Genomic DNA, 57,671 nt, shown 5'->3' on the forward strand with positions numbered 1-57,671 from the left:
CGAGCATCCGCCACTGGGCGGCGGTGAGCGGGCCGGAGGCGTTCTGCCCGGAGAGCTCGGCGAACCGGGCGGGGTCGATGGCCAGCCGGCCGCGCCGGTCGGCGCGCCGGGTCATCAGCAGCAGCACCAGCTCCGCCGCCAGGTGCGAGCAGACCACCGCGACCGGGAGGCCGAGCAGCAGCCAGTGGCCGAAGCCGATCCCGCCGCCGGCCATGGCTTCGAGGAACTCGTTGCCGATGAGGTGGGCGGCGGCGCCGATCAGGGTGGCGATGGCGCTGAGCAGGATGGTGGCGGGGAAGACGAGGGCGAGCGCGCGCACCACGGCCGGGCGCTCGGCGAACACCTTGGCCAGGGCGAGGAAGACCGGCAGCGCCAGCGCGGCCCGGCCGGAGGTCGACGGGATGGCCAGCGCGGTGAGCACCACGCCCGCGGTGACCAGGTGGACGAGGTGGCGGACGGTTCCGGCCCGGACGATGAGGGCGTGCGCGGCGCGGGCCGGCAGCCCGCTGCGCTCGATCCCCGCGGCCAGTACGCAGGCGGCGACCAGCAGCCAGACGGTGTCCGAGCCGAGCAGCCCGAGGAAGTGCTCGTGCGGGATGATCCCGGCGATGATGAGCACCGCGACGGCGGCGGTTCCGACGAAGGTGTCGTCCAGCCGGGTCAGCGTCCAGCAGGCGAGCGTGGCCGCGAACACCACCAGCACGGTCCGGCCGTCGGAGGAGAGCCCGGCGGAGGGGGCGGGCAGGGCGAAGTACATCCAGACCAGCCCGGCGGCGACGGCGGCGGCCGCCAGCACCCGGAGCGCGGTCGCGGCCCGGCGGCGCGGCGCGGCGGCCTCCTCGGAGGCGGGCGGCCCGGCCCCCTCGGACGGCTCGGAGGGCTCGGACGGCTCACCCGCCGGCCCCGCCGGCTCGGCCGGCCCGCCCACCCGCGCCCCGGGGCGGGTCAGCTCGGGGATGGTCGACTCGGCGTCCGGCTCCTCGGAGCCGCCCTCCGGGCGCTCGGCCCGGGGCTCCTCCGGGCCGGCCGGCTCGGGCGCCGGGTCGCGCCGGAACGGCTGGGTCAGTTCGAGGTCGATCGGGTGCGGACCGGACCACTCGGGCCTGGCCGTTCCGGGCTCGGCGGCCTCGGCCTCGGCCTTCTCGGCCGCCTTGCTCGTCTCGGCGGCCCCGAGCATCGCGAAGGGCGCAGCGGGGAGAGCCGTCAGGGAACTCATGAAGATCAGCGTGCTGGCCGACGCTGAACCCTGGATGAGCTCTTCATTAGCTTTCCCTCATCCAGGAGCGGGGCCGGTCGGCCCCCGCCGCCGCAGCGGTCCCCGGAACCCTTTGGTACCAGGGGATCACCGGCGGCCGATAGGGGGTTCGGCCCTCCGCCGCAAAGATTAAAGGGCCGTTGGTGAACAGCGCCACACGGCCCCGTGGATTCGGCGTGAAGGCCGCCCCGCCGCGGTTCCGGGGGCGGGCCCGGCCCTCCGGCGCCGGGAGCCGGGCGGCGGGGCCGGGCGACGCCCGGAGCCGTCCCCGCCCGCGCCCTCAGAGGCTGTCGGGTGTGCGGGCGGTCCCCCGGAGTGTCCGGGCGCGGGCCGGGGGAAGCGGCGGTCCGGGGCCCGGCGCCGCCCCCCTCGTTGATCTTGGCGTTGCGGGGGTATCGGAGCGCTCCGATACCCCCGCAACGCCAAGATCGACGGGGACGGGCGGGGTGCGCCTCCGGCGCGAGGCGGCCCCGCCCGGTGACCGGCCGGATGCCCGACGGCCTCTCAGGCGTCCGGGTGCCCGGCGGGCGGGGCGGCGGGGTCCACCCAGCGCAGCCCGTCCGGCGAGGGGACCAGTCCGCCGTCCAGCAGCGGGGTCTCCAGGGTCTCCGCGCCGGTGACGCCGCGGCGCTGGATGCGGTTCATCTCCTCCATCACCTCGCCGACGACCGGGGTGCCGAACAGGGCGCTCATCCGCTCGCCGGACTCGCTCCGGGCCGGGCCGGTGCGGGCGACCGCGTCGGCCAGCTCCGCCGAGGAGGCGGCGAACCTCTCCGTCATCGACCCCGCGTCCACCAGGGCCTTCTCCCCGGAGAAGGCGCCGCCGACCAGGGTGGTGAAGGCCTCCATGTCGCCCAGGCCCTCGGCGCGGGTGACCTTGCGGGCCTTCCAGAAGTAGGAGTCCTCGTTCACCTGCATGTCGTAGAAGGCGCTGAGGAACTCGTAGAAGACCGCGTACTCGCGGCGGTAGCGGGACTCGAACTCGGCGAAGGCCCGCTCCTCGGGGAGGTCGCCGGCGAGGACGCTGTTGACCGAGCGGGCCGCCAGCAGGCCGCCGTAGGTGGCCAGGTGGACGCCGGTGGAGAAGACCGGGTCGATGAAGCAGGCGGCGTCGCCGATGAGCGCGATGCCGGGCGCCCAGAAGGCGCTGTTGGCATAGGAGTAGTCCTTGCGCACCCGGATCTCGCCGTAGGTGCCCTCGGTGACCCTGGAGGCCCCGGCGAGGTAGTCGCGGACGATGTCGCAGCGCTCGACCGACTCCAGCAGGGTCTTCTCCCGGTCGGCCTGGATGCGGCCGGCCTGGTCCCGGTTGAGCACCGCGCCGACGCTGGTCAGCGTGTCGCTGAGCGGGATGTACCAGATCCATCCCTCGTCGAAGGCGGCGCACAGGATGTTGCCGCGGTCCGGTCCGGGCAGCCGCTCGCCGCCCTCGAAGTAGCCGAAGACCGCGAGGTTCTGGAAGAACTCGGAGTAGTGCCGGATGCCGCCGGCGGCGCGGTGCAGCCGCCCGGTGCCGCCGGAGGCGTCCAGCACGTGGGCGGCGGAGAGCTCCCGCCGGTTCCCGCCGGGGTCGGTGTAGCGGACGCCGGTGACCCGGCCGCCGCTGCGCACCGCGTCCAGGGCGGTCGACTCCTCGCGGACGTCCGCCCCGTGCCGGGCGGCGTTCTTCAGCAGGATGTGGTCGAAGGTCATCCGGTCGACCTGGTAGGCGTAGGAGGTCGGCCCGGACAGCTTCGGGGAGAGCGCGAACAGGAAGTTCCACGGGTCGGGGCTGGTGCCCCAGCGGAAGCTGCCGCCCCGCTTGACCTGGAAGCCGGCCGCCTCCATCTCCTCGGTGACGTCCAGCAGCCGGCACACCCCGTGCACCGTGGCGGGCAGCAGCGACTCGCCGATCTGGTAGCGGGGGAAGCGCTCCCGCTCCAGCAGGGCGACCCGGTGGCCCTCCTTGGCGATCAGCGCGGCCGCGGTGGAGCCCGCGGGCCCGCCGCCGACCACCACCGCGTCGAAATCGGTCTCGGGCATGCTCGGTCCTCGCCTCCGTGCAGGGGTTCGCGGCGGATGGGGGCGCGGCGCCGTCCGCGGCCGCGGTGGAGTACACCCGCCTCGATTTCGGTTTAGGCAAAGCTAACCTAATTAATGCGGAATCAGTGTCGAAGCCGGGACGCTCCGTGTCAAGACCCCTTCGGAAGCGGTCACCCGCCGGGGCGGACCGAAACGCCCGCGGCGGCCCTGGGGCGCGGGCCCGGTGCGGCGGCGTGCGGCCCCGGACAGGGCAGGAGGGGAGCGGCGGGCGCCCCGCCGCTCCCCTCCTCCCGTCCGCCGGAGGGCCGGCCGGCCCTCCGGCGGGTCAGCAGCACTGCCAGAAGAAGCGCCCCTCGCCGGTCCCCTCATCATGGAAGGCGTAGCCGATGCCGGCGTCGCCGAAGTCGACCTCGAACGGCAGGCCGCAGCCGTCCAGCTGCACGGCGAAGGCCCAGTCGCCCTCTTCCCGGGGGTCCTCCTCGCCCTGGAGCCAGCCGGGGCGGCCGCCGACCCTGCTGCCCAGGCCGTACTTGGGCTCGGGCTCGAACCCGACCTCCCCGGCCACGGCGATGTCGTCGGCGTCCGGGGGCTCCGGGGTGTGGGGCGAGAGGACGGCCCGGTGGTCGGGGCCGTGCGTGGGACCGGTGGCCTCGGCGGCGACCTCGTAGAACGCGGGGATCCGGCCGCCGGGCTGGACGATGAACGCGTTCTCTCCCCCGTCGGGCAGGAAGGTGTCGTCGACCCACTCGCCGTCCTCTTCCCCGGTCATGAAGAGGTAGCCGACCCGGACCGCCTCCCCGGGGAGCCGGAACTGGCCGATGAACCGCATCGGGTTGCCCGTCTCCGCCGAGAGCGGCCAGGTCGGCTCCTCCAGCCAGACCGGCTGCCCGCCGAGCTTGGTGACCGGTTCGGTGATCGGCTCCCCGGCCTTCTCGAAGGCCATGTCCATCCCGTGCTCGCCGCGCTCCGCGCCCATCCCCGCCCCCGCCGTTCCTCCGCCGCCGCCATCGACGCACCGCAACCTAGCGGGCGGGGGCGACAGGGCCCGCCGGAGCCGCCCCGGCCGGCGGCCGGTCAGGCCCGCGCGCCGCCGTGCAGGGCGGCGGTGAACCGGCCGAGCAGGCCGCGCCACGTGCCGCGGAGCCGGCTCAGGCGGGTCCGCGGGGCCAGGCCGGGGCGGACCGCGACCGGGGCGGGACCGGGCACGGGCGCACTCAGCACGATCTCGCCCGCGCGGGGCTCGACGGTGAGCCGCGCGGCGTCGACCGGGGCGCCGAAGGAGATCCGGTGCAGCGGGCGGTCCCCGTGCGGGCGGGAGAGCAGGACGGTGTCGCCGACCCGGCCGATCAGCAGCTCGCGGGCGTCCACACCGGGGGCGAGCAGGACCCGCACCGCGACCCGGCCGCCCTCGCGGCTCCGGTCGGTCCGCAGCACCGGCCCGGCCCCGGCCGATGCGCGCTCCCCCGCGCGGCCCCCGCGGACCCGGGGACCGGTCGCCGACGCAGCTCCCACTCGAACCACCTCCACGCCTTGAGTCGTTGCGACTCAATTTTATTTATGGGGTCGGCATGTGCAAGTCGGGATCGCGCATCGCCGCCCGGGGAGCACCGGCGAGGCCGCCCTGCTCGCCCCCGCAGTGCACGCGGGCTTGCGGCCCCGCGTCGCGCACGCGGTGCGGGAGCGGACCGGAGAGCAGGGCTTCGGCGCCGAGGAGCGCAGGCTCGCCGCCGCCATCGCCCGCACCGTCCCCGGCGCCGCCCGGGTGGCCGTCGCCGGCGTGTGAAGCGCGGGCAGGGGCCCCGGCCGGGAGGCCCGGCCCCGGCCCGCCCTGGAGGGCCGCCCTCCCGCCGGGCGGCCGGACCGGCCCGCGGCCTCCGGCCGGAGGCCGCGGGCCCCGTCAGCGATCCGCGGGGCGGTCGCGGACCACGGCCACCGGGACCTCCGCGTGGTGCAGCACCGACTGGCCGACCGAGCCGAGCAGCAGGCCGCGGAAGCCGCCGCGGCCGCGGCCGCCCACCACGATCAGGTCGGCGTCCCGGCCGGCGGCGAGCAGGGCGTGCGCGGGCTGGTCCTCGACCACCGAGACGCGCACCCGGACGTCCGCGTCGGCCGGGGTGCGCAGCTTGTCGACCGAGGTCTGCACGGACTCGCGGGCGCGGAGCGCGAACGCCTCCCGGTCGAACCCGGCGCCCACGGCGAACGTGCCCGTGTCATAGGGGACCGGCAGCTGCCAGGCGTGCACGACGGCCAGCTCGGCGCCGGTGCGCGCCGCCTCGTCCAGGGCGAAGCGCAGGGCCGCGTCGGCGGGCTCGGAACCGTCGACGCCGACCACCATCCGCCCGGGGACCGGCGCCGCCGCGCTCTCCGGCGGAACCACCGCGACCGGGCAGGACGCGTGCGCGGTGACCCGGGTGCTCACCGATCCGAGGAACAGCGAGCCCACGCCGCCGAGGCCGCGCGAGCCCACGACCACCAGCTCCGCCTCCTCCGAAGCGTCCACCAGCGCCGACGCCGGGTCCGTCAGGGAGACCTCGCTGCGCACCTTGAGGCCGGGGCGGGCCTCGGCGACGCGCCCCAGCGCGGTGGTCAGCACCCCGGAGGCGCGGTCGGCCACCTCCGCCATCGGGTTCATCCGCACCGGGGAGGAGAAGGGCAGCGCGACCATCGGCATGTCCAGCGCGTTGACCACCACCAGCCGGGCGCCGCGGCGCTGGGCGGCCGCGGCGGCCCAGTCGAGCGCGGTGCGGCTCCCCGGAGACCCGTCCACGCCGACGACGACCTCGGGGAGGCTCTCACGGGTTCCGTTCCGCCCTGCGGCGGGTCGCTCGTCGGTCATGGCGCCTTCCTCGGCTTCTCACTGGGCGCACGGCCCCGGCGGCGCTCCCCGGAGGGGCGCGCGGCGGCCGTGCGTGCGGTCGCCTCCAGTCTGCCCGCAGGAGCGGCCGGCTCCGGCACCGCCGGCACCGCTCCGCGGGTCCCCGGCCCCGCCCCGGGCCCTCGGAGGAACCGGGTGACTCCGCGGGCGGCGCCTTGCCGCACCGGGCGGGCCGGCCGCGGACGCGGGCCCGGCCGCTCCCCGGGGCGGTGCGGGCGCCTCCTCGGCGGGCGACGACTCCGCACGGGCTCTCCTCCCGGTGCGCAGGCGCCCGGGTACTCCGGTCCGATTCCGCCCCGGCCCCCCCGCGGGCCGGGGGCCCTCCTGGGGCCTCCCCGGACGCCGCCCTGACCTCGGGAGGAGCCCTCCATGCCCACGTCCGACACCGCCGCCGCGCCTCCGGCGAGGACGGACCGGGGCGGGATCCGATGGCGCCGCGCCCCGCGGTGCGGCCCCGGCGGACACCGATGAGTTCCGGGGCCGCACCGGGTCATCACCGTGCGGCCCCTGACGGGACCGCGCGAGGAGAGGGGCAGGGACATGAAGCTCACCGCGCACGTCTTCGTCAGCCTCGACGGGGTCATGCAGGGGCCCGGCGGCCCGGACGAGGACCCCGGCGGCGGTTTCGACCGCGGCGGCTGGCTGGTGCCCTACGTCGACGGCGACTTCGGGCGGATCGTGGACGGCTGGTTCGACCGGGCCGACGGGATCCTGCTCGGCAGGTCCACCTACGACATGATGAGGGCCTACTGGAGCCGGGTCACCGACCCCGGGGACAAGGTGGCCGCGGCCCTGAACGGGCTGCCCAAGCACCTCGTGTCGACCACGGTCACCGAGCCCGGGTGGCAGAACACCGCCGGTGTCATCTCCTCCGGCGTCCCCGAGGCGGTGGCGGCGCTCAAGGAGCGGCCCGGCCGGGAACTGCAGGTGCACGGCAGCCGCCGGCTGCTGCACACCCTGCACGACGCCGGGCTGGTCGACGAGTACCGCCTGCTGGTCTGCCCGGTGGTGCTGGGCTTCGGCAAGCGGCTGTTCGCCGAGGGCGCCGCCGTCTCGGCCTACACCCTGGTGCACAGCGAGGCGACCGGCGCCGGAATGGTCTACCAGGTCCTGCGGCCGGCCCCGTTCGGCACCGGTGACATCGAGGTCGAGGACGGCCGGGAGGCGGTGCGGCTTCCCGAGTGACCGCCCCGCCCGGCCGGCCCGTCCCCCGAGAGCGCGCTCCGCCCCGTTTCCCCGCGGCGACGCGGCCGGGACCCCTTCCGCCGGGCCCTCCGCGAGCCGGGACCGGCGCGGGCGGCGGGGCGGAGGGTCAGTCCGGCAGCGGCAGCAGCCCGCGCCGGTAGGCGGGGACCAGCCGGTAGGGGACGCGGGCGGTCCGGCCGCCGACGGTGACCTCGACCAGTTGCGGGCGCTCGGCCTTCCAGGCGGAGCGGCGCTTGCGGGTGTTGGAGCGCGATGTCTTGCGCTTGGGAACGGCCATGTTCCTTGCCTTTCTCAGTGATTCCGTTGGTTCGCGGAGGCTTCTCCGGGCCCGGACGGAGCGCCCCGCGGCCACTGCGGGCAGGGGCGGACGGCCCCCGCCCGCTCTTCGCGGCGGCGGCCGGTGCGGGCCCGGACGGAGGGCCCGCCCCGCTGCGGGACCGGAGGGGCCCGGAGAGCACCCGGAAGGCGCTCCCCCGCCCGGAGGCGGCGGCCTCCGGAGCGCGGCCGAAACCGTCGCGGCCGGCGGGGTGCCGGGGTGCCGAAGAGCACTCCGCCGCCCCTCTCCCGGCGGCCGGCTAGCGCTCCTCGCGGAACTCCACGTGCCGGCGGATGACCGGGTCGTACTTGCGCAGGACCAGGCGGTCCGGGTCGTTCCGCCGGTTCTTGCGGGTCACGTAGGTGTACCCGGTCTTCGCGGTCGATTTGAGTTTGATGATCGGACGCAGTTCGCTGCGCGCCACGGCCGCCTCCCGGTGCCCTGGAGGGGCGGCCGAGGACCGCCCCGAAAATGAAAACGACAACGGTTTTCATTATAAGGCATGAAGGGACCGCCCGCCCCTGGAACCCGGGCGGGCGGTGCGCGGGGCCGGGATCAGCGGTGCACGAAGGACGGCGCGCGCTTCTCGGTGAAGGCCGCCATGCCCTCCTTCTGGTCCGCGGTGGCGAAGACCGCGTGGAAGACGCGGCGCTCGAAGCGGACCCCCTCGGCGAGGGTGGTCTCGAAGGCGCGGTCCACCGCCTCCTTGGCCATCATCGCGGCCGGGGCGGACATCGCGGCGATCTCGGCCGCGGCCGCCATGGCCTGCTCGCGCAGGTCGGCGGCGGGGACGATGCGGGACACCAGTCCGGCCCGCTCGGCCTCCTCGGCGTCCATGGTGCGCCCGGTCAGGCAGAGGTCCATCGCCTTGGCCTTGCCGACCGCCCGGGTGAGCCGCTGCGAGCCGCCGATGCCGGGGATCACCCCGAGCTTGATCTCCGGCTGGCCGAACCGGGCGGAGTCCGCGGCGATCAGGACGTCGCACATCATCGCCAGCTCGCAGCCGCCGCCGAGGGCGTGCCCGGAGACCGCGGCGAGGGTGGGGGTGCGCAGCGCGGCGAACCGGTCCCAGGCCCCGAACCAGTCGCCGAGGTAGGCGTCCATGTAGTCCAGGCCCTGCATCTCCTTGATGTCGGCGCCCGCGGCGAAGGCCCGCTCGGAGCCGGCCAGCACGATGCAGCCGACGCCGGGGTCCCGGTCGAACCCCTCGGCGGCGGCGACCACCTCCTCCATCAGGCGCAGGTTGAGCGCGTTGAGCGCCTTGGGGCGGTTCAGCGTGATCACCGCGGTGCGGCCGGTCCGCTCCACCAGGATCGTCTCGTGGCCGGCGGCCTCGCCGGCCGGGGTCGCGTCGGTCATCGTCTTCCTTCCAGGGGTACGGCTTCCGGGGTACGGCCCCGCTGCTCGCGGAGTCCGCGGAGCCCGGGGACCGGGTTCAGGGGCGGGGTCGAGGCGGGCGCCTCGCCGGGCGGGCCGGGCGCGGCGCCGGGGCGCCGGTCCGCAGGCGGACGTCGGCGTCCCCGGCCCCGGGCGGGACCGGTCAGGCGCCGGCCTGCTCCGGTCCGCCCCCGCCGGGGGCCTCCGCCCCGGAGCGCTCCCGGATCGCGTTGATGATCGCCGAGAAGTCGCGGCCGCCGCCCTCCCCCTCGGCGAAGGCGGCGTACAGCCCCGCCGCGTGCGGGCCGAGCTCCGCGGCGGTCCCGGTGGCCTTCAGCGCCTCCACCGCCAGCCCCAGGTCCTTGGACATCAGGGCGGCGGCGAAGCCCGCGGCGTAGTCGCGGTTGGCCGGGCTCGCCGGGACCGGGCCGGGCACCGGGCAGTTGGTGGTGAGCGCCCAGCACTGGCCGGAGGCGGTGGAGGCCACGTCGAACAGCGCCTGGTGGCTCAGCCCGAGGCGCTCGCCGAGCACGAACGCCTCGCTCACCGCGATCATCGACACCCCGAGGATCATGTTGTTGCAGACCTTGGCGGCCTGGCCGGCCCCCGAGGCCCCGCAGTGCACCACCCGGGCGCCCATCGGCTCCAGCACCCGCTCCACCTCGGGCAGCAGCGCCTCGTCCGTGCCGACCATGAAGGTCAGCTTCCCGGCGGTGGCGCCCACCACCCCGCCGGAGACCGGCGCGTCGGCCGCGCGGTGCCCGGCCGCCACCGCCGCCTCGGCCGCGGCGCGGGCGTCGGCGACGTCGATGGTCGAGCAGTCGATGAACAGGGTGCCGGGCCGGGCCGCGGCCAGCACCCCGCCCTCGCCCCGGTAGCACTCCAGCACGTGCCGCCCGCCGGGCAGCATGGTGATCACCGTGCCGGCCCCGGCCACCGCCTCGGCGGCGCTGCCGGCGGGGCGCACCCCGCCCTCCTCGGCGCGGGCGAGCAGTTCGGGCACCAGGTCGAAGCCGGTGACCGCGTACCCGGCGGCGACGAGGTTGGCCGCCATCGGCCCGCCCATGTTGCCCAGCCCGATGAAGGCGACGTCCTTGGTGTCCTGCGCGGCCCCGGTCATCGGCGCCCTCCCGTCCCGGTCGGTTCGAAATCGAGGTCGCCGGCGTCGCCGAGCGGCTCGAAGTGGCGGAGCACGTCGGCCTCGGAGACCTCCGCCAGCTCCGGCGGGGACCAGCGCGGCGACCGGTCCTTGTCGACCACCTGGGCGCGGATGCCCTCGACCAGGTCGTGCGAGGAGAGCGCGGCGCAGGAGACCCGGTACTCCTGGACCAGCACCTCCTCCAGGGTGCCCAGGCGGCGGGCGCGGCGCAGCGAGGCCAGCGCCACCTTGACCGCGGTGGGCGACTTCGCGGTGATCGCGTCCGCGGCGGCCAGCGCCTCGGGGCGGCCGTCGGAGCGCAGCCGGTCCACGATCTCCTCCGCGGTGTCCGCGGCGTAGCAGGCGTCGATCCACTCCCGGTGGGCGTCCAGCTCCGCGGCGGGCACCGGCTCGGCGAAGGCCGCCAGCGCCTCCTCCGGGGTGCTGCGGGCCAGCTCCGCGGTGAAGCCGGCGAGCCGGCCGGCCGGCACGTAGTGGTCGGCCAGGCCGCAGCGGACCGCGTCGCCCGCGCCCACCGGGGACGCGGTCAGCGCCAGGTGGGTGCCGAGTTCGCCGGGGGCGCGGGAGAGCAGCCGGGTGCCGCCGACGTCGGGCACGAACCCGATGCCGGTCTCCGGCATGGCGATCTTGGACCGCTCGGTGACCACCCGGACGCCGGCGTGCGCGGACACCCCGACGCCGCCGCCCATCACGATGCCGTCCATCACCGCCACGTAGGGCTTGGGGTAGGCGGCGATGCGCGCGTTGAGCCGGTACTCGTCGCGCCAGAACTCCCGGGTGGCCGTGCCGCCGGCGCGCGCGTCGTCGTAGATGGAGCGGATGTCCCCGCCGGCGCACAGGCCGCGCTCGCCGGCGCCGGTGAGGACGACGGCCGCCACCGAGTCGTCCCGCTCCCAGCCGGCGAGGGCGGCGTCGAGGGCGCGGACCATGCCGTGGGTGAGGGCGTTGAGGGCGCGCGGCCGGTTCAGCACGGCGCGCGCCGCCCGCCCGTCCCGTTCGAGCAGCACGTCGGGCCCGTCGGCCCGTTCGGTCGGCGCGGACATCACGCGGCCCCGGTGAGGCCGCGGGCGACGATGAGGTTCATGATCTCGTTGGTCCCTTCCAGGATCCGGTGCACCCGGAGGTCGCGGACGATCTTCTCGATGCCGTACTCGCTCAGGTACCCGTAGCCGCCGTGCAGCTGCAGGGCCTGGTCGGCGACGGCGAACCCGGTCTCGGTGGCCTGCCGCTTGGCCATCGCGCAGAGCCGGGTGGCCTGGGGCGCCCCGGCGTCCAGCGCGGCGGCGGCCCGCCACAGCAGGGCGCGCGCGGCCTCCAGGTCGGTCTCCATCTCGGCCAGCCGGAAGCGCAGCGCCGGGGAGTCGATCAGCTTCGCGCCGAACGCCTCCCGGTCGGCGAGGTAGCCCACCGCCGCCTCCAGCGCGGCCTGGGCCCCGCCCAGCGAGCAGGCGCCGATGCCGAGCCGGCCGCCGTCCAGGCCGCTCATCGCGATGCGGAACCCCTGGCCCTCGGCGCCGAGCCGGCGCTCGGGGCCCAGCCGCACCCCGTCCAGCACGACCTGGCGGGTGGGCTGGGCGTTCCAGCCCATCTTCGACTCGTTGGGGCCGAAGGACAGGCCCGGGTCGCCGCGCTCGACGACGAAGGCGGTGACGCCGCCCGGACCGGGCCCGCCGGTGCGGGCCATCACCAGGTACAGGTCGGAGGCGCCGGCGCCGGAGATGAACTGCTTGACGCCGTCGAGACGGTAGCCGTCGCCGTCGGGCACGGCGCGGGCGGCCAGCGCGGCGGCGTCCGAGCCGGCCCCCGGCTCGGTGAGGCAGTAGCTGGCCGGGGTCTCCATCGCGCAGAGCCCGGGCAGCCAGCGGGCCCGCTGGTCGGCGTCGCCGTAGCGGTCGACCATCCAGGCGGCCATGTTGTGGATGGACAGGTAGCCGGCGATGGAGGGGCAGCCGGTGGCCAGCGCCTCGAACACCAGCACCCCGTCGGAGCGGGAGAGCTCCGACCCGCCGTGCTCCTCGGCGGCGTAGACCCCGCCCAGCCCCATCTCGGCGGCCTTGCGCAGCACGTCCAGCGGGAAGTGCTTGTCCCGGTCCCAGTCGGCGGCGTGCGGGGCGAGGTGCTCGCGGGCGAAGTCGCGGGCGGCGGCGGCGAGCGCGGCCTGCTCCTCGCCCAGGCCCTCGGCGAGCGCGGATCCGGTCATCACCGCACCACCGGGATGCTGAAGCTGGCGCCTTCCTTGGTCCCGGAGGGCCAGCGCGTGGTGACGGTCTTGGTGCGGGTGTAGAAGCGGATCGAGTCCGGGCCGTGCTGGTTGAGGTCGCCGAAGGCGGAGCGCTTCCACCCGCCGAAGGTGTGGTAGGCGACCGGGACCGGGATGGGCACGTTGACCCCGACCATGCCGGTGGTGACCCGGCGGGTGAAGTCGCGGGCGGTGTCGCCGTCGCGGGTGAAGATCGACACGCCGTTGCCGAACTCGTGCTCGTCGGGGAGGCGCAGCGCCTCCTCGTAGTCGGCGGCGCGCACCACCGACAGCACCGGGCCGAAGATCTCCTCCCGGTAGATGCGCATGTCCGGGGTGACCCGGTCGAAGAGGCAGGCGCCCAGGAAGAAGCCGTCCCCGTAGCCCTCCGGCTTGGCGCCGCGGCCGTCCACCACCAGTTCGGCGCCCTCCTGCACGCCCAGGTCGACGTAGCCGAGCACCCGCTCCAGGGCGTCCGCGCCGACCAGCGGCCCGAAGTCGGCCTCCGGGTCGTGCGAGGGGCCGACGCGCAGCCCGCCGATCCGCTCGACCAGCTTGGCGACGAGCGCGTCGGCGGTCTCCTCGCCGACCGGGACCGCCACCGAGACCGCCATGCAGCGCTCCCCGGCCGAGCCGTACCCGGCGCCGATCAGCGCGTCGACCGCCTGGTCGAGGTCGGCGTCGGGCATCACGATCAGGTGGTTCTTGGCCCCGCCGAAGCACTGGGCGCGCTTGCCGTTCGCGGCGGCGGTGGCGTAGACGTGCTGGGCCACCGGGGTGGAGCCGACGAAGCCGACGGCGGCCACCCGGGGGTCCTCCAGCAGGGTGTCGACGGCCTCCTTGCCGCCGTTGAGCACGTTGAGCACGCCCGGGGGCAGGCCGGCCTCGGCGAACAGCTCGGCGAGCCGCAGCGGCACCGAGGGGTCCCGCTCCGAGGGCTTGAGGATGAAGGAGTTCCCGCAGGCCAGTGCGGGGGCGGCCTGCCAGAGCGGGATCATCGCGGGGAAGTTGAACGGGGTGATGCCGGCGACCACGCCCAGCGGGCGGCGCAGCGAGTGCACGTCGATCCCGGTTCCGGCGGTGTCGCTGAACTCGCCCTTGACCAGGTGCGGCACGCCGGCGGCGAACTCCACCACCTCCAGGCCGCGCTGCAGGTCGCCGTGGGCGTCGGGGACGGTCTTGCCGTGCTCGGCGGAGAGCATGCGGGCGATGTCCTCCCGCTCGTCCTCGACCAGCTGCAGGAAGCGGAGCAGGACGCGGGCGCGGCGCTGCGGGCTCCACTCGCCCCATTCGCGCTGCGCCTCCTCGGCGTCGGCGATGACGGCCTCGGTCTCGGCGCGGTCCGCCAGCGGGACGCGGGCCTGGACCAGGCCGGTGTTGGGGTCGTGGACGTCGCCGAAGGCCCCCGATGCTCCGGGGACGCGCTTCCCGTGGACGAAGTGGCTGAGTTCATGCGCCATTGCACACACCTGCTCTCGGTCGTTCGGGTGCCGGGGCGGGCCTGCGGTGCGACGCAGGGCGGCCGCGGTCCGGCCGGGTGGACGGGAAGGCGGGCCGGGCGGTCCCGGGCGCTCAGCACGACCATATAGTTGGACGTCCAAATAAATCCAGTGTCCCGGCCCCGTTGTTTTTCCGCGCCGCCCCCGGCTGCCAGGATGAGCGCCGTGTCCGACTACGTACTGATCCACGGCGGCGGGTGCTCCCCCTGGCACTGGCACCTGCTCGAAGACGAGCTGCGCCGGCGCGGCCACCGCACCGCCGCAGTCGATCTTCCCTGCGAGGACGAGTCCGCCGGGCTCGGCGCCTACGCCGAGGCGATCGCCGGGGCCGCCGCCGGGTCCACCGACCCGGTGCTGGTGGCGCACTCCCTGGCCGGGCTCAGCGCCCCGCTCGCCTGCGCCCGGATCCCGGCCGGCCTGCTGGTGCTGCTGACCGCGATGGTCCCCGCGCCGGGCGAGCCGCCCGGCGAGTGGTGGGCGGCCACCGGCTACGAGGCCGCGGTGCGCGAGGCGGCCCTCGCCCGCGGCGAGGACCCCGAGCGGGCCGACCTCTTCTTCGCCGACCTGCCGCCCGGCCTGGCCCGCGAGGCCGAGGAGCACATGCGCGGGCAGGCCGGCGCCCCGTTCGGCGAGCCCTGGCCGCTGGACGCCTGGCCCGATGTCCGCACCGCGTTCCTGCTCTGCCGGGACGACCGGTTCTTCCCGGCCCCCTTCATCCGCCGGGTGGTCCGCGAGCGCCTCGGCATCACCCCGGTGGAGACCCCGGGCGGGCACTTCGCGATGCTCTCCCGCCCCCGGGAGCTCGCCGACCGGCTGGAGGCCCTCGCGGCCCCCGGGCGGCCGGCCGCCGACCCGCCACCGGGCGGCCGGGCCGCGGCGCCCCGGCCCGCCCCCGAACGATCGGAGTGACGATGGGAAACCCGCCCGCCGCGTACCGGGCCGGCGCCGGCGGCGCGCTCGACGCCGACCGCGCCTTCTACACCCGCCTGGCCGAGGAGGACGGCCGCGAGGCGGTGGAGTCCTTCACCGTGCCGATCCGCTCCGGCCGCGCCTGGGAGGTGCCCGCCGGGCACCTGTGCCGGATCAGCACCCCGGAGGGCCCGCAGGTCGGCGACCTGAACATCTGGAACCGGCACGACCCGCGCGAGCGGATGTGGGCCGCCCGCACCCGCCAGCTCCAGGCCGCCCACGTCACCACCTTCGACCGGCTCTGGTCGACGCTGCCGTTCCTGCGGCCGCTGGCCACCATCACCTCCGACACCCTGGCCGGGTACGGCACCGACGCCGAGGGCGGCAGGGTGCACGACCTGCTCGGCACCCGCTGCGACCCCTACGTCAACCGGATGCTCACCGGCGAGGACTTCGACTTCCACTGCCATTCCAACCTGGTCCGCGCGGTGCTGCCCTACGGGCTGACCGAGTTCGACGTGCACGACGTGCTCAACGTCTTCCAGTGCACCGGCCTCAACGACGAGGACCGCTACTTCATGAAGGCCAGCCCGGCCCGCCCCGGCGACCACATCGAGTTCTTCGCCGAGACCGACCTGCTGATGGCGCTCTCCACCTGCCCCGGCGGCGACCTCTCCGTCGACCTGTGGGGGCCCGACGCCCGCGACCCGCTGGAGGTCTGCCGGCCGCTGGCCGTCGAGGTCCTCCGCCCCGACCCGGCCCGCCTGGACGGCTGGGCGCCCCCGGCCCGCGCCGGCTACGCGGGCCTGCACGGCCTGCGCCGCCCGGAGTGGTCCGACCGGGACCCGGACCGCTAGTGCCCGACCCGCCGGTCCCGGCCGCCGCGCGGGCGGGCCGGCGGGGAAAGGGCGCCCACCGGGTCCCCATCCGATCGGCGCCCCGGGCCCCCTGGCGCTCCGAACCGGCGGCGGGCGCCGCCCCGGACCGGGCGCCCGCCGCCGGGTGCACGGCCAGAGCCGGGCCGGGGCCGGGATCGGAAGAGCGGACCACGGGGACGGCTCGGCCGGCCGACCGCAGGTGGCGGAGCCACCGTCTCCCGCCCCTCCCCGACGGCCCCCAGGGCCCGGAGGAAGGCCGCACGGACACCGGGGAACGCCGGTCCGACGGCGGCGCGGTTCTGCGGGCCGGCGGGACCGGTACCGGGCGCCCGCCGCCGGGGCGGGTCACTCCCACTCCCAGCCGATGCCGAGCACGCCGGGTCCCACGTCGTGCTCGGCGACGTGCACCGAGCGGCCCGCCCCCAGGACCAGCTCCTCCTCCGGGCCGGGGGCGCCGTCCGTGCCCTGCTGGGCGAAGCGGAAGCAGCGCACCGGCAGGGCCTCCTCGTCGAAGCGGACCGAGAGCACGTAGGTCTCGGCCGGATAGCGGAAGGCCCGCCGGTAGTCGAGGCTGACCGGGGAGTCGCCGATGGCGACCCCGTACTCCAGCAGGTGCGTCTCGCCCGCGCGCAGCCTGCGGTCGAAGAGCAGCTCGACGGCGACCACCGCGGTCTCCGGGTGCCGGCGCACCCGCCCCGGGCGGCAGTTCTCCACGGCCAGCGGCCGGATATCCGCCGCCAGGGCGCCCGGCTCGCCGCAGTAGACGGCCATGAACCGGTCGGCGCCGTCCTCGCGCGCGCGGACCACCGCCCGGCTGCGCACCTCGCGGATCGCCCGGTCCGCGCCGACCACCGCGGTGTCCTGCTGGCAGAAGGTCCGCAGCTTGGCGTCAGAGGGCCCGAGCACCGGCTCGACGGTCTGCGCGAGCGCCTCCGCCGGCTCCAGGATCCCCTCGTAGCCGCGCGGCTCCGCGCGGCGCCGCGCCCACCGGCCGCGGGGGCGGGGCGGGCCCAGCAGCGCCGCCAGCGAGCGGCGCGGCAGCCCCAGGATCTCCTCGATGGCCTGGAGGGCGCGGAGCGAGTCGGCGCGCTCCGGCCGGCTGCGCCCCTGCCGCCAGTAGCTCAGGCTGGTGACGCTGACCCGGACGCCGCGCCGCCCGATCCGCCGCTGCAGGCTCTCCAGGGTCAGCCCGCTGTCCTCGATGGCGGAGCGCAGCGCGGCGTGGAACGGGCCGGTGCGCAGCAGCTCGCGCGTCGCGGCACCGGGCGCCTCCGCCCGCCGGGAGGCTCCGTCCGCCGCGCTCCGGTGGGCCACGGTGACCTCCACGCCCGGTCGGTCGGTTCGCGGGTACTTCGAGTGGCTCTTCTCTTATCACGCCCCGTCGCCGGAAAACCACAGTTTTGCGGTACCCGATACCGCTCCGCCCGCACCGCGGCACGGGCCGCCCGGAGTACGCCCTGGTGGGCGGGGGCCTCCCTGGGCGGCGCCGGTCACCGCCCTTCACAGTTTCGGCCGCGCCCGCAACCGACGGCCGCCCGCGCGCCCCGCCCGCGTTGACGTGCCGCGCGGCGCGCGGTCCACTCGTCCCGACGCGCCCGGCAGGGCCCCGCCCCCGACCCCGGCGGCGCCCCGGCACCGCGCCCGGCGCTCCCCCGTGCCCCCCTACGACCCCCGCTGCGGAGGACGCATGCCATCCCCCATCCCCCGCCTCCCCCGGCCGGCCGCCGCGGCGGCCGCCGCGCTGCTCGCCGCCGGCCTGCTGGCCGCCGCGCCCGGCCCGGTGGCCGCCCAGGACGGCCCGCCCGGCCTGGACGAGGCGGTCCGCGCCGCGATGCTCGACGAGCGCGGACCCGCCGCCCGCGAGATGTTCGGGACCCGGTCCCTGAAGGAGCCGCTGGTCGAGCCGGTCGAAGAGGCCGGCGGCTGGGCCTTCGGCACCGCCACGATCCCCGCGCCCGGCGGCGCGCACGCCGCACCGGAGACCGCGCTGTTCGCCGCCCGCGCCGGCGGCGACGGCTGGCGGGTCGGCCTGCACGGCACCGATGCCTTCGCCGGGCTGGTCGCCGACGCGCCCGAGGAGGTCGTCGGCGCCGAGGAGAAGGCGCTGCTGGCGCAGAACCACGCCGCCGGGAAGGACGCCTCCGCGGCCGCCGACACCGGGCTCGGGCTGCCCTGGCGGCAGGGGGTGTCCTGGTGGATGGGCGGCGGCCCGCACGGCAACAGCGGGAGCAGCACGCCCTACAGCTCGGTCGACTTCAACGGCGGCGACGGCCAGGTGCTCGCCGCCGGCCCCGGCCGGGTCTACAAGAGCTGCGTCCGCGCCGGAAGCGCCCTGGTCACCGTGGTGCACCCGAACGGCTACAGCACCTCCTACTACCATATGACCGACCTGACCGGCCTGGCCGACGGCTCGGAGGTGCGCACCGGCACCTACCTGGGCCGGATCGGCAACGAGCTGCCCTGCGGCGGCAGCTCCAGCGGCGCGCACGTGCACCTGTCGCTGCTGCGCGGCGGCTCGCACACCGGCATCGACGGCATGGAGCTGGGCGGCTGGACCTTCCACGCGGCGGCCCGGCCCTACGAGGGCCACGCCACCCGCAACGGGCAGACCGTGGGCCGGGGCGGCCGGCTGGTCAACCACGGCCCGTCCGCACCGCAGGGCCCCACCGGGGTGGTCGACGGCGGATCGAACCCGCGGGTGAACCTGCGCTCCGGGCCGGGGCTGGACCACGAGGTGGTGGGCACCGCGGAGAACGGGACGGTGCTGGCCATCGAGTGCACCGCCCGCGGCGGCACGGTCGAGGGCAACTGGGGCCCCACCGACCTGTGGAACCGGGTCGAGGGCGGCGAGTGGATCAGCGACGGCTTCCTCTACACCGGCAGCGACGACCCGATCGCCCCCGCCTGCGGCTGAGCGGCGCGCGGCCGCACGCGCCGGCCCCGCCCCCCGGGGCGCACCGGGGGCGGGGCCGGCCTCCGCCCGGCCGGCCTGCTCGGGCCTCCGCCTCCCCTGGACGGGGACGGCACGACGGATTACTGTAATCCGCACCTGATCAAAAAATTGACCATGGAGGCCGCCGTGCACCCCTTCCGCAAGGCCGTGGAGGCCGACGACCACGACGCCGTCCACGCCCTGCTCGCCGAGGACGTGGTCTTCACCAGCCCGGTCGCGTTCGCGCCCTACGCCGGCCGGGAGCTCACCGCCGCGATCCTGCGCGCGGTCTCCCGCGTCTTCACCGACTTCCGCTACGTCAAGGAGATGTCCTCCCCCGACGGCCGGGACCACGCCCTGGTCTTCAAGGCCCGGGTCGGCGACCGCGAGATCCAGGGCTGCGACTTCCTGCACACCGACGACCGGGGGCTGATCGACGACTTCACGGTGATGGTCCGCCCGCTGTCGGCCGCCACCGCCCTGGCCGAAGCCATGGGGGACCGGTTCGACCAGATCAGGCGGGAGGCCGGCCTGGAGTGACCTCCTCCGCGGCGAGCGGCGCGGACCGGCCCCGGGCAGGACGCCGAACGGCCCCGGCGCGGATACCGCCCCTCCGCGCACCGGCCCCAGGCGCCGACCGGACCACCGGACGGCCGGCGCGCCGCCGCGGACGGCCCCGGCGACCCGGTCCGCCCCGGCCCCGGGGCCTGGCCGCGCTCCCGCCCGGAGAAGGGGCCCGGCGGCCGGCTACACGGCCGACCGGCCGCCGCCGGCGGCCGCCGGCGGCGGAGCCCGGCACGGGTCCCGCCTGCGGCGAGGGACTCCGTCCCGGGACGGCACCGGGCACAGGCGCACCAGTGCGGCCGCCACCGGTTCCACCCCGCCCTCCGCAGCCCTCCCCCGCACCCGGCCCGCCGGGCCGATGCGCCTACGGGCCGCCGCGCGACCCGCTCCCCGGCGCCCGCTCCGGGCCGGGCGGCCCGGCGAAGGCCTGCGCGATGGGCAGCCACGCCGAGGCGGCCGGGCCGGACGCGGAGAGCGACAGGTCGTCCGGGTGGCGGCGCCGGGTGACCAGCAGGCAGAAGTCCAGGGCCGGCCCGCTCACCCGGTCCTCGGCGCCCTCCGGCCCCCAGGACCAGGTGCCGCCGCCCGGCGCGGCCAGCTCCACCCGGACCGGCACGCCCGGAACCTCCCGGCCGCGCACCGCGAACGCGAACCCCATCGTGCGCACCCCCAGGTGGGCCACGTGCCGCAGGCGCCGCCCCGGGACGCGGACCGCACCGAGCGCATCGGCCACGTCCTGGCCGTGCGCCCACGTCTCCATCAGCCGGGCGGTCGCCATCGACGCCGGCTTCATCGGCGGCCCGAACCACGGCACCCGCTCGTCCGGCGGCGCGGTGCGCAGCGCCCCCCGGACCTCCTCCCGGCCCGCGCGCCACCGCCCCAGCAGCGACGCCGGCCGCTCGCCGGCGCCCTCGGCGGCCCCGCGCTCGACGGCCTCCCCCACCCCGTCCGCCGCCCCCGCCGACCGGCCCCGGAACCCGGCGGGGTCGCGCAGGGCCAGCAGCGACCACCGGTCCGTCCAGGCCAGGTGGGACAGCTGGTGGGCGATGGTCCACCCCTGGGCCGGGGTCGGGACCGCCAGGCCCTCGGCGTCCAGGCCCGCCACCAGCGCGTCCAGCTCGTCGCCCTCGGCCCGCAGGTCCGCGAGGATCCCGCCGAGATCGGCCATCCGGGTGCCCCCTTCGCCTCTCCCCGCTGTGTACCGGCCCCGCCGCCCCCAGGGCAAGGGCCCGCCCCCCGGGGTCACCTCTCGGCGCCGGCCTCCTCGGCGTGCATCCGGGCGACCGCGTCCCGCAGCGCGTCCAGGACCGGCCGGATCAGCGGGTGCCCCTCGGCGCCGCGCCGGGTCGCGGCGAAGACCTTCCGGGTCGCCCGGGCGTCGTCGACCCGGCGGACCGCGACCCCCGCCACGCCGGTGCCGCGCAGCGCCGACCGCGGCACCAGGGCCACGCCCGCCCCCGCCGCGGCCAGCGCGACCACCGCGTGGAAGTCGTCCGAGGCATGCTCGTGGCGCGGCGTGAACCCGACGTACTCGCAGGCCAGGACCGTCACGTCATGGCAGGGGTTGCCCGGGTGCGGACCGATCCACGGCTCGTCGGCCAGATCGGCCAGGCGCACCCGGGGCGAGCCGGCGAGAGGGTGGCCCAGCGGCAGCACCGCGTCGAACGGCTCGGCGTACAGCGGCACCCGGAACAGGCGCCGGTCGTCGGCGGCCGGCGCCCCCCGGTACTCCACCGCCACCGCCAGGTCGGCCTTGCCGTCCAGGACCATCGGCAGGCTCTCGTCGCCCTCCGCGTCGCGGACCCGGACCCGGATGTCCGGGGCGGTGCGCGCCAGCTCCGCGATGGCCGGGGCCAGCACCTGGGTGATGCCGGTGGCGAAGGAGGCGACGGTCAGCCACCCCGCGTCGCCGGAGGCGTAGGCCGCCAGCTCGGCGTCGGCCCGCTCCAGCTGGGCCAGGACCTCGTTGGCGTGCACCAGCAGGATCTCGCCGGCGGGGGTGAGCCGGACGCCCCGCCCGTTGCGCTCCAGCAGCCGGTGGCCGGTCTCGGTCTCCAGCGCGGCCAGCTGCTGGGAGACCGCGGAGGGGCTGAGGTACAGCGCGGCGGCCGCGGCGGTCACCGTGCGGTGGTCCGCCACGGCCCGCAGCACCCGCAGCCGCCGCGCGTCGATCACCTGGTCATCCTGCCAGAGCGGCGCCGTCCAGGGCCTCGCGCGCGGCGACGAAGGCGTCCACCGCCTTGTCCACGTCGGCGGCGGAGTGCGCGGCGGAGAGCTGCACCCGGATCCGGGCCCGGCCGTGCGGGACGACCGGGTAGGAGAACCCGATCGCGTACACGCCCTGCTCCAGCAGGAGCTCGGCCATCCGCCCCGCCCGGGCCGCGTCGCCGATCATGACCGGGGTGATCGGGTGGTCTCCGGGCAGGATGTCGAACCCGGCCCCGGCCATCCGGGACCGGAACAGCGCGGTGTTGTCGGCGAGGCGGCGGCGCAGCTCCGCGCCGAGCCCGCCCTCGCCGGAACCGATCAGGTCCAGGACCTTGAGCGAGGCGGCGGCGATGACCGGCGCCAGGGAGTTGGAGAACAGGTAGGGCCGGGAGCGCTGGCGCAGCAGCGCGGCGATCTCGGCGCGGGCGGCGACGTAGCCGCCGGACGCCCCGCCCAGCGCCTTGCCCAGGGTGCCGGTCACCACGTCGACGCGGTCGATGACGCCGTGCAGCTCGGGGGTGCCGCGGCCGCCGGGGCCGACGAAGCCCACCGCGTGCGAGTCGTCCACCATCACCATGGCGCCGTGGGCCTCGGCCAGGTCGCAGATCTCGCGCAGCGGGGCGACGTGGCCGTCCATGGAGAACACGCCGTCGGTGACGATCAGCCGGCGGCGGGCGTCCGCGGACTCCTTGAGCCGGGCCTCCAGCTCGGCCATGTCCCGGTTGGCGTAGCGGTACCGGCGCGCCTTGGACAGCCGGATCCCGTCGATGATGCTGGCGTGGTTGAGCGCGTCGGAGATGACCGCGTCCTGCTCGCCCAGGAGCGTCTCGAAGACGCCGCCGTTGGCGTCGAAGCAGGACGAGTACAGGACGGTGTCCTCGGCGCCGAGGAACGCGGAGAGCCGGTCCTCCAGCTCCTTGTGCACCTCCTGGGTGCCGCAGATGAACCGGACCGAGGCCATCCCGTAGCCCCACCGGTCCAGCGCGCCCTTGGCGGCCGCGACGACCTCGGGGTGGTCGGCCAGGCCGAGGTAGTTGTTGGCGCAGAAGTTCAGCACCTCACCGGGGCGGCCGCCCCCGGTGACGGTCACGGCGGCGCTCTGCGGGGTGCCGATCACCCGCTCGGGCTTGTGCAGCCCGGCGGCGGCGATCTCGTCCAGCGTGGCGCGCAGGTCGTCGCGGACGGAGTCGAACATGGCGGTGGCCTCCCAGGTAGGCGTGCGAAGAGCGGTCAGGCGGTCCAGTCGAGGATGACCTTGCCGCAGCGTCCCCCTGCGGCGTCGTCGAAGGCCGCGTCGAAGTCCCGGTAGGGGTAGCGGCCGGTGATCACCGGGGCGAGGTCCAGGCCGCGCTCCAGCAGCACCGACATCGCGTACCAGGTCTCGAACATCTCCCGGCCGTAGATCCCCTTGAGGGTGATCATCGAGGTGACGACGCGGGCGAAGTCCACCTCGAAGTCCCCGGCGGGCAGGCCGAGCATCGCGATCCGGCCGCCGTGGGTCATGTTGGCGATCATCTCCCGCAGCGCCTCGGGGCGGCCGGACATCTCCAGGCCGACGTCGAAGCCCTCGCGCAGCCCGAGCCGGCGCTGCCCCTGCCCGACGGTGTCCTCGGCGACGTTGATCGCGAGGTCGGCGCCGACGCCGCGGGCCAGCTCCAACCGGTACTCGCTGACGTCGGTGACGACGACGTTGCGCGCGCCGGCGTGCCGGGCCACCGCGGCGGCCATGATCCCGATCGGCCCGGCGCCGGTGATCAGCACGTCCTCCCCGACCAGCGGGAAGGAGAGCGCGGTGTGCACGGCGTTGCCGAACGGGTCGAAGATCGCCGCGATGTCGGGGTCGACCGGGGAGCGGTGCACCCAGACGTTGGAGGCGGGCAGCGCCACGTACTCGGCGAAGGCGCCGTCCCGGCCCACGCCGAGGCCGACCGTGCTGCGGCACAGGTGGCGCCGGCCGGCCTGGCAGTTGCGGCACTTCCCGCACACCAGGTGGCCCTCGCCGCTGACCAGGTCGCCCACCGCGATGTCGGCGACGCCCGGAGCGGTCTCCACGACCTCCCCGGCGAACTCGTGGCCGAGGACCAGCGGGGCGCGCACGGCCTGCCGCGCCCACGCGTCGTAGTCCCGGATGTGCAGGTCGGTGCCGCAGATGCCGGTGCGCAGCACCCGGATGAGCACCTCGCCGGGGCCGATGGACGGCTCGGGCACGTCCATCAGCCGCAGACCGGGCTCTGCCTTGTCCTTGACGATCGCCTTCACAGCTGTGTCCTGACGGTGCGACGGGCGGTGGACGCCGGCCGCGGGCCGGGCGCGCGAACGGCGCCCGCGGGCGGACCGGGCCCGGTGTGCGGCAGCGGCGGCCGCACCGGGCACCGACCAATCTGCACCGCCGCGGGCGCGCCGGTCCATCGCGGTTTTCTTCAGCGCGCCCACAGCTTGGCTTCACGGTCCGCCGCGGCGGGCATGGTTCCGGCCCCGGCGGGGCATTCCTCTACCGACACAACCGCGGTGCCCCAGGCAGTGAGGAGAGACGTGTCGATTCTGCAGCCCGCCATGAAGCGGATCCGGCTCGACGTTCCGGACGCCCCCGAGTTCAGCGAGGTCCGCGACCTGGACGGCTCCTTCGCCGAGGTCGCCGACCCCAGGGACCGCTACCGCTACAAGCGCGGCGGCCGCACGGTGGTGTTCGAAGCCACCGGCGAGTCGCTCACCGAGGAGGGTGCGCAGGTCGCGGTGTTCACCGCGGTGCGCGTCACCAGCTGATGCGCGGCCCCGGCCCGCACCGGGGTCCACCGGTGCGGGCCGGGGAGCGCCACCCGGGTCAGCGGTCCTCGATGCCCCACAGGACCGACTCGGTGGAGTTGCCGAAGACCGCGCCGAAGACCGCCTGCTCCGGCGGGGAGCCCGCGTCGGCGGGCCCGAAGGACGCGGCGGTGGAAGCGTCCAGGCCGCCCCCGGCCGCGCGGACCGACCACACCGCGCCGCTGTAGCCGTTCTCACCGGGGGCGGAGGCCGCGAGGCCGGCGAGGCCGTCGCCGTCCGCGTCGAGCAGCCGCACGGCCGCCCCGAACAGGTCGCCCGCCTCCGCGACACCGGGGACCCCCGCGGTGGCCTGGTTGAACGCCTGCGCACCGGCGCCGGTCAGGCCGGACTCCGAGCCGTAGAGCACGACGGCGGCGCCGGCCTTCGCCTCACCGCCGATCGCCTCGCCGGGGACCCCGGCGGCCAGGTCGTCGCGGCCGTCGCCGTCGACGTCCCCGGCGGCCAGCGCGGCACCGAACAGGTCGCCCTTCTCGTGCGCCCCGGGGACGCCCGGAGTCGCCTGGGTGAACTCGGCGGTGCGGGTGCCGGGGCCCTCGGGGGTCCCGTAGACCACGCGGACGACGCCCGCGTCGGTCCACGGCCCCTCGACGACGCCGCCCGGCGCCTCGCGGTAGGCGAGGTCGCCGCGGCCGTCGCCGTCGAAGTCGCCGATCACCGCGCTCAGCGCCTCGGGGACCTCGGCCTCCTCGCGGGTGAGGCCGTCCGCGCCGCCGGCGAGGAACAGGCCCGGCCGGGCCCCCTCCTCCATCGACCGGATGGCGACCAGGTCGTCCGCGCCGTCACCGGTCACGTCCCCGGCCGCGAGGGCGAAGACGTCCCAGTCGCTGCCGCCCAGGTCCACCTTCCGGGCCCCGGCGGGCTCGCCGTCCCGGGTGAACGGGCCCAGCAGCAGCGAGCTCTCCGCGCCCCGCATGTACTCGGTGAAGACGAGGTCGGAGGCGCCGTCCCCGTCGAAGTCGCCGCCGGCCAGGTGGTGGGCCCGGCCCAGCAGGACCGCTCCGTCGCCGCTCAGGCCGGCGCCCTCCGCGCCCCACAGCGCCGTGACCGTGTCCGCCCCGCCCGTCTGCACGGCCAGGTCGGTGACGCCGTCGCCGTCCAGGTCCCGGGCGGCGATGTGGGAGCCGAACCGCCGGCCGGGCTCGGGGTCGCCCGGCACCCCGGGGGTGCTCTGGTCGATCACCGTCGCGCCGGCCGGGTCCAGGCCCTCGGCCGACCCGTAGACGACCGTCACGTAGCCCGTGTCGCCGCCGCCCTCGGGGGCCCCGACCGCGAGGTCGCCGTACCCGTCCCCGTTGAAGTCCTCGCGGACCTCCGCCCGCTCACCGGGCGCGGCGGGCGACGGCGCGCTCAGCGCCCACGCCGGCCCCGCCGCGGAGACCCCCGCGAGGATCCCCGCACCGAGCACTCCGGCCCCGGCCGCGGCAGCGGCCTTCCGTCCTTTATGCAATTCTTCTCCGACCATAGGGGGTTTCGTGGTCCCCGGAGCGGCCCACCGGACGGCGGACCGGCCCCGCACAGACCGTTAGGACGCCCCCCGCCCCCGCCCGGTTCACCGCCCGGAGCCGCGAGCGCACACTCCGAAGCATCCCCCCAGGTGAGAACGGCCGACCGGAACACCGCGCCCTACCCCGGACCATCGGTCGGGGGCACGCCGCACAGGCGGCCTCCGGCAGCGGCGGAGACGCGAGAGGCCCCGCGCCCCCGTCCCCTGTTCCAGCGCCGGGCCGCCGCCCCACTTCCCCGTTGATCTTGGCGTTGCGGGGAGGTCCGCTGCCGAGAACTCCGGGCGGCCGCCGGGCAGAGCGGCCGGCGCCCCTCCCGTGCGGCTCAGTCCTCCAGGAACGCCTCGAAGGCCAGGGCCAGCTCCAGTTCCAGGCGGCCGCGGCCGACCAGCCCGCGGCCGGAGAGGCGCTCGGCGGTCCGCAGCCGGGTGCGCAGCGTGTTGCGGTGCACGTCCAGGGCGCGGGCCGCCGACTCCACCCCGCCGTGCTCGAAATAGGCGCGCAGCGACGGCACCAGCTCGGTGCCGTTGCGCGCGTCGTGCTCGCGCAGCCGCCCCAGGACCGAGGCGACGAACTCGTCCGCCTCGCCGCCCAGCGAGCGGCCGATCCGGGCCAGCGGGTCGGCGTCCTCGACGTGCCGGTACCCGGGGCCCGCCGCGGCCTCCCTGCGCGCCCGGCGCACCGCCGCGCGCAACCCCTCCGGGCCGCGCGCCGAGCAGCCGCCGCACGCCGGCGGCGCCCCCTCCGCCCCGCCCAGGGCGCGCAGCAGGGCGCCCCCGGCCCGGCGCCGCCCGCGCGCCGGGAACACCACCGCCAGCGCGTCGCCGACCGGCGCGGCCGCCACCGCCTCCGCCGCCCCGGCGTCGCCCAGCACCTCGGGAAGCACATCGGCCACCGCGTCCATCAGCGCCTCCGGGCGGGAGGCGGGCAGCACCGCGACCTCCAGCGGCGGCGCGGGCAGCGGCGGCACCGGGACCCGGTCGCCGCGGAGCAGCGCGGCCAAGGCGCGCGACCGCTCCCGCAGCCGCACCCGGCGGGCCTGGGCCGCCGCGTGCAGCTCGGCGGCGAGCAGGGTCGCGGCGTGGTTGGCCAGCATGCGGGCGTGCACCGGGACCGGCCCCGGGCAGCGCAGCGCGAGCCGGAACGCCCCGGGCGCGGCCAGGTCCTGCACCAGCACCGTGGCGCCCCCGCCCTCCGGCCGCTCCCCGCCGTCCCGGACCCGGGCGGCGGTCTCCGCCCCGCTCAACCGCCCGAGCGGCGCACCGGGGCCGGCCGCGCCCCCGCCCGGATCCGGTACGGCAGGCCCCGCACCGGGACGGGCGGCCGCCTCGTCCTCCGCTCCCCCGGGCCGGGCGGTGGAGGGGCCCGGGCCGGCGGCCTCCGCCGCACCGGGGCCGGCCGACCGGTCGGCCCCACCGGTCGCGCCCATCGCCGGACGGGCACCCGCGCCCCTTTCCCCGGCGCCCGCACCGCCGGAGGCGGGCCGCCCTTCTCCCGGAAGGCCCCCATCCGGACCGGAGCCGCCCCCTGGAGCCGCACCGGACCCGGCGGCCGCCTCCTCCCCGCCCCGGGCCAGAGCGGCGCAGGGGCCCGGAGCAGCGGTGTCCGGCGCGTCCACCGCGCCGGGGTCCGGGACGAGGCGTTCCCGCTCCGGAGCCGCACCGCTCCCGGCGGCCCCTTCCTCCCCCGGCGACCCGGGGCCTCCGCCGCCGGGCCGTGCGGCCGCGTCCGCACCGGGGCGGGCGACCGGGCCCTCCGCCCTCTGCGCCTGTACGCCCCTCCTGCCCGGGGCGGGCTCCGGACCGCCGTCCACCCCACCGGGCGCGGCGGGCTCCCGCTCCCCGGCCGGGCCGGCGCCGCTGCGGCCGCGCGCCTCCCGGGGCCCGGAGGCGGAACGCCGCGCGCCCCCTCCCCCCGCGGAGCCCCCGGGGCCGTCGGGAGCCGGCCGCGGAGAGGCGGCTCCGCCGTCGGGAGCCGGCGGGAGAGGGGCGGCGCCGGCCGGCGGGGCCGCCGCCTCCGGCGGGGAGCCCGGCCGCACCGGCTCTCCGCCCGAAGGCGGTCCGAGGGCCGCCTCCCCCGGGACGGCCCCCGCTCCCTCGAAGAGCGCGGGCGCCCCGGGCCGGACGGGGGCGGCCGGGCCGGGGGCGTCCTCATCGGGGAGGATGACCACGCCGCGCGGGCGGCGGTCGGCCGGGGACGGGCCCAGGCGGGTGTGCCAGGGGCGGGCCGCACCGGAGGCCTCGCGGACCACCCCCCACCCGTCCGCCAGCGCCGCCTCGCCCCCGGTGGCCCCGGCCAGCTCGCGCAGGACCGCCGCCGCACCGCCGGACAGCGCCGCCCGCGCCATCGCGTCCTGGGCCGCCAGCACCCGGTGCTGGGCCGCCAGCCGGGCCCGGGCGTGCAGGTCCGCCACGGCCTCCACCACCGCCACGAACGGGGTCCGCCCCTCCACCACCAGCAGCGGCAGCCCCACCGCGTCGGCCTCGGCCGCCACCTCCGCCGGAACCTCCCGCAGCCAGGTCCCCGGAGCGAAGCCCAGGCCCACGCAGCCGGCCCCGCGCAGCCGGCGCACGTACCCGCGCCGCTCCTCCGCCGACTCCGGCAGCCCCAGCCCGACCGTCAGCACCAGCTCACCGCCGCGCAGCCACTCCACCGGGTCGGCCAGCTCGATCACGTGCGCCCAGCGCACCTCGCCGCCCAGCCCGGAGCGGCCCGCCACCACCCGCACCTGCAGGCCCGGAGACCGGACGACGTCCTCCACCGTGATGGGCATCGCGCACCCCGCCCTCGGCCGCCACCGCGCGGCCGCTGTGCACCGCGCACAGCGATCACGGAACCGACGGTGCGATCCGACCTTCATTGTGCGGCCGAACCGTGTCTACTGTCACACCGATCCCCCGGCGAACCGCAGGCGGCCGCCCACCACCAGGCGGTTCGTCCGGCCCATGTTTGGAGCGACCGTGACACAGCCAGCCACCGGAACCGGCCCGCACCCCGCGCGCGCCGCGACCGCCAGCTTCATCGGCACCACCATCGAGTGGTTCGACTTCTACATCTACGCCACCGCATCGGCGCTGGTCTTCGCCCACATCTTCTTCCCCGTCGGCACCGACCCGATGATCGGGCTGATGGCCTCCTTCGCCACCTTCTCCGTCGGGTTCTTCGCCCGGCCGCTCGGCGGCATCGTCTTCGGCCACTTCGGCGACCGGGTCGGCCGCAAGTCCGCGCTGGTCACCACCCTGGTCATGATGGGCCTGGCCACCTTCTGCGTCGGCCTGCTGCCCACCTACGAGCAGGCCGGCCTCCTCGCGCCGCTGCTGCTGGTCGCGCTCCGCTTCATCCAGGGCATCGCCGTCGGCGGCGAATGGGGCGGCGCGGTGCTGATGGCCGTCGAGCACGCCCCCGAGGGCCGCAAGACCTTCTTCGGCTCCTTCGCCCAGCTCGGCAACCCCGCCGGGGCGCTGCTGGCCAGCGGCTCCTTCACCCTCATCTCCGCGATCGGCGGGGACGCCCTGCACACCTGGGCCTGGCGCCTGCCGTTCCTCGCCTCCATCGTCCTGGTCGCCGTCGGCCTGCTGATCCGGCTCAAGATCGAGGAGTCCCCGGTCTTCGCCGCCGCGCACACCGAGAAGCCGGCCGGAACCCCGGAGGAGGCGCCGCTGCGCGAGGCGCTCCGCACCGCCTGGCGCCCCATGCTGCTCGGCCTGGGCATCCTGCCCGTCGCGGTCGGCGGCTACTACATCGTCACCACGTTCCTCCAGGCCTACGCCACCACCGAGGCCGGCGTCGCCGAGCAGACCATCCTGAGCGCGCTCACCTTCGCCGCCTTCATCGAACTCCTCGCCACCCCCGCCGTGTCCTGGCTGGGCGACCGGTACGGCGCGGCCCGCGTGATCACCGCCGGACTGCTCGCCGTCGCACTGCTCGCCGTCCCCCAGTTCCTCGCCATGGGCTGGGGCACCGCGGCCGTCTTCCTCTCCCTGGGCGCGATGCGCCTGGTCCTCGCCGCCACCTACGGCCCCATCGCGCACGTGCTGGCGCAGATGTTCCCGCCCCGGGTCCGCTACACCGGCGTGTCCATCTCCTACCAGGTGGCGGGCGCCCTCTTCGGCGGCCTCGCCCCGCTCGCCTGCACCGCGCTGCTCGCCGCGACCGGCAGCGTCTACCCGGTCGCCGGCCTGCTCATCGCGATGGCCCTGACCAGCATCGCCTGCCTGCGCAAGGCCCCGGCCCACCGCGACGGGGCCGGCGTCCCCGCCGCCGCCTGACCCCGACCGCACCACCCGACCGCGCGGGCCCCGGCCCGCACCCGAGCCACCAGGAGGCCCCTCCCATGTCCGCCCTGCTCATCCGGAACGCCAAGGTCCTCACCATGGACGACGCCCGGCCCCGCGCCGAGGCGGTGGCGCTCGCCCACGGCCGGGTGGCCGCCGTCGGCGGCGAGGCGGAGGCGGCCGCCGCCGCGGGCCCCGGCGCCCAGGTGATCGACGCCGGCGGGCGCACCGTGCTCCCCGGCTTCATCGACCCGCACAACCACCTGCTGTCCACCGCGGAATCGCTGGCCGCCGTGGACGCCGGCTACCCCGCGGTGGGCAGCGTCGCCGACCTGGTCGCCGCCATCGCCGAAGAGGCCCTGCGCACCCCGGCCGGCCAGTGGATCCGCGCCTTCGGCATGGACGACGCCAAGTACCCCGAAGGGCGCCCCACCCGGCGGCTGCTGGACGAGGCCACCACCGAGCACCCGGTGATCATCTACCACGTATCCGGCCACCAGGCCGTCGTCAACACCGAGGCGCTGCGGCTGGCCGGGATCTCCGAGGACGCCGCCGACCCGGCCGGCGGCGCGCTCCTGCGCGACGAGGGCGGCCGGCTCACCGGCATGGTGCTCGACTCCGCCATGGAACTGCTCCTGCCGCTCGCCGTCGACGTCGGCTGCCACGGCCCCAACTTCCACACCGACCTCCCCGCCGACCAGCTGCTCGGCTGGCTGGAGGCGGCCCGCACCCCCTACCTCGCCGCCGGCCTGACCACCGTGTGCGACCCCCAGGTCTCCCGGCGCGAGCTCCGCGTCTACCGCGCCGCGCACGCCGCCGGCATGCTCCCGCTGCGCACCGTCGGCATGCCCCTCTCCCACCAGCTCGACGAGCTCACCGCGATCGGCCTGGCCGGCCCGTTCGGCGACGACCGGCTGCGCCTGGGCGCGATGAAGTTCTACTGCGACGGCACCCTGCTCGGCGGCACCGCCTCCTTCTCCACCCCCTACGGCGAGCGGGGCCAGTTCCCCGGCAGCCTGTACTGGGCCCCGGAGAAGCTGGCCGCCCTGGTCGCCCGCGCCGCCGGCGAGGGCTGGCAGGTCGCGATCCACACCCAGGGCGACGCCGCGATGGAGCACACCCTGGCCGCCATCGCCGCCGCCGCGAAGGCGGGCGGGCCCGACCCCCGGCCGCGCATCGAGCACTGCGGCCACCCCACCCCCGAGCAGGTCAAGCGGTTCACCGACTACGGGGTCATCCCGGTCAACCAGCCCAACTTCCTGCACGACAGCGGCGGCGACTTCCTGCGCCGGCTGGGCCCGCGGGCGCACCGCCTGCAGCCGATGCGCGAAGAGCTGGACCTGGGGCTGCGCCCCGCGCTGTCCAGCGACTCCTTCGTGTCCAGCCTGCGCCCGATGGACACCATCGCCAACGCGGTCCGCCGCCGCACCCGCGAAGGCGAGGAGATCGGCGCCGACCAGGCCGTCACCCTGTACGAGGCGCTGCGCGCGCACACCCTGGACGCCGCGCACGCCCTGGGCATGGAGGACAGGATCGGGTCCCTGGCCCCCGGCCGCCTCGCCGACGCGGTCGTCCTCGACCAGGACGTCGAGGCCCTCCCGCACGACCGCCTCGCCGAGGTCTCCGCCCTGGTCACCGTCTTGGACGGGCGGATCGCCCACGACGCCCGCGGCTGACCGGCCGGCGCGGCGCACCGGCCTCCGGGGAGGCGGCCGTCCCCGCCTCCCCGGAGCACCGGCCCGGCCCCGGAGCACCCCGGGGCCGGGCCGGCCCGCGGGCCCCATGTCCGGATCCGCGGGGTCCGGGTCCCGAAGGACGGTTCCCTTCGGCGCCCGCCCCCGGAAGGCTCGGAGCCGGAGCAGGCCGCGCGCCCGCGCGGCCCCGACGCCGACCAGGAAAGAGGGCCACCGCGATGAGCACCGGAACCACGGAGATCTCCGGGGTCGCCGTCCCCGACACGAAACTGGCCGCCGAAGCCACCGAGCTGGTCCGGGACACCACCGAGGAGCTGATCTACCACCACTCCCGGCGGGTCTACTGGTTCGGCGCCCTGCGCGGGCGCCGCCGCGGCCTCGACCCCGACCCCGAGCTGCTCTACATCGGCGCGATGTTCCACGACCTCGGCCTCGGCGAGCGGTTCCACGGCAGCGGCCGCCGCTTCGAGGTCGACGGCGCCGACGAGGCCCGCGCCTTCCTCCGCTCGCACGGCGTCCCCGAGGACGGCGTGCGCCGGGTGTGGACCGCGATCGCACTGCACACCACCCCCGGCGTCCCGCAGTACATGGAGCCCGAGGTCGCCCTGGTCACCGCCGGAGTCGAGTACGACGTCCTGGGGCTGGACCACGACGAGCTGAGCGCCGCGGAGCGGGACGCGGTCACCGCCCTGCACCCGCGCCCCGACTTCAAGCGGCGGATCCTGCACGCCTTCGCCGAGGGCGTCGCCCCCAAGCCGGAGACGACCTTCGGCAACGTCAAGGCCGACGTGCTGGCGCACTACCGGCCCGGCTTCCGGCGCGGCGACTTCGTCGAGACGGTCCTCTCCTCGCCCTGGCCGGAGTGACCGGCCGCTCACCCGCCCCCGGGGCGCGGCCCGGCCGGCCTGCGGCGCAGCGGCAGCCGCCTGCGGTAGACCAGGCAGCGCCACGCCCACTCCAGCGGCCCGGCCCGGAACCCGCGCAGCCACAGCGGCGCCGCCACCGCCACCACCGCGAAGTAGCCGAACGCCGCGGTGAGCTGCCAGGCCACGGTGACCCGGCCGTCGAAGGGCAGCAGCACCGCCAGGAACAGCGCGGTGCTCAGCAGGTAGACGGTGAGGCTCATCCGGCCGAGCGGCACCAGCGCGCCCAGCAGCCGCGCGGCGGTGCGGCCGCGCCGCATCGGCCACCACACCAGGCCGAAGTAGAACAGGCCGCCGCCCAGGCCGGTCACGGTGCCGGCCAGCGCGATCAGCGCGGTGGACGCCGGGACGGGCGGCTCCGGGATCCCGTCGGCGCTCAGGACCGGGGGGAGCAGCGCGTCGCCCAGGAGCATCAGCCCGGCCCCGGCGATCTGGCCGGCCGGCCCCGCCCCGACCAGGGCGGCGGGCAGCCGGGCGGGCCGGGCCGGCCAGATGCCGGCGCAGAAGAACCCGAGCGTCTGCGGGACGGTCACGGCGAAGACCGCGAGCTCCCGGCTCCACGGCCAGTACGCCTCGACGAGCGGGGGCACCGCGAACAGCGCGGCCGCCGCCGCGGCCCGGGGGGCGGAGGGACTCTTCTCTTCTCCCCTCTCGTCGTTAAGTCCGATTTACGCCTTTACGGGGTAGATTCGGGGTTCTGCGAAGCCTGTCCGCCGACCGCTCGGACGGCTCCCGGCCGCCCGGCGCTCCCGCAGGTCGGAGCGGCCGCGCCGGAAAAATCCGTGGCCGGTCCGCGGCCGCCGCCCGTAGAATCGCCGACGTGGCGACCGCCACCGCCGTGAAAGGACCCCATGCCCGATTCGCATCCGTCAGAGCCCGCCGCCCCCTTCGAGGAGGACTACAACGGCCTTCAGGAGGACCTGGCCGACCGCCTGGCGCTGCGCCGCGTACCCGGACTGTCCACCGAGCGCGAGGACGTCGCCTCGGTGGAGAACCGCAAGGTCCGGCTGGAGCGGGTCGTCCTGGTCGGCGTCTGGCCGTCCGGCGGTCAGAGCGACGCCGACCTGTCCATGCAGGAGCTGGCCGCGCTCGCCGAGACCGCCGGGGCCGAGGTCGTGGAGGGCGTGGTCCAGCGCCGTTCCAAGCCCGACCCGGCCACCTACATCGGCTCCGGGAAGGCCGCCGAGCTGCGCGACATCGTGGAGGCCACCGGCGCCGACACCGTGGTGTGCGACGGCGAGCTCTCCTCCGCCCAGATCGTCCACCTGGAGGACGCGGTCCAGGCCAAGGTGGTCGACCGGACCGCGCTCATCCTGGACATCTTCGCCCAGCACGCCAAGTCCAAGGAGGGCCGCGCCCAGGTCTCCCTGGCGCAGATGGAGTACATGCTCCCCCGGCTGCGCGGCTGGGGCCGGTCGCTCTCCCGCCAGGCCGGCGGGAGCGGCGGCGGGGGCGGCATGGCCACCCGCGGCCCCGGTGAGACCAAGCTGGAGACCGACCGCCGCCGGATCCAGGAGAAGATGGCCAAGGCGCGCGCCGAGATCGCCGAGCTCCAGGCGCGCCGGGACGTCAAGCGGCAGGAGCGCCGGCGCCGCGAGGTGCCCGCCGTCGCCCTGGCCGGATACACCAACGCCGGCAAGTCCAGCCTGCTCAACCGGCTCACCGGCGCCGGGGTGCTGGTGCAGGACGCCCTGTTCGCCACCCTCGACCCCACGGTGCGCCGGGCCCGCACCCCGGGCGGCCGGGACGTCACCCTGGCCGACACCGTCGGCTTCGTCCGGCACCTGCCGCACCAGCTGGTCGCCGCCTTCCGCTCCACCCTGGACGAGGTGGCCGACGCCGACCTGGTGCTGCACGTGGTGGACGCCTCCCAGGACGACCCGGAGGGCCGGATCGCCGCGGTCCGCGAGGTCTTCACCGAGCTGGGCGCGGAGAAGCTCCCCGAGGTGCTGGTGGTCAACAAGGCCGACGCCGCCGACCCGGCCGAGGTCGAGCGGCTGCTGGCGAGCGCGCCGCGCTCCGTCGCGGTCTCCGCGCGCACCGGAGCCGGGATCGACGAGCTGCTCGCCCTGGTCGACGAGGCGCTGCCCCGGCCGGAGGTGCGGGTCCGCGCCGAGGTGCCCTACTCCCGGGGCGACCTGGTCTCCCGGGTGCACTCCGAAGGCCTGATCGGCGGCCTGGAGCAGAACGAGCGCGGCACCCTGCTCAGCGCCGAGGTCCACCCCGAGCTGGCCGCCGCCCTGGCCCCGTTCGCCGTGCCGGAGCCCGCGGAGGGCCGCCCGGCCGCCGGCTGAGGACGCTCCGCGAGGCCCCGCCGGCACCGCCGCCGACGGGGCCTCGCCCGTGAGCGGGCCCGTTCCGGTGCGCGCGGCGGCGGGAGGAACCGCCGCCCCGGGGTCCGGCGCACGCCGCCGCAGGCGGGGCAGGCGCGGAGGGGAGAATCCGGCGGGCCTCCGCCGGTCCCCTTCCCGCTCCGGACCGCCGACCCGCTCCGCGCGGGTGGCCCGGAGCGTCCGCTCCGGCCGATGCCGGGGCGGCTACTCCGCTCTCGGCGACGAGCTCCGCTTCAGGCGGTGGCCGACGGCGAGGGGCGCCCCGCCCTGCCGTACCCGGCGGGCCGCGCGGAGAGCGGGCCCGACCACGGCCTCCTCTCCGACACCCCCGATTTCACCTGCAAGAACGGCGGGATGTGCTGCAACCCGTCGATGGTGGACCAGATCAGCGTGCCGATCGCCATCGACCTCCGGGCGCCCGCGAGCAGAGCACCGGCCTGTTCGCCGATGGGGCCGGGACGATGGGGCCGGGACGCGACCTTCGCCCTGCATCGAGGACCCGGCACCGGTCTCGGTGACCGTCGCCCCGGACACGGAGGAGGGGGCGCCCGGCCGGGCGCCCCCTCACTCCCCTGCACATCCGGCACCGGCCGGGACGCCGCGGCCGGTGCGGGCCGCGGGTGCCGAGGGGGGAAGGCCGGTGCGGGCCGCTGCCGCCGTCAGCCCTGGCTGCGGGAGGCCCGGCCGTCCCGGCCGGTGCCGTCCCCGGCTCCGCCCGGCGGGAGCGCCTGCGGGGCGGCGGTCCGGGCCGGCTGCCGCGCCTCCTGGGCGCCGTCCTCCTCGGGCGCGTCGTTCTCGTCGGCGAGGCCCTTGGCCTCGGCCTTCAGGATCCGGGCGCTGCGGCCCAGGGAGCGCGCCAGGGCGGGGAGCCTGCTCGCCCCGAAGACCAGCAGAGCGATCAGGAGGAGCAGCAGAAGCTCTCGTCCACCGATTCCCATGTCCTACCCCTCTCGACGGTGCCTCTTGCACCGTCGAGGATACGCCCGCCCCCGCCTGCGCTCCCCGCGCCCCTGACCTGGTGCGGGGCGGCGCCTGCGGGGCCCGCGGGCGGCGGCGCTCACCGCCCGAGCGCCGCGGCCTCCTCTTCCTCCACCGTGCGGTTCCACTCGGCCTTGGAGGACTGCCAGGCGTCCTCGTTGCGGCCCAGGCGCCAGTAGCCGGAGATGGAGAGCCGCTCCCGGGGGACCTCGCGCTCGACCCGGAGCAGCCGGCGCAGCTCCTTGACGAAGCCGGCCTCCCCGTGCACGAACGCCTGGACCTCCCCGGCGGGGAAGTCGAGGCCGCGGACGGCCTCCACCAGCGCCTCGCCGACGCGCCGCCCGCCCCGGTGCACCCAGTGCACCCGGACGCCGCCGTGCGCGGCGAGCTTCTGCTCCTCCTCGGGCCCGGCGACCTCGATGAAGACGTGCGCCTCGCGGCCCTCGGGCAGCCGCTCCACCGAGGCGGCGATGGCGGGCAGCGCGCTCTCGTCCCCGGCCAGCAGGTGCCAGTCGGCCTCCGCACCGGGGGCGTAGGCGCCGCCGGGGCCGAGCATCCTGATCCGGTCGCCGGGGCGGGCCGCGCTCGCCCACGGCCCGGCCAGCCCGGTGTCGCCGTGGTGCACGAAGTCGATGGTGAGCTCGCGCGCCCCGGGGTCCCAGGCGCGCACGGTGTAGGTGCGGGTGACCGGCCACTGCTCGCGGGGCAGGTCGCGCCGGACCGCCTCCAGGTCGAAGGGCTCGGGGTAGACCGCTCCGGGCGGGGGGAAGAGCAGCTTCACGTAGTGGTCGGTGTACTCCCCCGCCTCGAAGGCGTCCAGCCCGTCGCCGCCGAGGACGATCCGGACCATGTGCGGGGTGATCCGCTCGGCGACCACCACCCGACCGGTGTGGACCTTCTTCTTGCGCTGCTCCGGCACGGTGTCCCCCTTGGCGTGTACGGGTGCCGTCCGGCCTCCGCGGCCGAATGGTTAGGTGAGGCTAACCGAAACGCTAGAGCACCTCGGGGTGCGGGGCAAACCCGTCCCGCCCGGCGCCGCCGCCCCCGCTTCCGGTCCGGTTCCCCCGGCCGCGGGCGGAGAGCGGTCCGGCCGGCCGCGCGGGGTCAGCCCCGGCCGCCGCCGGTGACCCGGTCGAGCCAGGTGAGCAGGGCGGAGACGACCTCGTCCCGGTTGGTCTCGTTGAACAGCTCGTGCCGGGCGCCGGGGTAGGTGCGGTAGGTGAGGTCCGCGACGCCGGCCCGGCGGTACCGCTCGACCAGCTCGTCGCTGAACTCCAGGCCGCGGTTGAGCGAGTCCGCCTCGCCGACCAGCACGTACAGCGGCGGCGCCGCGGGGAGCGCCGGCGGGCCGGCCAGCCGCTCGGTGGCCGCCGCGTACAGGTCGAGCATCGCCTGCCCGTCCAGGCCGAAGCCGCAGAGCGGGTCGGCGAGGAAGGCGTCGACCCGGGCCTCGTCCCGGCTCAGCCAGTCGGCCGGGGTCCGGGCCGGCTCGAAGGGGGCGTTGAAGACCTCGGCGGCCCCGCCCGGGCCGATGACCTCGACCAGGTGGCCGATGAGCAGGTCCACGGCGGCGGTGCCGGAGAGCACCGCGCCGTCCACCGCGCCCGCGTGGTCGAGCAGGTACTGCTGGAGCGCGAAGGAGCCCATGCTGTGGCCCAGCACCACCAGCGGCGCCCCGGGGTGCCGCCCGCGGATCTCCTCGCTCAGCGCCGCCATGTCGCCGACCAGCCGGTTCCAGCCGTCCTCGCCGAGCACTCCCGGTCCGGCGTGCATGGTGCGCCCGTGGCCCCGGTGGTCGTTGGCGTAGACGGCGTAGCCGCGCCCGGCCAGCTCCCGGGCGAGCGGGGCGTAGCGCCCGGAGTGCTCGCTCAGCCCGTGCGCGATCTGCACGGCCGCGCGCGGGGCGCCCTCCGGCGCCCAGTCGTTCACGTGGACCGGCAGCCCGTCCGTCGCGGTGAGGGTGAACAACGGCGCCTCCTGGTCGGGGTCTCGGGGGGCGGGCCCGGGGCCGGCCCCGGGCGCCAGCTTAGATCGTCGACGGGAAAAGGCGGTGGGCCCGGAAGAACATCCGCCTCCCCCGACCTCCCCTCGGTGATCGTGGCGGTGCGGCCCTGATCAGGGCGCTCCGATGGGGCCGCACCGCCACGATCACCGCCCGGCGGCGGGGTTCTCCCGTCAGCGGTCCGGAGTGCCGGGCGGCGGCCTCCCGGCCCCTGTACCCCGCTCCGGTCCGGCCGGCGCCGCTGGAGTAGGGTTGCGCGGCACCGCGCGGCGTGCGCGGGGCGGCCGCGCCGGGCCCTCCCGGCGGCCGCGCCCCCTTGCTCCCGGCCAGGACGGACCGCTGATGAGGACGACCACCGACTCCCCTCCCCCGACCGCCCCGGCCGCCGGCCGGCCCGCCCGCCGGAGCCGGCGGTGAGCCGCACCGCGCTCGTCACGGGCGCTTCGTCGGGGATCGGCGCCGCGGTGGCCCGGGCGCTGGCGGCGCGCGGCGACAAGGTGTACGGGACCACCCGGGACCCCGCGCGGGTGGCCGACCCGGTGCCCGGGGTGGAGTACCTCCGGCTCGACCTGTCCGACATGTCCTCGGTGGAGGAGTGCGCGGCGGCGGCCGGCGGGGTCGACGTCCTGGTGAACAACGCCGGGGAGAGCCAGAGCGGGCCGATCGAGGAGCTGCCGATGGAGGCGGTGGAGCGGCTGTTCCGGGTGAACGTCTTCGGCGCGGTCCGGCTCACCCAGCTGATGCTGCCGGGGATGCGGGTGCGCCGGTACGGCCGGGTGGTCATGGTCGGGTCGATGCTGGCCAGCTTCCCGCTGGCGTACCGCTCCTCCTACGTGGCCTCCAAGGCCGCGATGAAGGGGTTCGCCTGCGCGGCGCGGCGCGAGGTCGGGCCGTACGGGGTCGGTGTCGCCACGGTCGAGCCCGGGTCGATCAGCACCGGCATCGGCACCCGGCGGACCTCCTACATCGCCGAGGGCTCCCCCTACGCCGGGGAGTACCGGACCATGCTGGCCGCGCTCAACGCCAACGAGGCGGCCGGGGTCTCCGCGGACCGGGTGGCCGGGACGGTGCTGCGGGCGATCGACTCGCCGCGGCCGCGCCCGCTGTACGCGGTGGGCAGCTCCGCTCCCCTGGTGTTCGCGCTGCGCCGGGTGCTGCCGCGGACCGCCGTGGAGCGGATGGTCTCCCGCCGGCACGGGCTCTGAACTCCTCTCCGCGGCCGGCCCCGCCCCCGCCGGGGAGGGGCCGGCCCAGGGACCGTCTGGTGTGCGAGCGGCGGTCCGGGGCCCGGTGCCGCCGCGGCCGCTGCGGGCCGTGCGCCGCCGTCCCACTCCCCGTTGATCTTGACGCTGCGGGGGTATCAGGGCGCCCTGATACCCCCGCAGCGTCAAGATCAACGGTCCGCCGCCGAGCACTCCGGGCGGCCGGCCGGACGCCCGGACGCCTCTCAGCCGCACACCTCGTGCACGTGGCCGGGGTCGCCCGGCGGGGAGACGGCCAGGTCGCGCAGGACGACGGAGACGCCGGGCACCGGGGCGCCGCAGGCCCGCTCGAAGTCGGGGCGGCGGTACTCGACGTCGTAGACGCGGCCGGGGTAGGCGTCGGCGTAGTCCGCGCACTCGCCGTAGCGGGCACACTCCTCGGCGACCGCGAAGTCGAACCCGGCGGCGGCGCCCCGGGCGGCGGACTCGACCGCGTTCTTCTGCCCGGCGGCCAGGCCGGCGGCGTGCGCGCGGTCGATCAGCAGTCCGGCGTAGGCCAGCGCGTCGTCCTCGGTGAGCAGGCCGCGGGAGCGCAGCGGGGAGTCCAGGTTGTCGATCTCGACGGCGTCGAAGCCGTCGCCGGCGCAGCCGTCGATCCAGGTTCCGACGGCCTCCGCGAGGGCGGTGCGGTTCGCCTCGGTGGAGACGTCGAAGAGCTGCTCGTTCCAGTCGGTGTCCATGACCGGGTCGCCGTCCTCGGTGAGCAGCAGCTCCGGGTGGTCGGCGCGCCACCGGGCGGTCTCCGGCTCCTGGGTCTGGAAGCCGTTGACGTAGCAGACCGAATAGGCGCCGTCCGCGGGTTCGGCCGCGCGGTCCCGGACCACCAGGCCGGTTCCGGGCGGCGGCGGGTAGGCGCCGCCGATCTGGTAGTCGAACCCGGCCTCCTCCGGCACCGGGTCGGGCGCGGCGGCGCCGGTCCCGGCCGGGGCTGCGCACCCGGACAGGAGTGCGGCGGCGGGCAGGAGCGCCAGAGCGGTCCGGGGCCTCCGGCCCGCCGCGCTCCGCTTCCGATGTGCCACCGACCGCCCCGTCCCGTGACCGATCACACGGACCCGGCGGCCCCTCCGCCGGTCCGGCGGACCAGCTTAGCGCTCCGGGGGCGCCTTCCCCTGCGGCCAGGGGGTTCCGGCGGCCGGCGGCGGCGCGGGGGCGGGGGTTCCGCCTCGATCCGAGAATCGGGAGATAATTAATTCATCCGGACATTCCGGAGATATCCTCCAAGAAGACGGGGGTTCCCGGCGGCGCCGCCCCGCGGCCGCGGACCGCCGCCCGGGCGGCCCCTCGCCGACAGGCTCTCCACCGCCTTTCCGGATGGAGCGCCGGGATGATTCGAATTCGCTTCCGGACCGTTCACCGCACCCTCTGACGCGCTCCGCGGAGTCCCCGGGCGCCGCCCCGCCGTCGGGTATGTTCACCTGCGGGCACAGCGGGTGCGCGGCTCTGCGGGGCCGCTCCCGCCCCCGCCGAGCGACGGCCTCTTCCCCCGGGCCGGCGGTGGCGGGGCCCGATGGACGACACCCGAGAGGAGGCGGCGCTCCGCGCGCCGACGCAAGGTGGCAATAGACGACCAGAGCCCTCGCTCCCTGGAGCCCGAGGACGAGACCGGGGGAGACGGTTCGGCGAGCGAAGCGTCCTCGTCCGAGCCGTACACCACCGAAGAACTGCTGTGGGAGCCGCCCGCCCGGTCCGAGGCCGACGCCGCCCGCCCCAAGACCGACAGACCGGTCTTCCTCATCGCCGGCGCCCTGGCCATCGCGTTCGTGGTGTGGGGGGCGGCCGATCCCGAGCAGGTGGCCGACGTCTCGCAGCGGATGCTGGACAACCTGATCCACAACGCCGGCTGGGGCTTCGTGCTCGCCGCCTCCGCCTTCGTGGTGATCTCGCTCTGGCTGGCGTTCAGCAAGTACGGCGACATCACGCTGGGCCGCGACGACGAGCAGCCGGAGTTCAACACCGTCTCCTGGATCTCGATGCTCTTCGCCACCGGCATGGGCATCGGCCTGATGTTCTTCGGCGTGGCGGAGCCGCTGGGGCACTTCTCCTCCCCGCCGCCGGGCACCGGCGGAGCGGACGCGGCCACCGCGATGGCCACCACGCTGTTCCACTGGACGCTGCACCCCTGGGCGATCTACGCCGTGGTCGGCCTGGCCATCGCCTACGGCACCTACCGGCGCGGCCGGCGCCAGCTGATCAGCGCGGTGTTCACCCCGCTCATCGGGGAGAAGGCCGCCAACGGCCCGATCGGCAGGCTCATCGACGTGCTGGCGATCTTCGCCACCCTGTTCGGCTCGGCGACCTCGCTGGGCCTGGGCGCGCTGCAGATCGCCGGCGGCCTCCAGCAGCTCGGCTGGGTGGAGGTGATCAGCAGCGGCCTGCTGGTCGGCATCATCGCCGCCCTGATGGTCGCGTTCGTGGTTTCGGCGGTCTCCGGCGTCGAGCGCGGCATCCAGTGGCTGTCCAACATCAACATGGGCATGGCCGCGCTGATCCTGCTGTTCCTGCTGGTGGTCGGGCCGACCGTGTTCATCCTGGACATGATCCCCACCTCGCTCGGCGCCTACCTGGCGGACTTCTTCGACATGTCCGGCCGGACCGAGGCCAGCGGCGGCGAGAACGTGGGCGGCTGGCTGACCGACTGGACCATCTTCTACTGGGCGTGGTGGATCTCCTGGACGCCGTTCGTCGGCATGTTCATCGGCAAGATCAGCCGCGGCCGCACCATCCGCCAGTTCGTGACCGGCGTCATCCTGGTGCCCTCCTCGGTCAGCCTGATCTGGTTCGCCATCCTCGGCGGCACCGCGATCGACCTGCAGTCCGCCGGCGTGGACATCTACGGCGACGGCAGCAACCAGGAGGGCATGCTCTACGGGCTGCTCGCCCAGTTCCCGTGGGCCACCGCGATCAGCGCGGTCGTCGCGGTCCTGGTCGCGATCTTCTTCATCACCGGCGCCGACTCCGCCTCCATCGTCATGGGCACGCTCTCCCAGCGCGGCGCGAACGTGCCGCACCGGGGCGTCACCGTGTTCTGGGGCGTGCTGATGGCCGCGGTCGCCGCGATCATGCTGGTCTCCAGCGGCGGCGAGAGCACCGGCCTGGACGGCCTGCAGCGCCTCACCATCCTGGTGGCGGCGCCCTGGACCGTGGTCATGCTGCTGATGTGCGTGTCCCTCATCAAGGACCTGCAGCGCGACCCGAAGGTGATCCGCTCGCACAAGGCCAGGGAGGTGGTCACCGCCGCCGTGGTCACCGGCGCCCGCGAGCACGACGGCGACTTCCAGCTGGTCACCACCCCCGCCGACGACACACCCGAAGACGCCGGCGAGGCCGGCGGAGCCGACGCGGACCCCCGCACCGGCTCCACCCGGAAGGACTGACCCCTTCCGCCCCCGCGGGCCCGCCCCTCACCCGAGCGGCGGGCCCGCGGCGCTCCCGCCGGTCTCGGCCCGCATCCGCTTCCCGAGGTCGCGCCGGCCGAAGGCGTCGAACAGCCCGGCGAGGCGGTCGAGGACATCGGTGCGGTCGTCCGCGGTGAGCCCGCGGAGCAGGTCCGCCACGAGGCGCCCCGCCGCCTCCTCCTCCGACGGCTCCCCGTCCGCCCCTCTCCCCTCCGCCGTCACCAGCCGCAACCGGTCGGCGGCCACGTCCAGTTCCCCGGTGCGTTCCGGGTTGTGGTCGTACCACCAGCGGAGGGCCGTCGCGGGGTCGCTGTAGACCTCCTCGGTGAGCCGCCCGAGATGCCGCAGCCGGGCCAGCAGCTCCTCCTCTTTGAGGGCGTAGCGCGGAATGCACCGCTCCCTGCTCTTGACCAGTTCGACATCGGCCTCGTCCGCTCCGACCCGGACCTCGACACTGCCGATCCTGATGTCGGGGTCGTCGACGACGCCGTCGGCGAGGAGCCGGCGCGCCAGTTCGGCCTCGGCGAGGCCGTGGTCGGCCACCGAGTGGCCGCGCGCCTCCTCCCGCGCGGCCTCCAGTACCGCCGCCCGCGCCTTCTGCGCGGCCCGCTCCCGGCGCCTCCCCCGGGCTGCGATGTCCAGCACCAGCGCGAAGTCGGCGTTGAACAGCAGCCCTTCGTCCCTGCTCGGCAGGCGGGCGGAGAATTCCATCGCCTCGCCTCCCGAGCGGAACGCGATGCTCCACGGGGGCACCTCCGCTCCGGGGACGACGCTCCGCATCAGCCAGCTCATACCTCTCCTCCGACGGACTCGGGGCTCCGGGTGAACGGATCGTGCGCCGCGATCCGCCCGATCAGCTCCGCCGCCCGGGGGTCGCCCCGGTCGCACGCTCGCCGGCCGAGGAGTCGGGCGATCCTCACGTTGGCGGCGGGGCTCGCGGACGCGGCGTGCAGCAGTACGGCCTCCAGAGCGGTCCTCTCCCGCCCCCGCGGCGCCAGTGCCGGGGCATCGGCCCAGCCGCCGAGGGCCCGCTCCGCCCTTTCCGGGTCCGCCCCGCTCAGTGCGGCCGCCAGCGCGGCGCCGACCGCGTCCGCCGGAATCCCGGCCGGTTCGTCCGCGGTCCTCACCAGCAGGAGCGGCAGGCCCCGGCCGTCGGCCGCGGAGAGCATCCGGTAGAGGTGGCCGCGGGCGAGGCCGGCCCGGCCCCGCTGCTCGGGGTCGTCCGACCAGGCCGCGAGCTCCCGCAACACCTCGGCGCAGGGGGCCGGTTCCTCCGCGATGGAGTCCAGAGCCTCCGAGACGGCCGCCTCGCCGCTCTCCGAACCCGGCGCCCGGTCGGCGATCAGCCTGAGCCGGACCAGCGCGGAGCCGGGTTCGACCCTGCCGTACTGGCCGCACACCTGGGCCACGGCGATGTCGGTCGCCGCACCGCCGCGGCCGCCCTCGGCCAGCCGGTAGAGGTAGGCGCGGACCGCCGGGCCGAGCCGGCCGTGCACCGCGGCCCGGGCGACCACGGGGACGGCGGCCGGGCGCAGCACCCGGTCCCGCCCCCAGGCGACCAGGAGCCCGTTCACCGGCCCGGGGTCCCCCTGCCGGTCCGCGAGCCGCAGCCAGCGCTCCGCCACCTCGCCGCGCTCCCGGACGGGGATCTCGCGGACCGCCCGGTTCGACCATGTGAGCAGGGATCTGCGCGCCTTGGGGTACTCGTGCCACAGGTGGTCGAGCACCACGTCGCCGAACCCGGGCCGCCGGAACCGGATGCGGTCCTCCGCGTCGACGACGGAGCCCACCTCCGCCAGCATCGCGGTGAGCCCGCCGCCGGAGATCGGCGAGGAGAACTGCACCGGGACCGACCACGCCTTGGCGAGCTCGTCGACCTGCGGCAGCACGGCGTCGGAGGGGCAGCCTTCCAGGACCGCGACGGCCTCGATCAGAACCCGCTGGTAGTCGCCGGCCCGCAGCTCCTCCCGGCGCTCCGGGCGGTCCCGGCCGTCCCCGGCGCCGCGCGGCCCGTACCGGTTCCCCTCGGCCTGCGCGGCCGCCTTCTCGTGCTCCTGGAACCACGTGCGGACCTCGGCCGCGTAGTTCCTGAACACTCCCAGGACTTCTTCGACCTGGACCGCGAAGGCGGATTCGGAGGAGGCGGAGCGCTGGACCTGCTTGGCCATGCGCACCGCCCGGTCCGGGGTCTCCCCGGTGAGCAGCCCGCGGACTTCCGGGGCGGCGGACCAGCGGGCGGCCCGCTCCTCCCCGATGAGGTGGCGCAGGTGTCCGTGGAAGACCCGCTCCGCCGGGACCGGCTCCACCTCCAGGCAGGCGTAGTCGTCGGCGGGGTCCTCCCGCCAGGCCTCGGCGACCACGACCAGCCGCCCTCCGCACGCACGCACTCGGCGCGCGTACTCCCGGACCGCGGCCCGCTGCCCGGTGATGTCGCCGAAGGGGGTGAGGTCCAGCAGGTAGGCGTGGTCCGGTTCCGCCGGGAGCCTCCCCAGCCCCAGGTCCCGCTCCCCGGCCTCCGGGACCGCCTCGCGGAGGGGCAGCCGGGTGCGGTCGAGCGCGTAGACGGCGGTCACCGCCCGGCCCGCGCCGGAGGGGCCGGCGACCACGCCGACCCGGGCGTCCCGGAACTCCCGCTCGAAGCGGAGGTAGTGCTCGGGGCGGACGAACGAGGCGCGCACCGCCTCCACCCGCCGGGGGTCGAGCCGGCGCGCCTCCCGGACCAGCCGGGTCGCCTCGGCGCGGCTGTACAGGCCGTCGGCGGGGCCGGTGTGGATGTGCATGCCGCCGTAGATGACGGCGTCCTGGACCAGCTGCCCGTAGTTGTCCGCGGCGATGTTGGCCGCCTTCTCCCGTCCGGGCGCGGCCTCGCCCCCGTCCGGCCGGACGGACGGTTCCCGCTCCGCGCGGCCCGGCTCCTCCTGCTCCGGCTCCGGTGCGGGGGGCTCTTCCGCACCGGGGGCGTCCTGGGGCCGCTCAGCCACGTCCCCTCCCGCGGAAGTCACCGTGCATGCCGCCCTGGAGCGTGCCGCCGAGCACGGCCTGGCCGTGGTTGTCGCCCATCCGCACGCCGCCCGGAGCCGCCCCCTGGCCGGAGGGCGGCTCCGGGGCGCCGGGCCCGGGCTCGGGCTCGGGCTCGGGCGCGGGCGCGGGCGCGGCTTCCGCCTTCCGCTCCGCCGCCTGGGCGCCGGGGGCACCGGAGGAGCGCGACGGCAGCGGAACGTACAGGTAGCCCTCCTGGGTGAAGCCCTTGTCCGGGTGCCGCACCTCCACGCGGCGGAACCGGCGCGGGTTCAGGCCGACGAAGCGGCCGACCACCGCCTCCTCGTAGACGCCCCGGGAGACGATCGCCGCGAGGTAGGTGATGTCCCGGTCGGAGGCGCGGAGTTCGTCGCGGAGCGGGGCGGCGTCCAGCAGCCGGTGGACGTCGTTCATCGCGCGGCCGATGCCGACGGGTCCGGGGCCGGCCCCTCCGCCGTCGGGAAGCGGCCCCACGTCGAGGGCGACGCGCAGCCGGAGCCGAAGCTCCCGCTCGTGGGCGGCCAGGCGCGACTGGTCGTCCTCGAGCGCGTCCTGCAGGTGCCCGAGCATGGGGTGGACGAGGAACGGAAGGTGCTCCGGCTCCACTCCGACCACGTACCCGTCCCCGGCGCTCTGCGGGAAGCGGCGCTCGCTCCACACCTCTTCGAGACCGGAGCGGCGGAACGCCTCTTCCAGCGCCTCCGGGATGGCGGTACTGAGCACCTGCTGGTGGAAGGCGGAATTGCGGGTGTAGCCCTCCGCGTCGACGGCCAGCACCGCGCGGTAGGGCGGCAGGGGTGAACTGGTCCGCAGCGGTCGGGGGGTGGCGGCCATGGGGTCGCACCTTCCTTACTCTCTCGGGCCGAACCGGCGTTCCGCGAGGTCGGCGATCACGGGCCCGGGGCGGCCTGCACCGCGCGGCGGCCCAGGCGGCCGCCACTTCGGCGGCCCGGGTCCCCCGGCGGTGCTCCGGTGCTCCCGGTGCACTGCCGACCCTCCAGGCCGCCGATGCCGGAGAGTGTCCAGAACCAGACAGAGCGCGCGCGTTGCGACCCCGGACACACCCGGTTCCCCGCCCCCGGAGCGGCGGACCGCCCCGGCCGGCCGGGACTCGGGCCGGACCGGCGGCCCGGAAGACGGGAACGGGGCATCCGATGGGCCCTCCGGGCGGAGCGGGGACCGCCGCCCGGGCGGGAGGCGGTGCGGACTCCCCGGTCCGCCCGGGCCGGGGGCTCAGGAAGCCGCCGGACCGCAGGACGTGTCCGGACGGCCGTTCCCGAGAGGCCGGGACGGCGTCACTGCACCGGCCAGAGGGAGATGTGCCCGGCCCCTTCCGCGGGGGGCGCGCCGCCGTCCAGGGACTCCTGCTCGTAGCAGGAGCCGATGGGCTGTCCGGGCTCCCGCCCGCCCAGGGAGACCCAGCCGCAGGTCCAGCCGTCGTATTCACCGAACCCGCCGCTGCCCTGGAGCCGGTCGGGCGGCAGTGCGAAGTAGCCCTCCAGGACCTCGACGGCCTGCTCGCAGGTGATGCCGGGGGTGGTGGGCTCGACGACGACCTCGCCCGAAGCCCGGTCCGCCACCGGGGAGTCCTCGCAGCGCCCTGCGACGATCTCCGAAGGTTCCGGGAGGTCCACCTCGACGGGGGCGTTGAAGTCGGAGAACACCGTCTCGGTGGTGTTCTCGCCGCCGGTCTCCCCCGCGTCGTAGGAGGACTCCAGGCGCAGCGGCAGCCCCTCCTCGTCGAGCCAGACGTCGAAGGAGGCCGGGTACTCGGTCTCCTCCCCGGACGGGTAAGAGGTGACGGTGACCGTGTAGTCGCCGCTGTAGTGCGCCGCGGGTTCGCCGTCCGGCCCGGTCTCCTCCCCGTGCTCGCGCAGCTCGCCGGAATCGGCCATCCGCCGCAGCTCCTCGGCCACCCACTGGGCGGAGAACTCCTCCTCCGAGTAGAGCGGGACGTCGGTGCCCGGAGGCCGGCGGCTCCAGGTGCCGTCGAACAGGTAGACGGGGCCGTCGGCGTCGCGCGCGACCGAGGTGACGCCGACGTCCGCCGTCTCGTCGGTGCGCAGGTAGCCGATGGCCGGCTCGGCGCTGAACTCGTGCCGGACGACGCTGGTGTAGGGCTCCTGCCCCGGCATCTCGGTCCGGAAGGTGGTCTCGGCGCGGAAGCTCTGCGCCTCCGCGGCCAGATCGGCCGCCTGCACCACCGCCTCCTGCGGGGTGAGCGCGGTCAGGGCGCCGTAGGCGGCGACTCCGCCGACGCCCGCCGCACCGGCGGCGAGCAGGGCGGCGGCCGCGATGCCCGCGGTCTTCAGCCCGCCGGCCACGCCCCCGGCAGCGGCGGCGCCGCCCACCGCGGAGGACACGGCGCCGCCCGCCGCCGCACCGCCCGCCGCAGTACCACCCGCCGCCGCACCGCCCGCCGTGCCTGCGGCGCCGCCGGCCAGCACCGTCCCGCCGACCGCGCCCAGCACCGGAGCGGCCGCCACCCACAGCTCGGGCCGGTGCCAGGGGGCGTCGAACCCGCTCCACCCGGTACGCAGCAGGGCGCCGAGGCGGCTGCGGGGATCCTGCTCCGCAGGGAGTTCCCGGGTCTCCGGCACCTCAGGGGCGGCCGGCAGGGCGCCGCCCGGAGCGGTCCCGGCGGCCGGGGCGGTGCGGGCGAGCACCGCGCGGAACGCCTCCTCGGCCGACGGCCGCGCGCCGGGATCGCGGTCGAGGGCCGCGCCCACCAGGGGCAGCAGGCCCTCCGGAACACCTGCGACGTCGGGGGCCTCCTCGCGGGTGCGGCGGAGGAGTTCCTCCGGCTCGCCCCGCCCGTACGGGGGCCGCCCCGTGGCGGCGAACGCCACCAGGCCTCCCCAGGCGAAGACGTCGTCGGCCGGGACGGGATCGCGGCCCGCGATGCGCCCCGGACTCATCCAGCCGGGGGAGCCGAAGACCCCGTCGTCCCGGGCCGCGGCGACGGGGCGGGCGATCCCGAAGTCGAGCAGGCGGGGGCCGTCCGGGGCGAGCATCACGTTGGCGGGCTTGACGTCGCAGTGCACCACTCCTGCGGCGTGCACCGCGGCGAGCGCCTCGGCGGTGCCCGCGGCGAAGGCGTGCAGCACCTCGCCGCCGAGCGGCCCGTGCTCGCGCACGTACCGGGCGAGAGTGCGGCCGGGAACGAAGCCGGTCGCCACCCACGGCCGCCCGGCCCCGGGGTCCGCATCCAGTACAGGGGCGGTGCACATCCCGCCGACCCGCCGCATCAGCTCCACCTCGCGGGCGAACGCGGAGCGGAAGCGCCGGTCGGCGGCGAAGCGCTCGTGCACCACCTTGACCGCGATGCACCGCCCCGCGCCGTCGAGCGCGCCGTAGACGGCGCCCATGCCTCCCGCCCCCAGCCGGCCGACCAGCCGGAAGGGGCCGATGGTCTCGGGGTCGCCCGGCCCGAGGGGGGCGAGCTCCGGGGGAAGCCGCCTCGGGGCGGCAGAGCCCATGTTCGTCATGGGCGCCATGCTCCCCTGGATCGGCGGTCGGCGCGACTCCGGAGGGCCCGTCCCCGGGGCCGCGGCGTTCCCGGGTCAGGACGGGGAGTCGTGTTCGGCCGGGGCGGGGGCCGGGGCGGGGGCGCGCAGGGCCGCCGCGATGGCCACCGCGACCAGGCAGAGCACGGCGCAGCCCGCCCAGATCGCGATGTAGCCGCCCTCGCGGGGGACGTCGGGGGTGCCAGGGAGGGCCATCCGGTTGAGCACCGTGCCGAAGACCGCGCCGGCGATGCCCCCGGCCAGCGCCTTCAGCGTGTTGTACACGCCGGTGGCGGCGGCGGTGCGGTCCGCCGGGGTGCGGCGGATGATGAACAGCGGGATGGCGCTCATCGCCAGGCCCACCCCCAGGCCGTTGGCGAGCAGCCCGATCCCGAACTGCCAGGGGTGGGCGTGCAGCAGCGCGATCGCGGCGTAGCCGGCCGCGGAGAGCGCGAACCCGACGGCCAGCACCGCGCGCTCGCCGAGCAGCCGCGCGGCCCGGTCCGCCGCCAGGCCGCCGGCCAGGATGCCCAGCGCGGAGCACATGCTCACCGCGGAGACGCCCAGGGTGGCCAGGCCCCAGCCGTAGCCGTGCGCCGGGTCGGTGGCGGCGAAGGTCGGGGCCGAGGTCAGCGACCCGTAGAGGGAGAGCCCCAGCATCATGCTGAGCCAGTACACCGGCGCCAGCGTCCTGCCGCTCATCACCCGGACGTCGATCAGCGGGTCGGCGATGCGCGCCTCGTAGCGGACGAACAGGGCCAGCAGCACCGCCCCGGCCAGCAGCTCGGCGCCGGCCCGGCCGGGCGCGGAGGCCAGCGCGGCGATCCCGTCGAACGCCAGCCCGAGGCCCAGGGCGACCAGGGCGCCGCCGACCCAGTCCACCCGGCCCCGGGAGCGCACCTCCGATTCCGGGATGAGGAACAGGCTGACCAGCAGGCAGGCGGCGAGCAGGGCGACCAGCACCCACAGCGAGACGCGGACCGAGGAGGCCGCGTCGTCGATCAGGCCGACCGCGAGCGCCCCGAACGAGACGCCGACGGAGAGCGCCCCGACGAGCAGGCCGATGGCCGGGCCCGAGCGCTCGGTGCCGAGCCGGTCCCGGACGATGGCGAACTCCAGCGGCAGCCAGCAGGCCAGCGCGCCGGAGAGGATCCGGCCGACGATCAGCAGGGCGAAGCCGTCCGCCAGCGCCACCAGCGCATAGCCCGCCAGGGTGACGACGACGGTAATCTGGATCAGCCTCCGGTGCCCGAAGATGTCGCCGAGCCGGGCGAGCAGCGGCAGGGCGAGGCCCGAGGCGAGGAGCTCAACGGAGAACGCGGTGCTCAGGTCCCCGGGGCCCAGCCCGAGTTCGGCGCCGATGGCCGGGAGCAGCACCGGGAACCCTCCCTGGAGGACTCCGCTGCACAGCTCGATGAAGACGAGGAAGCCGACGAAGGCGGCCGACCGGCGGCCGACCGCCGGTGTGGAAGCGGGCATGGGCGATCCTTGCTGATGGGACGGGGGATGGTGGCGATGCGGTCTGCGTCGACCGAACTCGGTTCAGGATCACCGCACAGGTGCGGCGCGGCGCCGAACCGCACGGATCGGCCCGCCCTCCGCCCCCGCTGCACGGATCGGCCGTAGGGGCCGCCGTGGACGAGCTGGACCTCTCCCTGGTCGGGGCGCTGCAGCGGGACCCGCGCGCGCCCTGGTCCGCGCTGGCCGGCCCGCTCGGCGTCGATGCCGCGACGCTGTCCCGCCGCTGGGCCCGGCTCTCCTCCTCTGGGGAGGCGTGGGTGACCTGCTACCCGGGCGGCGCCGCGGACGGCGGCCCGGCCAGCGCGATGGTGGAGGTGGAGTGCGAGGCGTCGCGGGCCGCCGAGGTCGCCGGCGTGCTCGCGCGCGACCCGCGGGCCGCCACGGTGGAGGTGCTGGCCGGCCGGGCCGACCTGCTGCTCACCGTGTTCTCCGCGGACCTGCGGGAGCTGACCCGCTACGTCGAGCAGCGGGTCGCCCGGGTCCCCGGCGTGCTGCGCACCCGCACCGACCCGCTGCTGCACGTGGTGCGGGAGGGCAGCCGGTGGCGGCTGGGCACGCTCGACGCCGGGCAGCGACAGGCGATCGGGGAGCGGTCGGCCTCCGGTCGCGGCTCCGCCCGGGACCGGCCCCGGGACCGGGAGCTGATGCTGGCGCTGGGCGAGGACGGTCGGATGCCGCACGCGGAGCTGAGCGAGCGGACCGGGATCCCGGTGACCACCGTCCGGCGCCGGGTCGCCGAGCTGCTCGACTCGGGCCGGGCGGTGCTGCGCTGCGACGCGTCGGCCCGGCTGACCGGGTGGCCGGAGACGGCGCTGCTGCGCCTGGACGTCCCCGCCGAGGAGCTGGAGGAGGCCGCCCACGGCCTCGGCCTGCTCCCCCAGGCGCGGCTGTGCGCGCTGACCGCGGGCCCGGCCAACCTGCTGCTGGTGGTGGTGGCGCGGCGCCTGGTCGACCTGCCCCGGATCGAGGCCCTGGCGACCCGGGGGCGGCCCCGGGTGCGGGTGGTGGACCGGCAGCTGACCCTGCGCACCGTGAAGCTGATGGGCCGCCTCCTGGACGAGGACGGACTGGCCCGCACCCGGGTCCCGATGGACCCCTGGGCCGCACCGCCCGGCTGACCCGCACCCGGGCGATGATCTTGACGTTGTCGCCACCTCAGAGCCCTTGTCGCCAAGTGGCCGTTGCAACGGGGAACCCGGGGAGGGGCGAGGGACGGGAGGTGCCCCGACCGGGCGCGGCGCATCGCGGAGCGAAGGTCCGAGCGGGCAGCGAAGGCGGGAGGGCGCGCCGGTCGGTCGGGCGGGCGCGGCGCCTCGCGGAGTGCAGGTTCAGACGGGCGGCGACGGCGCCGGTAGGGGCGGGGTGCAGGTGGCCGCCCGGGCGCGGCGCCTCACGGGGCAGGGGTTCAAGCAGGCGGAGAGGGCGAGCAGGGGAACCGGCTGGTCGGTCGAGCGCGGCGGGGCAGGGTGGGGGCGGCAGAGGTGGGGCCGGGGGCGGGATCGCCGTGCCCGCGTTGCCCGAGCGCCGGGGCCAGCCGCCACTGAAACCACCGCCCCGCTCCGACCTGGGCGAATACGTAGGGTGATGGCGGGGTAGGGCGCCCTGCGCACCGCGAGAGCACCTCGATGATTCCTGGGCGCGCATCCCGGCCCGGATCGGCCCCTGGCAGGCCCGATTGGGGCCGATCGGGCCGGTGATCGGGGGTTTGAGCAGCCCGGAAGGCCGGGATGCAGGGGGCCGGAACCCGGGGAGGGCGGGCGTGGGGGCGAGATGTCGTATTTGCCCTGCCGATAAGGGCCGCCTTGGCCACTCTGGGTAACCGGGAAGGGGGTGGTGGGGGTCTTGGGGCTTACTACTCGCTGGTAGATGTAATCGGGGTGCCGCGGAGGTGCGCAGGGCGCCCTGCCCCTGCCCGATCCCCGCCGCGAACCCGGCATAGGGGATACGGCCCCCTGACGGGCGGGGCGCGGGCGGGCCCACCTCCACCTTCGCCGGGGCGCTGCCCCTTCCCACCTTCGCCGCTTGCTTGAACCTCGGCCCCGTGAGGCACCGCGCCCGGGCGGCCACCTGCACCCCGCCCCTACCGGCGCCGTCGCCGCCCGTCTGAACCTCCACCCCGTGCAGCGCCGAGCCCGACCGACCGGCCGGTCCCCTGCCCGCCCTCGCCGCCTGCTTGAACCTCGGCCCCGTGAGGCACCGCGCCCGGGCGGCCACCTGCACCCCGCCCCTACCGGCGCCGTCGCCGCCCGTCTGAACCTCCACCCCGTGCAGCGCCGCGCTCGACCGACCGGCCGGCCCCCTCCCGTCCTCTGGCGGGCGGTATTGCAGCGGACACTGGAAACCGTCGGCTTTGAGACGGCGACAACGTCGAGATCATCGGGGAGAGGCGGGGAGGAGCGGGGCCGGGTCAGCGCGGTTCGGCGGCCAGGCGGCGCAGGGCCAGTTCGGCCAGGAGGGCGGCGCCGTCGCCGAGGACCGCGTCGTCGAAGACCGCGTGCGCGGAGTGGTTGAACGGGGCGGCGTCCGGGTCGGCCTGCGGCGGGGTGGCGCCCAGCATCAGGAACGCGGCGGGCACCTGCTCGGCGACGAAGGAGAAGTCCTCCGAAGCGGTCATCGGCTCGGGCTGCTCCTCGTAGCGGTCGGCGCCGAACACCTCGCGGACCGTGCGCGCGGCGAAGTCCGCCTCGGCCGCGTCGTTGACGGTGACCGGGTAGCTCAGCTCGTACTCGGCGTCGGCGCGGAGCCCGTGCGCCTCGGCCACCCCGCGCACCACCCGGGCGGCCTCCCGCCGCACCCGCTCCCGGCTCTCCGGGGAGAACGAGCGGATCGTCGCCTCGAATTCGGCGCGGTCCGGGATCACGTTGTCGGCGTCGCCCGCGCGGAACCGGCCGACGCCCACCACGACCGGGTCGAACACGTCGAACCTGCGGGTCACCATCGTCTGCAGCGCGGTGACCATCTCGCAGGCGGCCGGCACCGGGTCCAGCGCGGTGTGCGGGGCGGAGCCGTGCCCGCCGCGGCCGTGCACCTCGACCGTCAGCCGGTCGGCGGAGGCCATCGCGGTGCCGCCGCGGCAGGCGAACACGCCGCTGCGGCGCCCGGCCGAGCTCACGTGCAGCGCGTAGGCGGCGACCGGCCGGGACCCGGCGGCCTCCAGCACCCCCTCCTCGATCATCAGGCGGGCGCCGCCGCCGTCCTCCTCCCCCGGCTGGAACATGAACACCACGTCGCCGGGGAGCTCCGCGCGCCGCTCGGCCAGCAGCCGGACCGCGCCGACCAGCACGGCGGTGTGCAGGTCGTGCCCGCAGGCGTGCATCCGCCCGGGGAGGTGCGAGGCGTGGTCCAGGCCGGTCTCCTCGTGCACCGGGAGCGCGTCCATGTCCCCCCGGAGCAGCACCGCCGGGCCGGGGCGGCCGCCGCGCAGGACCGCGGTGACCGAGCTGAGCGCGGTGCCGGTGGTCACCTCCACCGGCAGCCCGCGCAGTGCCTCGAGCACCTTCGCCTGGGTCAGCGGGAGCTGCAGTCCCAGTTCCGGTTCGCGGTGCAGGGCCCGGCGGAGCCGCACCAGGTCGTCCTGGATCGCGGCGGCGGAGGCGCGGAGGGAGGATGCTGCGGAGGAAGCGGCGGAGGACGTCACTCGGGCTCCCGGAGGTCGGGGACGGTCGGCCGCCCCAGCTTCCCCCCGGCCCCGCCCGGCCGCCGCGATCTGCACGGATCGTCCGTTTCCGGCCCCCTCCGGTCCGGAAAGGGCCGCCCCGGTGCCAGGCGGGAGCCGGGACCGGTCGGCGAAGCGGGCGCCTGCGGCCGATCCGCACCGGGTCCCGGCGCCGCCCGCCGACCGCGGTTCGGTTCGGTGCGCGCCTGCGCTCGGCCTGTGCCCGCTCCGGCCCTACCGCGCGGGGCCGCTGCACCGACTGCGCCTCCGCCGCTCCGCGGTGCGGTCCGGTGCCGGCGCGGTCGACCGCCGATCCTGCCGCCGGAGGCGGCGTTCGGGCCGGGCCGGGGCGGCCGGTTCCTGTTCGGATGCGCCGCGGCCGGGCCGTCACCGCCGGGACGCCGGTCCTCCGGCCCGGCCGACCGGTGCGGCCTCCGCGCCCCCGGCACCGGGCCCGGCCGGGGTTCCGCCTCCCGGGGAAAGAACGGGTACGCTCAGCGGCCGGACGGGCCGTCCGGGGCCTCCGGGTAGCGGGGAGCGTCGCCCGGAGGGGCGCCGGGCCCCGGCTGCGCGCCGCCGGTCGGGGCGCCGCCGGCCGGCGGCCAGGAGGGCGGCGGGACCGGCACGCCGCGCCGCCCCTGCGCCTGCGGCGACCGCCAGCGCGACGGCCACACCGCCGTCATCAGCAGTACCGGGCCGAGCAGCAGGTAGATCGCCATTCCGCTGCTCATCCACATCGGGTCGAGGTGCAGCAGCGCCCCCAGGCCGCCGCCGAGGCCGAAGAAGGCCAGCTGGCCGATCCCGTACAGGGTGAACAGGGCACCGGAGACCAGGCCGGCCACCGGCGACATCCACGGCGCCGTCGCCAGGCCGACCAGGACCGCCCCGGCCACCACCAGCACCGCTCCGACCAGCGGCTCCCAGTGGGTGAACTGGAACATCGCGATCCCCCGCTGGAGCCACCCGAGGCCGGTGCCCAGTACCAGCGGGACCAGGAGCAGCAGCGCCACCCCGTACACCGCCCCCAGCCCGTGCCGAAGTCCGCCGCTCATCCGCCGCCTCCACCCGTCGCTCCGCCGCCGGCGGTCCCATGATCGCGGGCCGCCGCCACCGGAACGGCAACGGCGGAGTCCCAGGTCCGTCACGGCCCCGCGCGCCGGCCCGGGCCGTCCGCCCGCACCGGCGGCCTCCGTCCGCCGGCTGCCACCCGTACGGCCATACTGGGGCCCTCCGTTACCGCGCAGAGGAGGCCCGAATGCCGCGCACGCCGGACCGCCCGCCTGCCTGGGAGCCGGGCCCCTGGGTGCGGAGCAGCCACAGCTCCGCGGAGACCGGGACCTGCGTGGAGTTCGCCGCGCCGCGCCCGCGCCGGGGCGCGCCCCTCGGCGGAACCGCCTCCGCCGAGCCGCGGGTGCTGCTCCGGGACTCCCGCCACCCCGGCCTCGCCCGGCTGGCGCTCCCCCTCGGTGAGTGGGCCGCGCTCGTCCGCTCGGTGCGCGGCGGCGCGCTGTAGGCCCCGGCTCACCCCTGCCGGCCGGCGCCCTCCCGGGCCGCGCGCTCCTCGGCCTGCGCCAGCCGCTCGCGGGCCAGCCGGGTGCGGGGGTGGTCCGCGCCGAGGGTCCGCTCCCACCCCTGGGCGACCCCGGCGAAGCCCTGCACCGCGGCGGCCGCGTCCCCGTTCTCCAGCTCGTTCAGCGCGACGTAGTAGCGGGCGTCCACCGCCTCGGAGTGCTCCGGCCCGTGCAGCCGCTCCTTGACCGCGACGACCTCGGCGAGTTCGCGCTCGGCGGTCTCCCGCTCGCCCAGCCGGATCGCGGTGAAGGCCAGGTTCTGCCGGGCCTGGAGCAGCACGGGGTGGTCCGCGCCGAACGGCTCCGCCCCCTGCTCCAGCACGGCGCGGAACCGCTCCGCGGCCGCCGGGAGGTCGCCGCGCCGCACCGCGACCAGCGCGATCTGGTGCAGGGCGCTCAGCGCCTCGGCGCCCCCTCCGCCGGGGAGGCGGCCGCGCGCCTCGTACTCGGCCCGGTACACCTGCTCGGCCTCGTCCAGCCGGCCGAGCTGGAGCAGGGCGTCGCCGTGCAGGTGGCGCGCGCGCAGCGCCACCGGGTGCTCCGGGCCGAGGGCCTGCTCCGCGCGGGCGGCGAGCGCGGCGAGGGCGCGCCGGGCGGCGGCCGGGTCGCCCCGCACGAGCAGCAGCCGGTCCCGGTCCAGTGCGGCGGCGAGCGCGTCCGGGTGGTCCTCGCCCAGCGCGGCGGCGCGGACCTCCGCCACCGCCCGGTGGGCGGCGTGCTCCATGGCCGGGTCGCGGTCGGGCGCGGCGCGCAGCAGCCGCTCGGCCTGCTCCGCCGCCTCCGCCGCGCCCTCGCCCAGGCCGGCCCGGACGGTCTCGCCGATCAGCGGGTGCAGGCGGAGCGCGCGCTCCCCGTGCACCTCCACCACGGCGGCCAGGCCGTGCACCGCCAGTGCGTTGAGCGCGCGGGCCGCCGCGGCCTCGTCCAGCGGCCCGGGGCCGGTGTCGGCGCGGCCGCCGCGGAGCAGCCGCACCGGGAGGCGGCGCAGCGGCACCTCCGCCCCTTCGGCGCCGAGGAGCGCGAGCAGGTCGAGCAGGGGCTCCGCCTGGGGCGTGCCGGACAGCGCCCGCACCGACGCCCGGAGCGTGCCGGCCAGTGTCGGGCCCCGCCCGCCCAGCGGGCGGACCAGGTCGTCGATGCGCACCGCCGACGCGGCGAGGTGGCCGCCGAGCTCGCGGAAGCCGGGGAAGAGGGTCGGGTGGGCGGCCATCGCCCTGCCCGCCAGGGCCAGGGCGAGCGGGAACCCGCCGAGGCGCTCGGCCAGTTCGGCGGCGCCGTCCGCGGCGGCCGCGCCGGCGTGGTCGGCGAGCACCGCGGCCGCGTCGGCCCCGGCCAGCGGCTCGACCGGGTGCAGCGCCGCGGGCGCCCAGGTGCCCGGGTCGGCCGTCCTGGTGGTCACCAGCACGGTTCCGCGCGGGCTGCCGCGCAGCCAGCCGACGCCCGCGCCGGGCCGGTCGTCCGGGTCGAGCTCCTCGGGGCGGTCGGCGTTGTCGAAGACCAGCAGCCACGGGCGGTCCGCCGCGTCCAGCAGGTTCCAGGCCCAGCGGGCCGCCCGCCGGGGCGCGCCGGCCAGCCGGGCGGCCTCGTCCGGGTCGCCGCCCAGCTCGACGGCGGCCTCCAGGACGGACGCGGCCACGCCGCCCGGGCGCACCCACCACACGGTGCGCCCCTGCTCGGCGGCGCGCCGGGCCAGTTCGGCGGCGACGGTGGACTTCCCGATCCCGCCGGGGCCGGTCAGCACCTGCGGCCGGGGGTCGCCGCCGGCCATCGCGCCG

47 protein-coding genes and 1 pseudogene (2 of these 48 only partly in view) are annotated in these 57,671 nt (G+C 76.8%); 16 read left to right on the top strand and 32 right to left on the bottom strand.

The genetic code is table 11. The annotated features are described in order from the left end of the window. From J0910_RS19915 to J0910_RS19930, 4 genes are all read right to left on the bottom strand, one after another. Positions 1-1,216, bottom strand: the 5' portion of a protein-coding gene (locus tag J0910_RS19915; protein ID WP_420160057.1) for an SLC13 family permease. The gene continues 617 nt to the left of window position 1, outside the view; the window shows 1,216 of its 1,833 coding nt (coding positions 1-1,216); it begins with the start codon at positions 1,214-1,216; its stop codon lies beyond the left edge, outside the window. Between the two features lie 543 nt (positions 1,217-1,759). Then, positions 1,760-3,277, bottom strand: coding sequence for a tryptophan 7-halogenase (locus J0910_RS19920; RefSeq protein ID WP_420160058.1), 1,518 nt, complete (start codon positions 3,275-3,277; stop codon positions 1,760-1,762). 325 nt (positions 3,278-3,602) lie between these two features. Then, on the bottom strand, positions 3,603-4,253 hold the full coding sequence (locus J0910_RS19925) for a YwqG family protein (RefSeq protein WP_420160059.1): 651 nt from the start codon (positions 4,251-4,253) through the stop codon (positions 3,603-3,605). Positions 4,254-4,351: 98 nt separating this feature from the next. Continuing rightward, the gene (locus J0910_RS19930) at positions 4,352-4,789 is read right to left on the bottom strand and encodes a hypothetical protein (RefSeq protein WP_420160060.1); all 438 of its coding nucleotides are present in this window, start codon (positions 4,787-4,789) and stop codon (positions 4,352-4,354) included. A 58-nt stretch (positions 4,790-4,847) separates the two neighbouring features. On the opposite strand from J0910_RS19930, the gene J0910_RS19935 reads away from it, so the two are divergent. Further along, a complete protein-coding gene (locus tag J0910_RS19935; protein ID WP_420160061.1) occupies positions 4,848-5,060 on the top strand; it encodes a hypothetical protein in 213 nt (70 codons plus the stop codon). A 114-nt stretch (positions 5,061-5,174) separates the two neighbouring features. On the opposite strand, the gene J0910_RS19940 is transcribed toward J0910_RS19935, so the two are convergent. Then, on the bottom strand, positions 5,175-6,113 hold the full coding sequence (locus J0910_RS19940; protein WP_420160062.1) for a universal stress protein: 939 nt from the start codon (positions 6,111-6,113) through the stop codon (positions 5,175-5,177). 579 nt (positions 6,114-6,692) lie between these two features. Here J0910_RS19940 and J0910_RS19945 point away from each other — a divergent pair. Continuing rightward, positions 6,693-7,337 (top strand): dihydrofolate reductase family protein, encoded by a 645-nt coding sequence (locus J0910_RS19945; RefSeq protein ID WP_420160063.1) that lies wholly within the window; start codon positions 6,693-6,695, stop codon positions 7,335-7,337. 127 nt (positions 7,338-7,464) lie between these two features. On the opposite strand, the gene rpmF is transcribed toward J0910_RS19945, so the two are convergent. From rpmF to J0910_RS19980, 7 genes are all read right to left on the bottom strand, one after another. Further along, a complete protein-coding gene (gene rpmF, locus J0910_RS19950; protein ID WP_017596501.1) occupies positions 7,465-7,635 on the bottom strand; it encodes a 50S ribosomal protein L32 in 171 nt (56 codons plus the stop codon). Between the two features lie 298 nt (positions 7,636-7,933). Beyond that, positions 7,934-8,098 (bottom strand): 50S ribosomal protein L33, encoded by a 165-nt coding sequence (rpmG, locus tag J0910_RS19955; RefSeq protein WP_420160064.1) that lies wholly within the window; start codon positions 8,096-8,098, stop codon positions 7,934-7,936. Between the two features lie 131 nt (positions 8,099-8,229). After that, positions 8,230-9,033, bottom strand: coding sequence for an enoyl-CoA hydratase (locus J0910_RS19960; RefSeq protein WP_420160065.1), 804 nt, complete (start codon positions 9,031-9,033; stop codon positions 8,230-8,232). Between the two features lie 181 nt (positions 9,034-9,214). Then, positions 9,215-10,171, bottom strand: coding sequence for a 3-hydroxyisobutyrate dehydrogenase (mmsB, locus tag J0910_RS19965; protein ID WP_420160066.1), 957 nt, complete (start codon positions 10,169-10,171; stop codon positions 9,215-9,217). Next, a complete protein-coding gene (locus tag J0910_RS19970; RefSeq protein ID WP_420160067.1) occupies positions 10,168-11,253 on the bottom strand; it encodes an enoyl-CoA hydratase/isomerase family protein in 1,086 nt (361 codons plus the stop codon). Before J0910_RS19970 ends, mmsB begins: the two co-directional genes overlap by 4 nt. Beyond that, the gene (locus tag J0910_RS19975; protein WP_420160068.1) at positions 11,253-12,410 is read right to left on the bottom strand and encodes an acyl-CoA dehydrogenase family protein; all 1,158 of its coding nucleotides are present in this window, start codon (positions 12,408-12,410) and stop codon (positions 11,253-11,255) included. Before J0910_RS19975 ends, J0910_RS19970 begins: the two co-directional genes overlap by 1 nt. Further along, positions 12,410-13,909, bottom strand: a complete 1,500-nt coding sequence (locus J0910_RS19980) for a CoA-acylating methylmalonate-semialdehyde dehydrogenase (RefSeq protein WP_420160069.1) — start codon at positions 13,907-13,909, stop codon at positions 12,410-12,412. The genes J0910_RS19975 and J0910_RS19980 overlap by 1 nt, the downstream gene beginning before the upstream one ends. Before the next feature lie 204 nt (positions 13,910-14,113). Here J0910_RS19980 and J0910_RS19985 point away from each other — a divergent pair, with 204 nt between their 5' ends. Further along, on the top strand, positions 14,114-14,857 hold the full coding sequence (locus J0910_RS19985) for an alpha/beta hydrolase (RefSeq protein WP_420160070.1): 744 nt from the start codon (positions 14,114-14,116) through the stop codon (positions 14,855-14,857). Positions 14,858-14,859: 2 nt separating this feature from the next. Further along, on the top strand, positions 14,860-15,714 hold the full coding sequence (locus J0910_RS19990) for an urea carboxylase-associated family protein (protein ID WP_420160071.1): 855 nt from the start codon (positions 14,860-14,862) through the stop codon (positions 15,712-15,714). Between the two features lie 366 nt (positions 15,715-16,080). Here the strand turns inward: J0910_RS19990 and J0910_RS19995 are convergent, their stop codons facing one another. Further along, entirely contained in the window at positions 16,081-17,049 is a 969-nt protein-coding gene (locus J0910_RS19995) for a hypothetical protein (RefSeq protein ID WP_420160072.1), read from the bottom strand. A gap of 373 nt (positions 17,050-17,422) precedes the next feature. On the opposite strand from J0910_RS19995, the gene J0910_RS20000 reads away from it, so the two are divergent. Further along, positions 17,423-18,649: a peptidoglycan DD-metalloendopeptidase family protein gene (locus tag J0910_RS20000; protein ID WP_420160073.1), complete on the top strand. Its 1,227-nt coding sequence runs from the start codon at positions 17,423-17,425 to the stop codon at positions 18,647-18,649. Positions 18,650-18,802: 153 nt separating this feature from the next. Continuing rightward, on the top strand, positions 18,803-19,207 hold the full coding sequence (locus tag J0910_RS20005; RefSeq protein ID WP_420160074.1) for a nuclear transport factor 2 family protein: 405 nt from the start codon (positions 18,803-18,805) through the stop codon (positions 19,205-19,207). A 388-nt stretch (positions 19,208-19,595) separates the two neighbouring features. Here J0910_RS20005 and J0910_RS20010 read toward each other — a convergent pair whose 3' ends face one another. The 4 genes from J0910_RS20010 to tdh form a co-directional block, all read right to left on the bottom strand. Then, complete coding sequence (locus tag J0910_RS20010) at positions 19,596-20,399, bottom strand: TIGR03084 family metal-binding protein (protein WP_420160075.1); 804 nt, start codon at positions 20,397-20,399, stop codon at positions 19,596-19,598. 74 nt (positions 20,400-20,473) lie between these two features. Further along, positions 20,474-21,406, bottom strand: a complete 933-nt coding sequence (locus J0910_RS20015) for a LysR family transcriptional regulator (RefSeq protein WP_420160076.1) — start codon at positions 21,404-21,406, stop codon at positions 20,474-20,476. Between the two features lie 4 nt (positions 21,407-21,410). Then, positions 21,411-22,634, bottom strand: a complete 1,224-nt coding sequence (locus J0910_RS20020) for a glycine C-acetyltransferase (protein WP_420160077.1) — start codon at positions 22,632-22,634, stop codon at positions 21,411-21,413. 35 nt (positions 22,635-22,669) lie between these two features. Then, on the bottom strand, positions 22,670-23,698 hold the full coding sequence (tdh, locus tag J0910_RS20025; RefSeq protein WP_420160078.1) for an L-threonine 3-dehydrogenase: 1,029 nt from the start codon (positions 23,696-23,698) through the stop codon (positions 22,670-22,672). 273 nt (positions 23,699-23,971) lie between these two features. On the opposite strand from tdh, the gene J0910_RS20030 reads away from it, so the two are divergent. Continuing rightward, entirely contained in the window at positions 23,972-24,202 is a 231-nt protein-coding gene (locus J0910_RS20030; RefSeq protein ID WP_420160079.1) for a hypothetical protein, read from the top strand. A 58-nt stretch (positions 24,203-24,260) separates the two neighbouring features. Here J0910_RS20030 and J0910_RS20035 read toward each other — a convergent pair whose 3' ends face one another. Beyond that, positions 24,261-25,709 (bottom strand): hypothetical protein, encoded by a 1,449-nt coding sequence (locus J0910_RS20035; protein WP_420160080.1) that lies wholly within the window; start codon positions 25,707-25,709, stop codon positions 24,261-24,263. A gap of 380 nt (positions 25,710-26,089) precedes the next feature. Beyond that, entirely contained in the window at positions 26,090-28,537 is a 2,448-nt protein-coding gene (locus tag J0910_RS20040; RefSeq protein ID WP_420160081.1) for a PucR family transcriptional regulator, read from the bottom strand. Positions 28,538-28,724: 187 nt separating this feature from the next. Here J0910_RS20040 and J0910_RS20045 point away from each other — a divergent pair, with 187 nt between their 5' ends. The 3 genes from J0910_RS20045 (at position 28,725) to J0910_RS20055 (ending at position 32,598) form a co-directional block, all read left to right on the top strand. Continuing rightward, a complete protein-coding gene (locus J0910_RS20045) occupies positions 28,725-30,032 on the top strand; it encodes an MFS transporter (protein WP_420160082.1) in 1,308 nt (435 codons plus the stop codon). Positions 30,033-30,097: 65 nt separating this feature from the next. After that, a complete protein-coding gene (locus J0910_RS20050; RefSeq protein WP_420160083.1) occupies positions 30,098-31,714 on the top strand; it encodes an amidohydrolase in 1,617 nt (538 codons plus the stop codon). Between the two features lie 236 nt (positions 31,715-31,950). Further along, positions 31,951-32,598, top strand: a complete 648-nt coding sequence (locus J0910_RS20055; protein WP_420160084.1) for an HD domain-containing protein — start codon at positions 31,951-31,953, stop codon at positions 32,596-32,598. An 8-nt stretch (positions 32,599-32,606) separates the two neighbouring features. Here J0910_RS20055 and J0910_RS20060 read toward each other — a convergent pair whose 3' ends face one another. Further along, entirely contained in the window at positions 32,607-33,245 is a 639-nt protein-coding gene (locus tag J0910_RS20060; RefSeq protein ID WP_420160085.1) for a DUF418 domain-containing protein, read from the bottom strand. Positions 33,246-33,506: 261 nt separating this feature from the next. Between J0910_RS20060 and hflX the strand changes: the two genes are divergently transcribed. Together hflX and J0910_RS31325 are read left to right on the top strand one after the other, a co-directional pair. Beyond that, positions 33,507-34,949: a GTPase HflX gene (gene hflX / locus J0910_RS20065; protein ID WP_420160086.1), complete on the top strand. Its 1,443-nt coding sequence runs from the start codon at positions 33,507-33,509 to the stop codon at positions 34,947-34,949. A 231-nt stretch (positions 34,950-35,180) separates the two neighbouring features. After that, positions 35,181-35,357, top strand: a pseudogene (locus tag J0910_RS31325) (glycosyl hydrolase); the annotation flags it as partial. A 290-nt stretch (positions 35,358-35,647) separates the two neighbouring features. Here J0910_RS31325 and J0910_RS20075 read toward each other — a convergent pair. From J0910_RS20075 to J0910_RS20085, 3 genes are all read right to left on the bottom strand, one after another. Next, a complete protein-coding gene (locus J0910_RS20075) occupies positions 35,648-35,926 on the bottom strand; it encodes a twin-arginine translocase TatA/TatE family subunit (protein WP_420160088.1) in 279 nt (92 codons plus the stop codon). A gap of 119 nt (positions 35,927-36,045) precedes the next feature. Then, on the bottom strand, positions 36,046-36,885 hold the full coding sequence (locus tag J0910_RS20080) for a siderophore-interacting protein (protein WP_420160089.1): 840 nt from the start codon (positions 36,883-36,885) through the stop codon (positions 36,046-36,048). A gap of 185 nt (positions 36,886-37,070) precedes the next feature. Then, positions 37,071-37,934 carry an alpha/beta fold hydrolase gene (locus J0910_RS20085; RefSeq protein WP_420160090.1) on the bottom strand — a complete coding sequence of 288 codons (864 nt, stop codon included), beginning with the start codon at positions 37,932-37,934 and terminating at the stop codon, positions 37,071-37,073. Positions 37,935-38,381: 447 nt separating this feature from the next. On the opposite strand from J0910_RS20085, the gene J0910_RS20090 reads away from it, so the two are divergent. Continuing rightward, entirely contained in the window at positions 38,382-39,173 is a 792-nt protein-coding gene (locus J0910_RS20090; RefSeq protein WP_420160091.1) for an SDR family NAD(P)-dependent oxidoreductase, read from the top strand. A 242-nt stretch (positions 39,174-39,415) separates the two neighbouring features. On the opposite strand, the gene J0910_RS20095 is transcribed toward J0910_RS20090, so the two are convergent. Next, positions 39,416-40,249, bottom strand: coding sequence for an endo alpha-1,4 polygalactosaminidase (locus tag J0910_RS20095; protein ID WP_420160092.1), 834 nt, complete (start codon positions 40,247-40,249; stop codon positions 39,416-39,418). 534 nt (positions 40,250-40,783) lie between these two features. Here J0910_RS20095 and J0910_RS20100 point away from each other — a divergent pair. Then, positions 40,784-42,604 (top strand): BCCT family transporter, encoded by a 1,821-nt coding sequence (locus J0910_RS20100; RefSeq protein WP_420160093.1) that lies wholly within the window; start codon positions 40,784-40,786, stop codon positions 42,602-42,604. A 27-nt stretch (positions 42,605-42,631) separates the two neighbouring features. Here J0910_RS20100 and J0910_RS20105 read toward each other — a convergent pair whose 3' ends face one another. The 5 genes from J0910_RS20105 to J0910_RS20125 form a co-directional block, all read right to left on the bottom strand. Continuing rightward, on the bottom strand, positions 42,632-43,417 hold the full coding sequence (locus J0910_RS20105; RefSeq protein ID WP_420160094.1) for a hypothetical protein: 786 nt from the start codon (positions 43,415-43,417) through the stop codon (positions 42,632-42,634). After that, entirely contained in the window at positions 43,414-45,606 is a 2,193-nt protein-coding gene (locus J0910_RS20110) for a hypothetical protein (RefSeq protein WP_420160095.1), read from the bottom strand. The genes J0910_RS20105 and J0910_RS20110 overlap by 4 nt, the downstream gene beginning before the upstream one ends. Next, positions 45,599-46,477: a hypothetical protein gene (locus J0910_RS20115; protein WP_420160096.1), complete on the bottom strand. Its 879-nt coding sequence runs from the start codon at positions 46,475-46,477 to the stop codon at positions 45,599-45,601. Before J0910_RS20115 ends, J0910_RS20110 begins: the two co-directional genes overlap by 8 nt. Positions 46,478-46,938: 461 nt before the next feature. Beyond that, on the bottom strand, positions 46,939-49,131 hold the full coding sequence (locus J0910_RS20120) for a serine/threonine-protein kinase (RefSeq protein WP_420160097.1): 2,193 nt from the start codon (positions 49,129-49,131) through the stop codon (positions 46,939-46,941). A 75-nt stretch (positions 49,132-49,206) separates the two neighbouring features. Next, on the bottom strand, positions 49,207-50,628 hold the full coding sequence (locus J0910_RS20125) for an MFS transporter (RefSeq protein ID WP_420160098.1): 1,422 nt from the start codon (positions 50,626-50,628) through the stop codon (positions 49,207-49,209). A 155-nt stretch (positions 50,629-50,783) separates the two neighbouring features. Between J0910_RS20125 and J0910_RS20130 the strand changes: the two genes are divergently transcribed. Then, the gene (locus tag J0910_RS20130; protein WP_420160099.1) at positions 50,784-51,788 is read left to right on the top strand and encodes an Lrp/AsnC family transcriptional regulator; all 1,005 of its coding nucleotides are present in this window, start codon (positions 50,784-50,786) and stop codon (positions 51,786-51,788) included. 1,289 nt (positions 51,789-53,077) lie between these two features. Here the strand turns inward: J0910_RS20130 and J0910_RS20135 are convergent. Both J0910_RS20135 and J0910_RS20140 read right to left on the bottom strand, forming a co-directional pair. Next, positions 53,078-54,307, bottom strand: a complete 1,230-nt coding sequence (locus tag J0910_RS20135) for a M20 metallopeptidase family protein (RefSeq protein WP_420160100.1) — start codon at positions 54,305-54,307, stop codon at positions 53,078-53,080. 512 nt (positions 54,308-54,819) lie between these two features. Then, positions 54,820-55,377, bottom strand: coding sequence for a hypothetical protein (locus tag J0910_RS20140; RefSeq protein WP_420160101.1), 558 nt, complete (start codon positions 55,375-55,377; stop codon positions 54,820-54,822). 203 nt (positions 55,378-55,580) lie between these two features. On the opposite strand from J0910_RS20140, the gene J0910_RS20145 reads away from it, so the two are divergent. Continuing rightward, positions 55,581-55,838, top strand: coding sequence for a DUF397 domain-containing protein (locus J0910_RS20145; protein ID WP_420160102.1), 258 nt, complete (start codon positions 55,581-55,583; stop codon positions 55,836-55,838). A gap of 8 nt (positions 55,839-55,846) precedes the next feature. Here the strand turns inward: J0910_RS20145 and J0910_RS20150 are convergent, their stop codons facing one another. Then, positions 55,847-57,671: the 3' portion of a tetratricopeptide repeat protein gene (locus J0910_RS20150; protein ID WP_420160103.1), read on the bottom strand. It continues 194 nt past the right edge of the window; the window shows 1,825 of its 2,019 coding nt (coding positions 195-2,019); its start codon lies off the right edge, out of view; its stop codon occupies positions 55,847-55,849.

Origin of the sequence: Nocardiopsis oceanisediminis, assembly GCF_048595525.1 — a bacterium.
GTDB lineage: Bacteria > Actinomycetota > Actinomycetes > Streptosporangiales > Streptosporangiaceae > Nocardiopsis_A > Nocardiopsis_A oceanisediminis.

Coding starts and splice junctions, on each gene's coding strand:
- J0910_RS19920 (WP_420160058.1), bottom strand. CDS start 3,277: ATGCCCGAGACCGATTTCGACGCGGTGGTGGTCGGCGGCGGGCCCGCG.
- J0910_RS19925 (WP_420160059.1), bottom strand. CDS start 4,253: ATGGGCGCGGAGCGCGGCGAGCACGGGATGGACATGGCCTTCGAGAAG.
- J0910_RS19940 (WP_420160062.1), bottom strand. CDS start 6,113: ATGACCGACGAGCGACCCGCCGCAGGGCGGAACGGAACCCGTGAGAGC.
- J0910_RS19945 (WP_420160063.1), top strand. CDS start 6,693: ATGAAGCTCACCGCGCACGTCTTCGTCAGCCTCGACGGGGTCATGCAG.
- rpmF (WP_017596501.1), bottom strand. CDS start 7,635: ATGGCCGTTCCCAAGCGCAAGACATCGCGCTCCAACACCCGCAAGCGC.
- J0910_RS19960 (WP_420160065.1), bottom strand. CDS start 9,033: ATGACCGACGCGACCCCGGCCGGCGAGGCCGCCGGCCACGAGACGATC.
- mmsB (WP_420160066.1), bottom strand. CDS start 10,171: ATGACCGGGGCCGCGCAGGACACCAAGGACGTCGCCTTCATCGGGCTG.
- J0910_RS19970 (WP_420160067.1), bottom strand. CDS start 11,253: ATGTCCGCGCCGACCGAACGGGCCGACGGGCCCGACGTGCTGCTCGAA.
- J0910_RS19975 (WP_420160068.1), bottom strand. CDS start 12,410: ATGACCGGATCCGCGCTCGCCGAGGGCCTGGGCGAGGAGCAGGCCGCG.
- J0910_RS19980 (WP_420160069.1), bottom strand. CDS start 13,909: ATGGCGCATGAACTCAGCCACTTCGTCCACGGGAAGCGCGTCCCCGGA.
- J0910_RS19990 (WP_420160071.1), top strand. CDS start 14,860: ATGGGAAACCCGCCCGCCGCGTACCGGGCCGGCGCCGGCGGCGCGCTC.
- J0910_RS20000 (WP_420160073.1), top strand. CDS start 17,423: ATGCCATCCCCCATCCCCCGCCTCCCCCGGCCGGCCGCCGCGGCGGCC.
- J0910_RS20005 (WP_420160074.1), top strand. CDS start 18,803: ATGGAGGCCGCCGTGCACCCCTTCCGCAAGGCCGTGGAGGCCGACGAC.
- J0910_RS20010 (WP_420160075.1), bottom strand. CDS start 20,399: ATGGCCGATCTCGGCGGGATCCTCGCGGACCTGCGGGCCGAGGGCGAC.
- J0910_RS20020 (WP_420160077.1), bottom strand. CDS start 22,634: ATGTTCGACTCCGTCCGCGACGACCTGCGCGCCACGCTGGACGAGATC.
- J0910_RS20040 (WP_420160081.1), bottom strand. CDS start 28,537: ATGCCCATCACGGTGGAGGACGTCGTCCGGTCTCCGGGCCTGCAGGTG.
- J0910_RS20050 (WP_420160083.1), top strand. CDS start 30,098: ATGTCCGCCCTGCTCATCCGGAACGCCAAGGTCCTCACCATGGACGAC.
- J0910_RS20055 (WP_420160084.1), top strand. CDS start 31,951: ATGAGCACCGGAACCACGGAGATCTCCGGGGTCGCCGTCCCCGACACG.
- hflX (WP_420160086.1), top strand. CDS start 33,507: ATGCCCGATTCGCATCCGTCAGAGCCCGCCGCCCCCTTCGAGGAGGAC.
- J0910_RS20075 (WP_420160088.1), bottom strand. CDS start 35,926: ATGGGAATCGGTGGACGAGAGCTTCTGCTGCTCCTCCTGATCGCTCTG.
- J0910_RS20105 (WP_420160094.1), bottom strand. CDS start 43,417: ATGAGCTGGCTGATGCGGAGCGTCGTCCCCGGAGCGGAGGTGCCCCCG.
- J0910_RS20115 (WP_420160096.1), bottom strand. CDS start 46,477: ATGGCCGCCACCCCCCGACCGCTGCGGACCAGTTCACCCCTGCCGCCC.
- J0910_RS20120 (WP_420160097.1), bottom strand. CDS start 49,131: ATGACGAACATGGGCTCTGCCGCCCCGAGGCGGCTTCCCCCGGAGCTC.
- J0910_RS20125 (WP_420160098.1), bottom strand. CDS start 50,628: ATGCCCGCTTCCACACCGGCGGTCGGCCGCCGGTCGGCCGCCTTCGTC.
- J0910_RS20140 (WP_420160101.1), bottom strand. CDS start 55,377: ATGAGCGGCGGACTTCGGCACGGGCTGGGGGCGGTGTACGGGGTGGCG.
- J0910_RS20145 (WP_420160102.1), top strand. CDS start 55,581: ATGCCGCGCACGCCGGACCGCCCGCCTGCCTGGGAGCCGGGCCCCTGG.